The 56,625-nt window shown below is 61.0% G+C and carries 53 protein-coding genes and 1 pseudogene (1 of these 54 only partly in view); 33 read left to right on the top strand and 21 right to left on the bottom strand.

Annotated elements, in window-relative coordinates; translation table 11 throughout:
* The 8 genes from QQK25_RS08310 to QQK25_RS08275 all read right to left on the bottom strand — a co-directional run.
* On the bottom strand, nt 1-1,238 hold the 5' portion of the coding sequence (locus QQK25_RS08310) for an efflux RND transporter periplasmic adaptor subunit (RefSeq protein WP_284187522.1). The gene continues 379 nt to the left of window position 1, outside the view; 1,238 of the gene's 1,617 nt are visible here — the first part of the coding sequence; the start codon lies at nt 1,236-1,238; its stop codon lies off the left edge, out of view.
* Nucleotides 1,235-2,512 (bottom strand): TolC family protein, encoded by a 1,278-nt coding sequence (locus QQK25_RS08305; RefSeq protein ID WP_148581814.1) that lies wholly within the window; start codon nt 2,510-2,512, stop codon nt 1,235-1,237. Before QQK25_RS08305 ends, QQK25_RS08310 begins: the two co-directional genes overlap by 4 nt.
* Nucleotides 2,513-2,571: 59 nt before the next feature.
* Nucleotides 2,572-2,757 carry a hypothetical protein gene (locus QQK25_RS08300; RefSeq protein ID WP_169148689.1) on the bottom strand — a complete coding sequence of 62 codons (186 nt, stop codon included), beginning with the start codon at nt 2,755-2,757 and terminating at the stop codon, nt 2,572-2,574.
* Nucleotides 2,758-2,772: 15 nt separating this feature from the next.
* Nucleotides 2,773-3,111, bottom strand: a complete 339-nt coding sequence (locus tag QQK25_RS08295; RefSeq protein WP_169148690.1) for a copper-binding protein — start codon at nt 3,109-3,111, stop codon at nt 2,773-2,775.
* 30 nt (nt 3,112-3,141) lie between these two features.
* Nucleotides 3,142-3,573: a DUF411 domain-containing protein gene (locus QQK25_RS08290; protein WP_284187521.1), complete on the bottom strand. Its 432-nt coding sequence runs from the start codon at nt 3,571-3,573 to the stop codon at nt 3,142-3,144.
* Nucleotides 3,574-3,680: 107 nt separating this feature from the next.
* Entirely contained in the window at nt 3,681-4,337 is a 657-nt protein-coding gene (locus QQK25_RS08285) for a c-type cytochrome (protein ID WP_148581749.1), read from the bottom strand.
* 37 nt (nt 4,338-4,374) lie between these two features.
* Entirely contained in the window at nt 4,375-5,796 is a 1,422-nt protein-coding gene (locus QQK25_RS08280; RefSeq protein WP_148581748.1) for a multicopper oxidase family protein, read from the bottom strand.
* A gap of 16 nt (nt 5,797-5,812) precedes the next feature.
* Nucleotides 5,813-7,255 (bottom strand): TolC family protein, encoded by a 1,443-nt coding sequence (locus QQK25_RS08275; RefSeq protein ID WP_284187520.1) that lies wholly within the window; start codon nt 7,253-7,255, stop codon nt 5,813-5,815.
* 490 nt (nt 7,256-7,745) lie between these two features.
* Between QQK25_RS08275 and QQK25_RS08270 the strand changes: the two genes are divergently transcribed.
* The 4 genes from QQK25_RS08270 (at nt 7,746) to QQK25_RS08255 (ending at nt 11,052) form a co-directional block, all read left to right on the top strand.
* Nucleotides 7,746-8,429: a heavy metal response regulator transcription factor gene (locus QQK25_RS08270; protein ID WP_148581746.1), complete on the top strand. Its 684-nt coding sequence runs from the start codon at nt 7,746-7,748 to the stop codon at nt 8,427-8,429.
* Entirely contained in the window at nt 8,429-9,862 is a 1,434-nt protein-coding gene (locus QQK25_RS08265) for a heavy metal sensor histidine kinase (RefSeq protein WP_284187519.1), read from the top strand. Before QQK25_RS08270 ends, QQK25_RS08265 begins: the two co-directional genes overlap by 1 nt.
* An 84-nt stretch (nt 9,863-9,946) precedes the next feature.
* A complete protein-coding gene (locus tag QQK25_RS08260) occupies nt 9,947-10,279 on the top strand; it encodes a hemerythrin domain-containing protein (protein ID WP_148581016.1) in 333 nt (110 codons plus the stop codon).
* Nucleotides 10,280-10,575: 296 nt separating this feature from the next.
* The gene (locus tag QQK25_RS08255) at nt 10,576-11,052 is read left to right on the top strand and encodes a GNAT family N-acetyltransferase (RefSeq protein ID WP_284187518.1); all 477 of its coding nucleotides are present in this window, start codon (nt 10,576-10,578) and stop codon (nt 11,050-11,052) included.
* A gap of 113 nt (nt 11,053-11,165) precedes the next feature.
* Here QQK25_RS08255 and cadR read toward each other — a convergent pair whose 3' ends face one another.
* Nucleotides 11,166-11,663: a Cd(II)/Pb(II)-responsive transcriptional regulator gene (gene cadR / locus QQK25_RS08250; RefSeq protein ID WP_284187517.1), complete on the bottom strand. Its 498-nt coding sequence runs from the start codon at nt 11,661-11,663 to the stop codon at nt 11,166-11,168.
* A 113-nt stretch (nt 11,664-11,776) separates the two neighbouring features.
* Between cadR and QQK25_RS08245 the strand changes: the two genes are divergently transcribed.
* From QQK25_RS08245 to QQK25_RS08230, 5 genes are all read left to right on the top strand, one after another.
* Entirely contained in the window at nt 11,777-14,035 is a 2,259-nt protein-coding gene (locus QQK25_RS08245; protein ID WP_284187516.1) for a heavy metal translocating P-type ATPase, read from the top strand.
* 30 nt (nt 14,036-14,065) lie between these two features.
* The gene (locus QQK25_RS23615; RefSeq protein WP_342781974.1) at nt 14,066-14,422 is read left to right on the top strand and encodes a DUF2946 family protein; all 357 of its coding nucleotides are present in this window, start codon (nt 14,066-14,068) and stop codon (nt 14,420-14,422) included.
* Nucleotides 14,423-14,546: 124 nt separating this feature from the next.
* Nucleotides 14,547-15,839: a TolC family protein gene (locus QQK25_RS08240; RefSeq protein ID WP_284187515.1), complete on the top strand. Its 1,293-nt coding sequence runs from the start codon at nt 14,547-14,549 to the stop codon at nt 15,837-15,839.
* 18 nt (nt 15,840-15,857) lie between these two features.
* Complete coding sequence (locus QQK25_RS08235; RefSeq protein WP_284187514.1) at nt 15,858-17,441, top strand: efflux RND transporter periplasmic adaptor subunit; 1,584 nt, start codon at nt 15,858-15,860, stop codon at nt 17,439-17,441.
* Nucleotides 17,442-17,458: 17 nt separating this feature from the next.
* Complete coding sequence (locus tag QQK25_RS08230) at nt 17,459-20,623, top strand: CusA/CzcA family heavy metal efflux RND transporter (RefSeq protein ID WP_284187513.1); 3,165 nt, start codon at nt 17,459-17,461, stop codon at nt 20,621-20,623.
* Between the two features lie 108 nt (nt 20,624-20,731).
* On the opposite strand, the gene QQK25_RS08225 is transcribed toward QQK25_RS08230, so the two are convergent.
* Nucleotides 20,732-21,304 (bottom strand): hypothetical protein, encoded by a 573-nt coding sequence (locus tag QQK25_RS08225; protein WP_284187512.1) that lies wholly within the window; start codon nt 21,302-21,304, stop codon nt 20,732-20,734.
* A 21-nt stretch (nt 21,305-21,325) separates the two neighbouring features.
* Nucleotides 21,326-21,982 (bottom strand): helix-turn-helix domain-containing protein, encoded by a 657-nt coding sequence (locus tag QQK25_RS08220; protein WP_148581009.1) that lies wholly within the window; start codon nt 21,980-21,982, stop codon nt 21,326-21,328.
* A gap of 73 nt (nt 21,983-22,055) precedes the next feature.
* Between QQK25_RS08220 and QQK25_RS08215 the strand changes: the two genes are divergently transcribed.
* The 3 genes from QQK25_RS08215 to istB all read left to right on the top strand — a co-directional run bounded on the left by QQK25_RS08215 (nt 22,056) and on the right by istB (nt 24,878).
* Nucleotides 22,056-22,340 carry a helix-turn-helix domain-containing protein gene (locus QQK25_RS08215; protein ID WP_169148433.1) on the top strand — a complete coding sequence of 95 codons (285 nt, stop codon included), beginning with the start codon at nt 22,056-22,058 and terminating at the stop codon, nt 22,338-22,340.
* Nucleotides 22,341-22,589: 249 nt separating this feature from the next.
* Nucleotides 22,590-24,107 carry an IS21 family transposase gene (gene istA, locus QQK25_RS08210; RefSeq protein WP_148581007.1) on the top strand — a complete coding sequence of 506 codons (1,518 nt, stop codon included), beginning with the start codon at nt 22,590-22,592 and terminating at the stop codon, nt 24,105-24,107.
* Nucleotides 24,108-24,122: 15 nt separating this feature from the next.
* Nucleotides 24,123-24,878 carry an IS21-like element helper ATPase IstB gene (gene istB / locus QQK25_RS08205; RefSeq protein ID WP_148581006.1) on the top strand — a complete coding sequence of 252 codons (756 nt, stop codon included), beginning with the start codon at nt 24,123-24,125 and terminating at the stop codon, nt 24,876-24,878.
* Here istB and QQK25_RS08200 read toward each other — a convergent pair.
* Genes QQK25_RS08200 through QQK25_RS08185 form a run of 4 tightly spaced genes read right to left on the bottom strand, consistent with a single transcriptional unit; the run spans nt 24,795 to nt 27,801 of the window.
* Nucleotides 24,795-25,436, bottom strand: coding sequence for an E2/UBC family protein (locus QQK25_RS08200; RefSeq protein ID WP_284187511.1), 642 nt, complete (start codon nt 25,434-25,436; stop codon nt 24,795-24,797). The two genes, istB and QQK25_RS08200, sit on opposite strands and share 84 nt — an antisense overlap.
* Nucleotides 25,433-26,575 (bottom strand): CBASS cGAMP synthase, encoded by a 1,143-nt coding sequence (locus QQK25_RS08195; protein WP_284187510.1) that lies wholly within the window; start codon nt 26,573-26,575, stop codon nt 25,433-25,435. The genes QQK25_RS08200 and QQK25_RS08195 overlap by 4 nt, the downstream gene beginning before the upstream one ends.
* The gene (locus QQK25_RS08190; protein ID WP_284187509.1) at nt 26,569-27,570 is read right to left on the bottom strand and encodes a CBASS cGAMP-activated phospholipase; all 1,002 of its coding nucleotides are present in this window, start codon (nt 27,568-27,570) and stop codon (nt 26,569-26,571) included. The genes QQK25_RS08195 and QQK25_RS08190 overlap by 7 nt, the downstream gene beginning before the upstream one ends.
* 6 nt (nt 27,571-27,576) lie before the next feature.
* Nucleotides 27,577-27,801 (bottom strand): DUF2188 domain-containing protein, encoded by a 225-nt coding sequence (locus QQK25_RS08185; protein ID WP_284187508.1) that lies wholly within the window; start codon nt 27,799-27,801, stop codon nt 27,577-27,579.
* A 213-nt stretch (nt 27,802-28,014) separates the two neighbouring features.
* On the opposite strand from QQK25_RS08185, the gene QQK25_RS08180 reads away from it, so the two are divergent.
* The 15 genes and pseudogenes from QQK25_RS08180 to QQK25_RS08115 all read left to right on the top strand — a co-directional run bounded on the left by QQK25_RS08180 (nt 28,015) and on the right by QQK25_RS08115 (nt 43,897).
* Nucleotides 28,015-28,476, top strand: a complete 462-nt coding sequence (locus QQK25_RS08180) for a helix-turn-helix domain-containing protein (RefSeq protein WP_284187507.1) — start codon at nt 28,015-28,017, stop codon at nt 28,474-28,476.
* 2 nt (nt 28,477-28,478) lie between these two features.
* Nucleotides 28,479-29,348 carry an ImmA/IrrE family metallo-endopeptidase gene (locus QQK25_RS08175; RefSeq protein WP_284187506.1) on the top strand — a complete coding sequence of 290 codons (870 nt, stop codon included), beginning with the start codon at nt 28,479-28,481 and terminating at the stop codon, nt 29,346-29,348.
* Between the two features lie 424 nt (nt 29,349-29,772).
* Entirely contained in the window at nt 29,773-30,198 is a 426-nt protein-coding gene (locus QQK25_RS08170) for a helix-turn-helix domain-containing protein (protein WP_284187505.1), read from the top strand.
* A gap of 242 nt (nt 30,199-30,440) precedes the next feature.
* Nucleotides 30,441-31,163, top strand: a complete 723-nt coding sequence (locus QQK25_RS08165) for a TnsA endonuclease N-terminal domain-containing protein (RefSeq protein WP_284187504.1) — start codon at nt 30,441-30,443, stop codon at nt 31,161-31,163.
* On the top strand, nt 31,126-33,093 hold the full coding sequence (locus QQK25_RS08160; protein ID WP_284187503.1) for a TnsB C-terminal domain-containing protein: 1,968 nt from the start codon (nt 31,126-31,128) through the stop codon (nt 33,091-33,093). Before QQK25_RS08165 ends, QQK25_RS08160 begins: the two co-directional genes overlap by 38 nt.
* Nucleotides 33,090-34,064 carry a TniB family NTP-binding protein gene (locus QQK25_RS08155; RefSeq protein WP_284187502.1) on the top strand — a complete coding sequence of 325 codons (975 nt, stop codon included), beginning with the start codon at nt 33,090-33,092 and terminating at the stop codon, nt 34,062-34,064. The genes QQK25_RS08160 and QQK25_RS08155 overlap by 4 nt, the downstream gene beginning before the upstream one ends.
* Nucleotides 34,054-35,409, top strand: coding sequence for a TniQ family protein (locus tag QQK25_RS08150; protein ID WP_284187501.1), 1,356 nt, complete (start codon nt 34,054-34,056; stop codon nt 35,407-35,409). Before QQK25_RS08155 ends, QQK25_RS08150 begins: the two co-directional genes overlap by 11 nt.
* Nucleotides 35,396-35,824 (top strand): annotated as a pseudogene (locus tag QQK25_RS23610) (TniQ family protein); the annotation flags it as partial. The gene QQK25_RS08150 and the pseudogene QQK25_RS23610, both read left to right, overlap by 14 nt.
* A gap of 60 nt (nt 35,825-35,884) precedes the next feature.
* On the top strand, nt 35,885-37,312 hold the full coding sequence (locus QQK25_RS08145) for a helix-turn-helix domain-containing protein (protein WP_284187500.1): 1,428 nt from the start codon (nt 35,885-35,887) through the stop codon (nt 37,310-37,312).
* A complete protein-coding gene (locus tag QQK25_RS08140; protein ID WP_284187499.1) occupies nt 37,299-37,730 on the top strand; it encodes a hypothetical protein in 432 nt (143 codons plus the stop codon). Before QQK25_RS08145 ends, QQK25_RS08140 begins: the two co-directional genes overlap by 14 nt.
* Nucleotides 37,731-37,803: 73 nt before the next feature.
* Nucleotides 37,804-38,391, top strand: coding sequence for a hypothetical protein (locus QQK25_RS08135; protein ID WP_284187498.1), 588 nt, complete (start codon nt 37,804-37,806; stop codon nt 38,389-38,391).
* A gap of 151 nt (nt 38,392-38,542) precedes the next feature.
* Complete coding sequence (locus tag QQK25_RS08130; protein ID WP_284187497.1) at nt 38,543-38,836, top strand: hypothetical protein; 294 nt, start codon at nt 38,543-38,545, stop codon at nt 38,834-38,836.
* Nucleotides 38,837-38,899: 63 nt separating this feature from the next.
* Complete coding sequence (locus tag QQK25_RS08125) at nt 38,900-42,007, top strand: N-6 DNA methylase (protein WP_284187496.1); 3,108 nt, start codon at nt 38,900-38,902, stop codon at nt 42,005-42,007.
* Between the two features lie 37 nt (nt 42,008-42,044).
* Nucleotides 42,045-42,626, top strand: a complete 582-nt coding sequence (locus QQK25_RS08120; RefSeq protein ID WP_284187495.1) for a hypothetical protein — start codon at nt 42,045-42,047, stop codon at nt 42,624-42,626.
* 266 nt (nt 42,627-42,892) lie between these two features.
* A complete protein-coding gene (locus tag QQK25_RS08115) occupies nt 42,893-43,897 on the top strand; it encodes a virulence RhuM family protein (protein WP_284187494.1) in 1,005 nt (334 codons plus the stop codon).
* Nucleotides 43,898-44,199: 302 nt separating this feature from the next.
* Here the strand turns inward: QQK25_RS08115 and QQK25_RS08110 are convergent, their stop codons facing one another.
* Nucleotides 44,200-46,224 carry an ATP-binding protein gene (locus tag QQK25_RS08110; protein ID WP_284187493.1) on the bottom strand — a complete coding sequence of 675 codons (2,025 nt, stop codon included), beginning with the start codon at nt 46,222-46,224 and terminating at the stop codon, nt 44,200-44,202.
* Between the two features lie 581 nt (nt 46,225-46,805).
* Here QQK25_RS08110 and QQK25_RS08105 point away from each other — a divergent pair.
* The gene (locus QQK25_RS08105) at nt 46,806-47,282 is read left to right on the top strand and encodes a hypothetical protein (RefSeq protein ID WP_284187492.1); all 477 of its coding nucleotides are present in this window, start codon (nt 46,806-46,808) and stop codon (nt 47,280-47,282) included.
* 366 nt (nt 47,283-47,648) lie between these two features.
* Here QQK25_RS08105 and QQK25_RS08100 read toward each other — a convergent pair whose 3' ends face one another.
* Entirely contained in the window at nt 47,649-48,080 is a 432-nt protein-coding gene (locus tag QQK25_RS08100; protein WP_284187491.1) for a BLUF domain-containing protein, read from the bottom strand.
* Between the two features lie 48 nt (nt 48,081-48,128).
* On the bottom strand, nt 48,129-49,034 hold the full coding sequence (locus QQK25_RS08095; RefSeq protein ID WP_284187490.1) for a LysR family transcriptional regulator: 906 nt from the start codon (nt 49,032-49,034) through the stop codon (nt 48,129-48,131).
* Nucleotides 49,035-49,139: 105 nt separating this feature from the next.
* On the opposite strand from QQK25_RS08095, the gene QQK25_RS08090 reads away from it, so the two are divergent.
* A complete protein-coding gene (locus QQK25_RS08090; protein ID WP_284187489.1) occupies nt 49,140-50,093 on the top strand; it encodes a DMT family transporter in 954 nt (317 codons plus the stop codon).
* Between the two features lie 121 nt (nt 50,094-50,214).
* Entirely contained in the window at nt 50,215-52,251 is a 2,037-nt protein-coding gene (locus tag QQK25_RS08085) for a M13 family metallopeptidase (RefSeq protein WP_284187488.1), read from the top strand.
* 12 nt (nt 52,252-52,263) lie between these two features.
* On the opposite strand, the gene QQK25_RS08080 is transcribed toward QQK25_RS08085, so the two are convergent.
* Complete coding sequence (locus QQK25_RS08080) at nt 52,264-53,178, bottom strand: hypothetical protein (RefSeq protein ID WP_284187487.1); 915 nt, start codon at nt 53,176-53,178, stop codon at nt 52,264-52,266.
* Between the two features lie 315 nt (nt 53,179-53,493).
* Between QQK25_RS08080 and QQK25_RS08075 the strand changes: the two genes are divergently transcribed.
* The 3 genes from QQK25_RS08075 to QQK25_RS08065 all read left to right on the top strand — a co-directional run bounded on the left by QQK25_RS08075 (nt 53,494) and on the right by QQK25_RS08065 (nt 55,382).
* Nucleotides 53,494-54,165, top strand: coding sequence for a thiopurine S-methyltransferase (locus QQK25_RS08075; protein ID WP_284187486.1), 672 nt, complete (start codon nt 53,494-53,496; stop codon nt 54,163-54,165).
* 77 nt (nt 54,166-54,242) lie between these two features.
* Nucleotides 54,243-54,674 (top strand): oxidoreductase, encoded by a 432-nt coding sequence (locus QQK25_RS08070; RefSeq protein WP_284187485.1) that lies wholly within the window; start codon nt 54,243-54,245, stop codon nt 54,672-54,674.
* Nucleotides 54,675-54,746: 72 nt separating this feature from the next.
* Nucleotides 54,747-55,382, top strand: coding sequence for an FMN-binding negative transcriptional regulator (locus QQK25_RS08065; RefSeq protein WP_284187484.1), 636 nt, complete (start codon nt 54,747-54,749; stop codon nt 55,380-55,382).
* Between the two features lie 19 nt (nt 55,383-55,401).
* Here the strand turns inward: QQK25_RS08065 and pdxH are convergent, their stop codons facing one another.
* Both pdxH and QQK25_RS08055 read right to left on the bottom strand, forming a co-directional pair.
* Nucleotides 55,402-56,046, bottom strand: a complete 645-nt coding sequence (pdxH, locus tag QQK25_RS08060) for a pyridoxamine 5'-phosphate oxidase (RefSeq protein ID WP_284187483.1) — start codon at nt 56,044-56,046, stop codon at nt 55,402-55,404.
* Nucleotides 56,047-56,083: 37 nt separating this feature from the next.
* Nucleotides 56,084-56,625, bottom strand: a 542-nt coding sequence (locus tag QQK25_RS08055) for an ATP-binding protein (RefSeq protein WP_368736550.1), incomplete at its 5' end; no start/stop codon positions are given.

Genomic DNA, 56,625 nt, shown 5'->3' with positions numbered 1-56,625 from the left:
TCCGCATCGATGAGGAAGTTCGCCGCGACCACCACCTCTTCGCCAGCCTTCACGCCACTGAGCACTTCCAGATGGGTATCGCTTCGGGCACCCAGCTTGACCTCACGGGGCTCGAAACGTCCTTCGCCTCGGGCAATGAGGACGATCTGACGTGTTCCACTGTCGATCACGGCCGAGGCCGGCACCGTGACCACTTGTCCCTTGCCCCCCACTGGCACCTCAACCTGGGCGAACATCGCGGGCTTCAGGAGCTGGCCCGGATTGGCCAGTTCGACCCGCACCGGCACCGTTCGCGTTTCCGCATTGAGGGTCGGATAGACATAGGTCACGCGGCCCTCGAAGACCTTGTCCGGGTAGGCATTGATGCGCACCTTTGCAACGGCCCCCGTACGCACCTGAGCGATGTCCTGTTCGAACACGTCGGCGACAACCCACACCGACGACAGGTCGGCCACCTGATACAAGGTGTCGCCCGGCATGAAGCGCATGCCTTGCAAAGCCTTCTTCTCGGTGACGACGCCGGAAACCGGGGAGCGGAAGGTCAGCGTGCGCTTGGATGCACCGGATTTCGCCAAGGCACGGATCTGCTCCTCGGAGATGTCCCAGTTCCTGAGGCGTAGCAAGCTCGATTCGGCCAGTTGCTGCATGCCACTCCGGGCTTCGCTGCCGGCATCTTTCAAAGCGTCGACTCCCTGGGCGGCGATGGTGTATTCACGCTGGGCGGAGACCAGTTCCGGGCTGTACACCTCGAAGAGCGGCTGGCCCTTGGCGACCGGCTGGCCGGTGACGTTCACGTGCAGGCGCTCCACGTAGCCTTCGAACTTCGGGGAAATGGCAAAGCTGCGCCGCTCATCGATCTCGATCCGGCCGGCAGCGCGCACCTGCTTGTCGAGGGCGCGCAGTTCCGCTGCCTCGGTACGCACGCCAAGCTTTTGCACTTTCTCGGTACTGATCTTGATCGAGTTGGCTGCCGGGGGCTCGTCCGCCTCCCCTTCGTAGACCGGGACGTAGTCCATCCCCATCGGATCCTTCTTGGGCATCGGCGAGGTGTCCGGCAAGCCCATCGGGTTGCGGTAGTAGAGGAGCTTGCGCTCCTTTTTCATGCCTTCAACAGATGTCGTCGCAACAGCCACAGAGGGCTCCGGGTGGCCGGCCACCGGCCGCTGGCCCAGCCAGTAGCCACCACCGGCAGCCAGGGCGACCGAGAGGCCGATCACAATACCTGCGCCTGTTTTCATAGATCTTCTCCGAGGATTCGTTCGATTTCCGCAAGACGCAGCTGGGCTTCCGCCTGGGCCTTGATGCGGCCCTGCCGGGCCTGGCGAATCTGCCGCTGGGCGTCGAGCAGCGTCGCAAAATCCACCTTGCCGGTTTCGTAACCGGCCAGCGCGGCCTTGAAAGTCAGTTCGGACTGCGGCAACAGGCTGGTTGCGGCAAGGGTTTCGGTTCGCCGCGCAGCATCGAAGCCGGACAGGTTCTCAGCCAGTTCGCCCAAGACCTGATTGGCGGTCGCGTCGCGACGGGCTTGCGCGGCCGACAGCATGGCTTCCGACTCGCGCTCCTGGGCCCGGCGGGAACCCTGCTGCAGGGGCAGGTTCAGTTCGACCATCAGCTCCCATTCCTTCACGGAGCCCTGGTACTGGATCGGCGAGACACCCAGCGTGAAGTCGGGGTAGCGGTTTTTGTAAGTCAGTTCGCGATTCTTCTCGGCCGAGCGGATCCGGGCCTCTTCGGCAAAGAGCTGCGGGTTCTTTGTCCGCACACGCTCCTCAAGAGCCCGCGGGTCGAGCTGGGCCGGGGCTGGCAGCGTTCTCAGCCGCTCTGGCACTGCAAGTGGGGACGCGCTGGGCCTTGCAAGGAGGGCATTCAGCCGCGCCTGCCATTGCCGGCGCTCATTCTCCAGGGCAACCAACTCACTCTTCATGCCGGTCTGCTCCACCTGCGCCCGAATCACGTCCTGCTGGGCGGCCAGCCCTCCGGCGTAGCGCACCTGGGCGATCTTCTCCAGGCGCGTCATCAGGTCGAGGATTTCGCGGGTCAATTGCTCGTTGCGATGGACGTACTGGAGCTGCGAGTAAGCGGTCTTGATGCGGGCGGCGAGCTCCGCCCAAGTGCCGCTGGCGCGTCCGTCGGCGCCACGCGCGTCGAGTTCGGCGATCTCCCGCTTGAGATCCCGCTTGCCGAGCCACGGCACGTCCTGCATCAACAGGTAACGCGTGCTGCCGACCCGGGCCGGCGCCAGGGTGGGGCTCTGGTCACCCATGCGGGTGATGTCACGCAGTTCGGTACGAAACTTCGGGTCCGGCAAGGCGCCGGCCGGCGTGACCCGCTCGGCGGCGGCTTCAGCCTCGTAACGCATCGAGGCGTATTCAGGATTGCGGCTGCGGGCGAAGTCCAGCAGCGACTCGACGTTGGCACCAAGCGGGACGTCCTGGGCATGCGCAACCAGACTGAATGCCCCCAGCAGCACGGCGTACAACCAAATTGCGCGCGGTTTCGTACGCATCTTCATTGATGACTCCCTGAATATTGTCGGACTCTGGCAAGTGAAGCCACTTCACCAGAAAGCCGTCACGTCTTACGTCGCCCCTTGCGCTCACGCGACGGCGCCTTGGCGATTCTCTTCGACTCCGGGTCGGGCCGCTTCCTGAGAAGCCAGAACCACAGCACGCCCAGCAAAAGCCCGGCGGCGCCACTAATCATGAGCAACCCGGTCAGTTGCTCATGATTGAGAATCGATATGTCGACCCGATGCATGGCAACACGAACAACTCAGTTGCGCTCCAGATGCACCACGGTCATCGCACCGTTGATCTGATCAGCCATAAAGCGGACCTTGTCACCGGCCTTCACCTGATCCAGCCAGGCCGCATCCTTGACGCGGAACACCATGGTCATCGCCGGCATGCCGTTGGGCAGCGGGCCATGGGACAGGGTGAGCTTGCCGGCGGACTTGTCCACCTTCTTCACCAGGCCATCGGTCATTTGCGACGAGGCTGCGCCATGCCCGGCATGGGTTTCAGCAGGGCCGGGGTATTCGTTGTCAGCTAACGCCGGCGCGGAGAATGCGGCAACGAAAACTGCAGCAAGGGTGATGAACGAGGCTTTCATGGAAATTTCCTTCAGGAGAGGTATCGGAATTCAGTGACGGGCAAACACGCTGGTCGAACCATCCGCTTTGACGAGCAGCGTTTCGTAGGGCATTGGCTTGGCGCTCTCCATGCCGGGGGAGCCCGGCGGCATGGAGGGAACGGCCAAGCCAACGGCCTTGGGCTTCTCTTTCAGCAGGCGCTGGACATCCGCCGCCGGGACATGCCCCTCGATGAGGTAGTTGCCGACCTTGGCCGTGTGGCACGAGCCGTAAGCGTCCGGCATGCCGAGCTTCTTGCGCTGTCCCGGAACGTCTTCCACCTCATGCGTCTTCACGTCAAAGCCCTGGGCGCGCATGTGTTCCGCCCATTTCCCGCAGCAACCGCAATACGGGCTCTTGTACACATCGACCTGAGCCCCAGCCAGGGCGGTGCCCGCCATCAGGCCCAGAACGGACGACAAGATCAGCGTCTGCAGTTTCATGGCGATTCCTTTGGTGATTGGGATGGCTCATTCTGGCAAATGCACTCCGACGGGAAGCTGTCCTGAAAATTACTTTTCTGTAATCTTCAAGCGGAGGCGCTGAAATCCTAGTGCGTATGCTTGAACCCGGGCGGATGGGTGTGCCCCTTTTTCTCCACGGCTACGGGAGGGACGGGCTCATCCTTTGCAGGGTCGCCATGAGCGTCATGGGCATCAAGCCCACCGTGACTGTGTCCCTCGCTGGATGCCACAAGCGCCGTATAGTCGGTCGCAGTCAGCCCTGGCAGCCTCTGGAGGAAGGCGACCAGATCCCAGATCGCTTCATCCTCCATCCCGCCCTTGGACCAGGCCGGCATGCCGGAGGCCTTGATCCCGTGCTTGATGATCCAGAACTGACGGGCCTGGGCGAATTGGGGGTCGAGCACCGCTTCGGGATTGGCAGTCAGCTTGGGCGGTGTCGGATAGAGTCCCTTGCGGATCTCTGAATCTTCAGCCTCTGGGGACAAGTGGCATCCCACACACATCGCGTCGTAGTTACCCGAGCCCCGGCGAACCCGTTCCGGATTGGCCAGATTGATGGGCGGCTTGATCTCGCTTGCCCGTACGGCAATGGAGCGCTCACGGGCAAATTCGAGCAAACGATAGGTCAGCGGGTGATGGGGCGCGTCGGCGGCGACGTTGATGGCGCCAGCGTAAAGAAGGACGGCCCCTGAAGCCGCACCCACGGCAGCCAGAACCGCCAGGGTGATCAGGGTCTTGTTCATGATGGGGTTCCTCGGTGCTTGTTATCGTGAGTGGCGCTCAGTGACCGGAGTGCGGACCAGGCTTTCGGACCTGCACGTCGGTGGCGGCGGGCTTGCCCTTCGCCGGCATGGATTGCCCCCCCTGGGTTTTTACGCGCGGCGGCTCAGCGGCTGGCCCGGTCCATTCATAGGCACGGGTGCCGGGAGGCTGCTTGTACCAGCCGGGGTCAGCGTAATCACCAGCCTTCTGCTCGGCACGCACCTTCAGTACGGTGAACATGCCCCCCATCTCCACCGCGCCATAGGGGCCTTGGCCTGTCATCATCGGAAGCGTGTTGTCCGGCAGCGGCATCTCCATTTCACCCATGTCGGCCATGCCGCGCTCTCCCATGACCATGTAGTCGGGAATGAGATCGGTGATCTGCTTGGCGGCTTCCCGGTGATCAACCCCGATCATTGTCGGCACGTCATGGCCCATCGCATTCATCGTGTGGTGGCTCTTGTGGCAATGGAAAGCCCAGTCACCCGCTTCGTTGGCGATGAACTCGACTTGGCGCATCTGCCCGACGGCGATGTCGGTCGTCACCTCCGGCCAGCGCGACCCCTTCGGTGTCGGGCCACCGTCGGTGCCGGTGACCGTGAATTCGTGGCCATGCAGGTGAATCGGATGATTCGTCATCGTCAGGTTGCCGACGCGGATACGGACCCGGTCGTTCTGGCGCACATTGAGGGAGTCGATGCCCGGAAAAGCCCGGCTGTTGAAAGTCCACAGGTTGAAATCGAGCATCGTGTTCACCTTCGGTGTATAGCTGCCGGGATCGATGTCATAGGCGTTCAGGAGGAAGCAGAAATCCCGGTCCACCTCGTCGATGAGGGGGTGCCGGTCCTTCGGATGGGTGACCCAGAAGCCCATCATGCCCATCGCCATCTGGGTCATCTCGTCGGCATGGGGGTGATACATGAAGGTGCCTGGCCGGCGTGCCACGAACTCGTAGACAAAGGTCTTGCCCGGTGGAATCTGCGGCTGGGTGAGTCCGCCGACACCATCCATTCCGCTGGGCAGACGTTGCCCGTGCCAATGAATGGTGGTGTGCTCAGGCAGGCGGTTGGTGACGAAGATGCGCACCCGGTCGCCTTCGACCACTTCGATCGTCGGGCCGGGGCTTTGTCCGTTGTAACCCCACAGGTGGGCATTCATGCCGGGAGCGATCTCCCGCACAACCGGCTCGGCCACCAGGTGAAACTCCTTGACGCCCTTGTTCATGCGCCACGGCAGGGTCCAGCCGTTGAGGGTGACCACCGGGTTATAGGGCCGACCGGCGCCGGTGACGCCTCGCGGGAGATGCGGAGGCGCCGTGTTCGGATCCTCCTTCAGGATCAGCTCAGGAAGTGCTGCCATGGCGACGGGACTGACCGAGGCCGCGGCCACGGCACCGCCGGTCAGGCCCAGGCTTTGGATGAATGCACGACGGGATGTCATCGGGTGTCCTTTCGGTTCAGTGATCCGGACGGCCGGTGCTGGCCGGAGCGGTACGTGAGGCGGCGGCCAGGGAGGGCTTGCCGATCAGGGCCATTTGTAGATCACTCTGGGCAATCCAGTAGTCACGCAGGGACTCGATATAGCTGTTCACACTGGTGATCTGGGAGCGGGCGTCGGCAAGCAGCTCGAAGACCCCGATCAGCATGCCGTTGTAGCGCAGCAGGTTCTCTTCGGCGATCCGCTTGTTGAGCGGCACGATTTCGTCCCGGTAGTGCTTTGCAATGTCGAAGCTGTTGCGATACGCCGAGTAGGCTTCGCGGACTTCCGAACGGGCGTTGATGGCGGCTTCGGCCGCACGTTCAACGGCCTGGCCATAGATCGCCTCCGCCTTGGCAACCTTGCTGCCGCCAAAGTCGAAGATCGGAAGCTCGAAACTCACTTCGTAGCCGCGTTTGTAGCCGCTATCCCGCGCGCCCTCCAGGACACGCGCCGGCCCGAACTCCAGCACGTTGATGAAGCGCGTGGCCTGGGTGAGGCCAAGGTTCCTGGCCAGTGCCTCGGTTTCGAGACGGACCGCCTGAAGATCGAGGCGCTGATCCAGTGCCGTTTGCTCGACAGCCGGCAGTTCGTCGGGCAACTTGGGCAGATCGGGCAGGCGCTCGGGGAGTCGAATCGCCTGGGGTGATGGCAAGCCCAGCAGCTTGGTCAGCCGCTCCCGCGCCGCAATGCTGGCTTGCTCGGCCCGAGCCAGATCGAGGGCCGCGGACGCATAGAAACCTTGCTCGCGCGCCTGCTGAAGCCGGTTGAAGTTACCGACTTCCGCCATCTTGCGGGCCAGGCCAGCGCCGGCTTCCGCCGCCTGCTTTACTTTTCGGAGGTAACGGACCGACTCTTCGGCCGCGATGGCACCAAAGTAGGCCTTGCGCGTCTCGGAGGCCAGCCTCGCCACCTCCAGCGCCGTCATGCGCTGGGTCTGGGCGAAGTTGCGTTTCTCGACCTCCACGGCAAGCGGCATGGTGATCAGCGCGAACAGGTTGAAGGTCAGCACCTGTTCAATCTTGAATTCGCGTACCCCATTCTCGGCGCGGCTGGTACGAAGCATCGAAAAATGGGGGTTCGGCAGGCGCCCGGCCTGGACCATCTCGGCTTCGCTGATCCCAAGATCGTAGAATGCGGCGCGGAGTCCCCGGTTATTGTAAATGGCGACCTGAACAGCATCCTCAGCGGCCAGGGGCTTGGCCAGCAGCTCGGTCACACGTGTATCGACCTCCTTGCGGGCCTCGTCGCTCCTGGCCCATTGGGCATCGGCACCGATACGGGCGCGGGTCGTTTCCCGCACGGTGTCGAAGCCTCCGTCCGGGGAGAAACTGGCACAGCCACTCAGGACCAGCGTACCAAGGACCAGGGCGGTCAGGCCCTTGATGGCGCGGGAGTGTCGTGGAGATAGGGTTGAGCGCACGGCGAACTCCTAATGGTGATGATCAGCAGGGGGCCTCGCTGAGGCCGGCGGCGTCGCTCCGCTTTCCTTTTGCAAAGCCCCATCGGTGTTGGCAGGTGCCATATGGCCTGCATGCATGCCGCCTGTACGCTGAACACCATCATTGGCCGCTCGCCATGCGCCAACGGGGGCTTCCGACCAGGCACGATAATCGGACAAGGAAGACGCATGAGGGGAAGTCCTGGAGGCAGGCTCCAAGGTGGGCGGCTCAGCAGCCAGGACGCTTTTCGTCAAGGCCAGTGCCAGCAGTCCGAGCAGGGTTGATCGCATCGGTCGTCTCCATGGGGTCAAAAGGGGGCCTCGGGAATCTGGTGTTCCCATGGCGAGCAGTGTGCGGTGCAAAAACCGACAGGAGACTGACCCGGGAATTACATCTTTGTAATCTTGGGAAGAATGGAGGTGGCTTGCGCCAAACTAATGCTGCCAAATGGAGAATGCTGCGAGGAAGACCATGAAAATACTGATCGTCGAGGATGAACCCAAAACAGGGGACTACCTCAAGCAAGGGCTGGTTGAAGCCGGCTTCAATGTGGACCTGGTCCGGGACGGCATGGACGGACTGCACTTCGGGATGACCGAAGCTTACGACCTCATCGTGCTCGACGTGATGCTGCCGGGGCTCGATGGTTGGCGCGTCCTGCAGGCCCTGCGCAAGGCCGGCAAGGAGATGCCCGTCCTGTTTCTGACCGCCAAAGACAGCGTGGATGACCGAGTCAAGGGGCTGGAGCTAGGGGCCGACGACTATCTGGTCAAACCCTTCGCCTTCTCGGAGTTACTGGCTCGCGTTCGAACCCTCCTGCGCCGGGGGGCCAAGAACAAGGAAGTCGACGCCTTGCATGCGGCAGATCTGGAGCTGGACCTCCTGCGCCGCCGCGTCACGCGGGCGGGCAAGCGGATCGACCTGACCGCCAAGGAGTTTGCACTCCTTGAACTCCTGCTGCGCCGGCGCGGTGAAGTGCTGCCGCGCTCCCTGATCGCCTCCCAGGTGTGGGACATGAATTTCGACAGCGACACCAATGTGATCGAGGTGGCGGTGCGCCGCCTGCGGGCCAAGATCGACGACGGTTTTGAACCCAAGCTGATTCGCACCGTGCGTGGCATGGGCTATGTGCTGGAAGAACAGGAGGACGAATAGTGCGCCCTGTCCGCCGCAAGTCGCTGACCTTCCGCCTGACCGTGCTGTTCGCGGCGGCATCAACCGTGGTGTTGCTGGTACTAGGTTTGATTGTGGCTGAGTCCGTCGAACACCACTTCGAAGAGCAGGACATGGAGGCCCTGACCGGCAAACTCGAATTGATTCGCCATGCCTTGGCCAAGGTTCATTCGTCAAAGGATCTGGCAGCCATTCCGCAGCAGATGGACGACTCCTTGATCGGCCATCATGGCTTGGTCGTGGCAGTAAAGGGGCCGGATGGTCGCACCCTGTTCGCCACCGAGGACGCCCCTTTCCCCCAGCGCTTACTGGATCGGGTCAAAACACCTGAGGCTGAGCGCCCCTACGTGTGGCAAGTCGATGACCAGTTGTCCTTCCGGGGTATCGTGGCCGAAGCACCAACCGGAGTTCAGGCGTGGCCGCCCGCCGTAGTCGCCGTCGCGACGGACATTTCCCATCACCGGAGCTTCATGGACTCATTCATGAAGACCCTCTGGCTCGTGGTCATTGGGGGCACCTTGGCGACCGGACTACTCGGTTGGTTTGCTGCCCGTCGAGGCCTGGCGCCACTTCGCGAGATGAAGCGAAGAGCGACGGAAGTCAGCGCCCAACGTCTTGACCAGCGTTTACCTGTGGATGCCGTACCCGTCGAACTGGCTGAGTTGGCCGAATCCCTCAACGACATGCTGGCCCGGCTGGAGGAGTCGTTCAAGCGACTCTCGGATTTTTCATCAGACCTGGCTCACGAACTCCGGACCCCAGTCAGCAACCTGGTGACGCAAACCCAGGTTGCCCTCTCCAAGACCCGAAGCTCCACCGAGTACCGGGAGGTGCTGGAGTCCAATTGCGAGGAGTTCGAGCGTCTGTCGCGGATGATTTCGGACATGCTATTTTTGGCCAAATCGGAGAACGGCCTGATCGTACCGGGCCAGGAAAGCTTTGATCTGGCGGACGAGGTCACTGCCCTGTTCGATTTCTACGGCGCCCTGGCTGAAGAGAACGGCGTCACGCTACGGCTTGAGGGCTCAGGACTGGTGACCGGAGACAGGCTGATGCTCCGGCGGGCCATCGGCAATCTGCTGTCCAACGCACTTCGCTACACCCCGGTTGGAGGACGCATTGTCGTGACGGTCAGCGTCGTACGAGACAGTGCGGACGCCGATACAATCCACCTCGCTGTCGAGAACACCGGGGAACCCATCCCGCCGGAACATCTGTCGCGTCTCTTCGACCGCTTCTATCGCGTGGATGCATCCCGCCGCCACTCTGGCGATGGCGCCGGGCTGGGCCTTGCCATCACTCGTTCAATCCTGCGATCTCACGGAGGCGACATCGAGGGACGGACGGGGGAAGGAAGCAACATCTTCGAGATGTGGATACCGACATTGATCGTCACGCCCCGCAGCACGGACTGACCCGTTTGCAAGCTCACAGCCATGATCTGCTCAAATGCGCTCACTTCCCCAAATGACTCGTTGCTTCAAGCAACGAGCCGTCGCTTGGAGTATCTCGGCCTTCATACACTCCGGGCGACATCCACTGGCGACACCGAGGCGGTTTCTGCCTTATTTGCCCAGTTCATCAACTGTACGTATCGCAGCTATGCATTGGAGGAGCGCTGGCTCAGCGCCTGGACTCCCCTCGATCGGGAAGCTCATGTCCGGGAACACACGCACCTGATCGAACTGACCACCGAGCTATACATGAACTTCATGGCGGATGACCGGCTTACCTGCGCCTCAATACGTCGTGCGCTTGAGGAGGCTTTCTTGCCGCACATCTTCATCAGGGATCGTGCGCTCTTGCCGTGCCACCACACAGTCTCGCCATGATTGCTGGAATGTACGGATTGCGTATATTCTCTTTTCTGTTCTAGTATCTCAATGCCTTCCCTTCGCATGGAAGGCGTTCCTACGTACAGACCCTATGCCATGAAGCAACCTGCTCGCAGCCTTCTCTTGAAGAAACACGCTTCGTCCCTCAAGGCCAAGAAGCGGCTTGTCGTGTCCGTTGAGTCTGTCCGGCCGACACCAGCGGTTCAGGAGCGCGCGGAGCAGTTGGCCGCTGCCGCTCGGCGTGCCAAGGAAGCACATTTCCTGGACAAGTACCGGGTCGCTTTGCCTGGCTGATGCTGACTGACGAGGGATATGGTTACCTCCCCATCACGAAGGTTGATCCGGCGACTCTCGGTACGTTCTCGTGCGGAAAACCTCGTCTAGACGATTTTCTGACGGCACAGGCACTGACCTTGCACGAAGCCAGACTGGGTTTCACCAATGTGGCTTTTCATCAGCATTTTGAAGGCCCGGTCGGGTATTTCACTCTCGCCAACGACGCGATAAAGCTCAACAACTCCGAGAAGTTCGACTTGGGGGTCTATGAGCACATCGAACTTGCTGCCTTTCCTGCCGTGAAGATTGGGAGACTTGCGGTTCACCAGGACCTGCAGCGTACGGGTGTGGGCGCCGCCTTGATGGCGCTCCTGCTTGGTGACATTCTCAATACGGCAGGCTTGTCCGCCGCACGATTGATCGTTGTCGATGCGGATAACGATGAAGCGGTGCTCGGTTTTTACCGAAAACTCGGCTTTGAAGTCAGCCTGTGAGCAGAAGAAACGGCCAAGAACCACGCCAAGAACGCATTCAGCCAGCCACCATCAAGATGTACCGGGACGTATTCAAAGACCTGTGAGCGAATCAGCTACTCTGGGCAGGTCAGTCAGTCCTCACCGTGTTTTTGCTTTCTTTGGATCACATGCCGCCGGCCGCCGGCATGCGTTGCAGAAAGGTGACTCTCCGATACAGAGGGCCCGGCGACCTCCGTCGCCCCGTGCGACAGCTCGTTCAAGATTCCGCAATCGGCCGCCTGTCGACCGTCCCGGCAACATTCTCGGAGTGTCAGCAGCTGTTTTTCCAACTGCAGCAGCTCGCGTATCCGATCGGCGACGTGATCGATATGGGCATCGAGTAACGTGTTGACGTCCTTGCAACTTTCCAATGGGCGGTCCCTGAAACACAGGAGCATCCGGATTTCGTCCAGTGTCATGTCGAGGGAGCGACACCGCCGAATGAAGGCCAGACGTTCAAGATGAACGGCATCATAGATCCGGTAGTTGCCTTCCGTTCGCGCGGCACGCGGGAGCAGCCCTTCGCGCTCGTAGTAACGAATGGTGTCCACCGGAGTACCTGTCTGCTGGGCGAGCTGACCGATTTTCATTGCAGCCTGAAGCCCCGCATGGGCTCAAAAGTGAATTGACGAAGGCGACCACTTTACCCCCTTGACTCTGGAGTTGCTACAGGGTTTCCAATGGCAACTAATAGGAGATCACCATGAAACCATCGCCCATCAGCCTGCAACCCGAGACTCAGCCCTCATCCTGCGAGTGTAGCGGCACGTGTCACTCCCCCGAGGCGCCCTCCACGAACGTGCCTCTGCAAGCCGACGATACGGAAGGCGGTTTGCTGCTTCGCATTCCGGCAATGGACTGTCCTACGGAGGAGAGTGAGATCCGCCGGGCGGTCGAGCATATCGGCGCGATCGGTGGGCTTCGTTTTGATCTGTCGGCCCGCACCCTGCGCATCGATGCGCCAAATGAAGCGCTGCCAAGCATCATCGACGCCATCCGCAAAGCGGGCTTTGCCGCAGAACTCGTCAAACCGGGTACGCCAGCGGGCACAGATCGCGACGGCATTCCACGTGGTATCGCTATTCTTGCGATGGCGCTCGTCCTGGCGCTGGGCGCAGAAGTCCTAGCTTACCTGATGCCCGAAGTGCTTCTAGCCAAGATTGCCGGGATGGGTTTGGCGGCAACAGCGATCGTGATGGCCGGATTTTCAACCTACAGCAAGGGGCTTGCTGCCCTGTCTCAGGGGCGTCTGAACATCAATGCCCTGATGTCGGTTGCGGTCACAGGTGCCTTCGCCATTGGTCAATGGCCTGAAGCCGCCATGGTGATGGCTTTGTATTCCATTGCAGAGCTGATTGAAGCAAGGTCGGTAGATCGGGCACGGAACGCGATCAAGAGCCTGCTCGCGCTCACGCCGGAAACCGCTGAAGTGAGACAGGCTGATGGCAGTTGGGATGTGCTTGCCTCCCGCGACGTGATGCTTGCTGCAGTCGTCAGGGTCAAGCCTGGCGCACGCATTCCGTTGGATGGCGTCGTGACTGCCGGGAGCAGTGCGGTCAATCAGGCACCGGTGACCGGCGAGAGCCTGCCGGTGGACAAGACCATCGGTGACACGGTCTTTGCCGGGACGATCAACGAATCAGGGCTGTTGGAATTCAGGGTGACGGCTCGATCCACTGAGACCACACTGGCCCGGATCATCCACGCGGTTGAAACCGCTCAAGGCAGCAAGGCGCCTATGCAGCGCTTTGTCGATCGCTTTGCAGCCCTCTACACGCCCGCTGTGTTCGTGATCGCGCTGGCCGTAGCGCTCCTGACCCCGTGGTTGTTGGAGTGGAGCTGGTCTCAAGCGCTTTACAAAGCCTTGGTCCTTCTTGTGATCGCCTGTCCCTGTGCCTTGGTGATTGCAACGCCCGTTACGGTAGTGAGTGGGCTCGCCAGCGCAGCACGTCGGGGGATTTTGATCAAAGGCGGCATCTATCTGGAGGATGCCCGTAAGCTGAAGGTCATTGCTCTCGACAAGACGGGGACGATCACCGAAGGCAAACCGAAGCTGGTCGCAACCGAAATCCTGGATCAGACCGTATCCGAGAAAGTGATTTTGGAGTGGGCCGGCAGCCTGGCAGCCCTCTCCAACCACCCTGTATCAAAAGCCATTTCAACGGCACTGGCGCCGTCCGCCACCGTTGTCGATCACTTCATGGCGCTGCCGGGGCGTGGTGTTCAAGGTCGCATCGGTAACCAAGACCTGATCCTTGGGAATCATCGATTGATCGAGGAACGCAAACTGTGCGGTCCTGCCATCGAAGCTCGCCTCGTCGAACATGAGGCCCAGGGGCGCACGATGACACTCCTGGCCAACGAAAGCGGAGTGCTGGCGATCTTCGCCGTTGCCGACACGATCAAACCTCATGCCCGGGAAGCCATCTCGGCCTTGCATACCCTGGGCGTCAAGGCAGTCATGCTGTCTGGCGACAACCAGGCAACGGCTCAGGCCGTTGCCGCACAGGCTAATGTGGACGATGCACGCGGGAATCTGCTGCCTGACGACAAGCTCAAGGCCATCGAAGCCTTGCAGAAAGAATTTGGCCCCACGGCGATGACCGGTGACGGGATCAACGATGCGCCTGCGTTGGCACGCGCCGATATCGGCATAGCAATGGGGGCTGCGGGGACGGATACCGCCATGGAAGCCGCCGACATCGTGATCATGAACGATGATCTGCGCCGTATTCCTGAAGCCATTCGGCTCTCGCGCACGACGCACAGGGTGCTTTGGCAGAACATCATTCTGGCGCTGGGAATCAAGGCAATCTTCCTGGTTCTGGCTCTGCTAGGCAGTGCCACCATGTGGATGGCCGTGTTTGCTGACATGGGGGCCAGCCTATTGGTGGTCAGCAATGGGCTGCGGCTACTACGCCTTGGTCAACCTGACGATCAACCCACCAAGGTTCACGGCTGAGTTGAAACATCTTCCGGTATACTTTTGAACATGCGTTTTTGGGTTGCCCTCCTTCTGGCTGTATTTATGCCGCTCCAGTTTAGCTGGTCAGCGGTGGGTGCTTATTGCCAGCATGAGACCGGGAAAAATGCCGGCCATTTCGGGCATCACAGTCACGAGCACCAAGCATCGAAAGCGGAAACCTCCAAGCAATCTGATTCCGGTGAAGGTGTCGCCATCGACGGAGACTGTGGGCTGTGCCACTACAGCGCCCTCAAGATTCTCGGTCAGGACACTCGCTGCCTGCCTCGGTGCCCGGTGCCCTCAGCACCGGAATCAACGCCAGCCTTCTTTCGCACCCACATCCCCCCAGGCCCCGAACGGCCAAACTGGTTCGCTGCGCTCTGATTCGGCGCAGCGGCCTGCTTTAGTTTTCACTTAGAGCCCGCCTTCAGGCGGCGCCCGCGCCGGATCTCGTTTGTTTCGTCGTCCTGTCGGTTTCTGCCGACGACTGCACAACAAGGAGATTTCAATGCGCACCCCCGTGCCATTCAGAACCGCATTCCCGCTGCTCGCAGTCCTTTTTGCGACCGCATTCGGTGCTCATGCTCAGGCGCCGACATCACTTTCCACGCAAACCGTTGTACTCAATCAGCTCCCCAGCGAAGCCGCTGGTCCGTTGACGCTTGCCGCCGCGCTCGATCTGGCTCTTCGAGCCAACCCTGACATCACCGTAGCGCTTCGCGAACGCGAGGCCAGTGAAGGTACTGTGATCCAGGGGCGTGCGCGGCCCAATCCGTCCATTGAGTTTCTTGTGGAAGACACCCGCACTACGACGCGCACCACGACCGTACAGATCAACCAGCCCATCGAGCTCGCAGGCAAGCGAAGCGCCCGGATTGCGATCGCCGAGCGTGGCCGAGACATTGCCGACATCGAACTGGCCACTCGCCGTGCTGAGATCCGGGCCGCGCTCGTCAGCGCCTTCTTTGACGTACTTTCGGCGCAAGAGCGGACCCGGCTCGCGAAAGAGACCGTCATCCTTGCTGAGCGGGCCACTGGTGCCGTTTCCAAGCGTGTCATCGCCGGAAAAATCTCTCCCGTCGAGGAGACCAAGGCGCGCGTTGCGGAGGCTGGGGTTCGGGTCGAACTAGCCCAGGCGCAAGGTGAGTTGCGGGTCGCCCGTCAGCGACTGACAGGGCTCTGGGGCAATCCGATTCCACGATTCGAACGTGCAGAGGGAGACGTCGATGCGCTTCCTCCAGTGCCGTCCGTCAACGGTGTCGCGCAGCGGATCGAGGCATCTCCAGTCCTGAGGCGGGCTTCAGTTGAGATCACACGACGCGCTTCGATCACGGCTCTGGAGCGCGCCCGCCGCATTCCTGACCCGACGATCAGTGTAGGGGTGAAACGTGTCGAGGAACTTGGCCGCGACCAACTGCTCGTGGGCGTGTCGATCCCGATTCCCGTCCTCGACAGCAACCGCGGCAACCTCCTCGAAGCCCTCAAGCGGGAAGACAAGGCGCGGGATGAACATACTGCCCTGCGGGTCCGGCTTACTGGTGATGTCCTGCAGGCCCGTGAGCGGCTGAGCAATAGCCGGCTTGAACTCGAATCCCTGCGGCGCGAGGTGCTGCCCGGGGCGCAACTGGCCTACGACAACGCAACCAAGGGCTTTGAGCTGGGCAAATTCAGTTTTCTCGATGTCCTCGATGCCCAGCGGACGCTGTTCCAAGCACGTAACCAATACCTGCGTGCCCTGACCGACAGCCATCGGGCCGCGGCCGAAATCGATCGCCTTCTGGCTGATCGTATCTCTGAATAACGCAAGGAGGATTCCAAGATGAATCTGAAGAACATGACGACCCGGATCAGCCGAAAGCACCTGATCGCCGTAGCCCTCATCATCGCCTTTGGCGGTGTGGCAGGTGGCTTCATTCTGCACGGTGGGCAAGGCGCCTCGGAGAGCGAGAGCCATGCCCACACGGAGGAGCATGGGGATGCAGAGCATCACGGCGCCAAGGCAGACAAAGCACATGCCGAGGATGCCTCGCACGGCGATACCGAGCACCATGCCCAGACAAGCGGCCCGGGAGCGCACGGTGGAACGCTCCTCACAGACGGCACGACCCGTGCCGAGATTCAGCTGGATGAAAGTGCTGGCGAACCTATCATGCGCCTCTGGCTTCTTGACAATGGCAAGCCCGTTGCACCTGGCGCCGTCAAAGCCCACCTCACGCTCACCCGACCGACGGGTGAAGTGGAGCGGATGGAGTTTGTTGTCGACAAGGACAGCCTGAAAACGCGGGGGACGATCGCGGAGCCCCACGTATTCGAGGCCGTTGTCGTCGTCGAGACTGGGTCTCAAACTCGCCGCTTTATGCTCAACCGCGAGGAGGGCAAGGTCGAACTCAGTAACGAGCAGATCAAAGCAGCAGGAGTTGAGATCGATAAAGCCGGCTCAGCCCGGATTCGATCTTCTCTGCAACTTCCCGGTGAGATCCGCTTCAATGAGGATCGTACGGCACACGTCGTTCCCCGGGTCGCCGGGGTGGTTGAGAGTGTGTCTGCCAACCTGGGGCAGATCGTCAAGAAGGGGCAAGTGCTGGCCGTGCTGGCAAGCCCCGCGCTCTCGGAACAACGCAGCGAGTTGATGGCAGCGCAGAAGCGTCTGAGCTTTGCCAGGACGACCTACGAGCGGGAGAGGAAACTGTGGGAGGAGAAGATCTCCGCCGAGCAAGACTACCTGCAGGCGCGACAGGTGCTGCGCGAGGCCGAAATTGCCGTCGCCAACGTTCAGCAGAAGCTCACCGCCATCGGTGCCAGTGTAGATGCCGATGGCGGCCTCAACCGCTATGTGCTGCGTGCCCCCTTCGACGGAATGGTTGTGGAAAAGCACATTGCCTTGGGTGAAGCGGTCAAGGAAGACGGCCAAGTGTTCACGATCTCCGACCTGTCCACCGTGTGGGCGGAAATCAGTGTTCCGGCCAAGGATCTGGCCCGGGTCAGGGTCGGAGAGAAAGTCACTATCAAGGCATCGTCTTTCGACTCTACAGCGACCGGCACTGTGGCCTACGTGGGCGCGCTCATCGGCGAGCAAACCCGCACGGCACGGGCTCGGGTGCTCCTCTCGAACCCTCAGGGAAGCTGGCGTCCTGGCCTCTTCGTCAACGTGGAAGTGATCTCTAGCGAAACCGAAGTGCCGGTCGCCGTGCTTTCTGAGGCCATTCAAAACATGGACGGAAAGAGCGTCGTGTTTGTCCGAGTCGACGGTGGTTTTGTGACGCAGCCCGTTCAGACCGGACGCAGTGATGAAGCGCACACCGAAGTCGTCTCTGGCATCAAGGCGGGTGCGTCCTACGCCGCTGCCGGCAGCTTCGTGCTGAAGGCAGAAATCGGCAAAGGCTCAGCTGAGCACGCGCATTAAGGAAAAGGGGAACGATCATGTTTGAACGCATCATTCGCTTTTCCATCGAGCAGCGCTGGCTCATCCTTCTGGCCGTTTTCGGGATGGCTGCGCTGGGGGTCTTCAGTTACCAGAAGCTTCCCATCGACGCCGTGCCCGACATCACCAATGTCCAGGTCCAGATCAATACCCATGCTCCTGGTTACTCCCCGCTGGAAACCGAGCAGCGGGTGACCTACCCCATCGAAACGGTGATGGCCGGGCTGCCCAACCTGGTCCAGACACGTTCCCTGTCCCGCTACGGTCTGTCTCAGGTAACGGTGATCTTCAAGGATGGGACCGACATCTACTTTGCACGGCAACTGGTGAACGAGCGGATTCAGGACGCCCGGGACAAGCTGCCTGCCGGTATATCTCCGGCCATGGGGCCGATATCGACCGGGCTCGGCGAGATCTACCTGTGGACTGTGGAAGTAAAGGAAGGGGCCAGGAAGCCGGATGGCAGCCCCTACACCCCCATCGACCTGCGGGAGATACAGGACTGGATCATCAAGCCACAACTGCGCAATGTGCCGGGCGTGACGGAAATCAATTCCATTGGCGGCTATGCCAAGGAGTATCAGGTCGCTCCCTTGCCGGAACGTCTGGCGGCCTACGGCATGACACTGCAGGAGATCGTCACGGCGCTGGAGCGCAACAACGGCAACGTCGGGGCCGGCTACATCGAAAAGCGAGGTGAGCAATACCTGGTTCGTGCGCCCGGACAGGTGAAGACCGAAGAGGACATCCGTAACGTCATCGTCGGTACCGCCCAGGGCCAGCCGATCCGCATCCGCGACGTGGCCGAGGTCGGCATTGGCCGTGAGCTGCGCACCGGGGCTGCCACCGACAATGGCCGGGAGGTAGTGCTCGGCACGGTCTTCATGTTGATCGGCCAGAACAGCCGGACGGTCTCCCAGGCCGTGGACAAGAAAATGGAGGAGATCAACCGCAATCTGCCCGCCGGGGTGGAGGCGGTCACCGTCTATGACCGCACCACGCTGGTGGACAAGGCCATTGCCACGGTGAAGAAGAATCTCCTGGAAGGCGCCATTCTCGTCATCGCCATCCTTTTCCTGTTCCTCGGCAACATCCGGGCCGCACTCATCACCGCCTGCATCATCCCGTTGGCGATGCTGTTTACCTTCTCGGGCATGGTAGCCAACAAGGTGAGTGCCAACCTGATGAGTCTCGGTGCGCTCGATTTCGGCATCATCATCGACGGTGCGGTGGTGATCGTCGAGAACTGCGTACGCCGGCTATCCCATGCTCGGGCATCCCTGGGCCGCCCCTTGAACCGGACGGAGCGCTTCCACGAGGTTTTCAAGGCATCCCGTGAGTCGCGTCGAGCGCTGCTTTTCGGGCAACTGATCATCATGGTGGTCTATCTGCCGATCTTTGCCCTGACCGGCGTCGAGGGCAAGATGTTCCATCCGATGGCCTTTACCGTCGTCATCGCGCTCCTGGGCGCGATGATCCTGTCAGTAACCTTCATCCCTGCCGCGGTTGCTCTCTTCATTGGTGACAACGTCTCCGAGAAGGAAAACCGCTTGATGCAGTTGGCCAAGGAAACCTACGCACCCGCGCTCCAGTGGGCCATGAACGCCAAGCCCGTCGTGCTCACGTTTGCCCTCGTGACGGTGATTCTCAGTGGTCTGATCGCTACGCGAATGGGGAGCGAGTTCATTCCGAATCTCAATGAAGGCGATTTCGCCATCCAGGCCCTTCGCATCCCGGGTACCAGCCTGACGCAGTCGGTAGCCATGCAGCGGCAGTTGGAGAGCCGGCTGAAGGAGAAATTCCCGGAGATCAAGCGCGTCTTTGCACGGACGGGTACGGCGGAAATCGCTTCGGACCCGATGCCGCCCAACATCTCGGATGGCTACATCATGCTCAAGCCCGAGAAGGACTGGCCGGAGCCCAGGCGAACCCGCGACGCCCTGCTTGAAGCCATTCAGGCCGAAGTGGCCACCTTGCCTGGCAACAACTATGAGTTCTCCCAGCCCATCCAGCTTCGTTTCAATGAGCTGATCTCCGGGGTCCGTAGCGACGTGGCTATCAAGGTCTTTGGTGACGACATGGACGTTCTGAACGAAACGGCCACGGAGATCGCCGCCATGCTTGAAAAAATCAATGGCGCCTCCGAAGTGAAGGTAGAGCAGACCACCGGCTTGCCGGTACTGACCGTTCAGATCGACCGGGAGAAGAGTTCCCGTTATGGGTTGAATGTCGGGGACGTGCAGGATGCCGTGGCGACGGCGATCGGCGGGCGTGAGGCTGGGACCCTCTTCGAGGGCGATCGTCGTTTCGACATTCAGGTTCGTCTTCCCGACAACCTGAGAAGTGATCTGGAGGCGATCAAGCGACTGCCGATTCCGCTGCCACGTGGTGGGGCTGTTGGAGATACCCGAGCGAACTTCATTCCTTTGGCCGAAATCGCCACCCTGGATCTGGCCCCCGGACCGAATCAGGTCAGCCGGGAAAACGGCAAGCGCCGGATCGTGGTGAGTGCGAATGTACGCGGGCGGGACATTGGCTCGTTCGTCGGGGAGGCCGAACAGGGGCTCGCACGAATCAAGGTAGCCGCAGGATACTGGACAACTTGGGGAGGAACGTTTGAGAACCTGCAGTCAGCCACGGCACGTCTGCAGGTCGTCGTACCCGTCGCTCTGCTCCTTGTCTTTGTGTTGCTCTTTGCCATGTTTGGCAACATCAAGGACGGACTGCTGGTGTTTTCGGGCATCCCGTTCGCCTTGACCGGGGGCATCATCGCCTTGTGGCTGCGTGACATTCCCCTTTCCATTTCGGCAGCAGTGGGCTTCATCGCCCTGTGCGGCGTTGCTGTGCTGAACGGCCTGGTGATGATTGCCTATATCCGCAGTCTGCGCGAGGAAGGCCAGGCGCTCGATCCTGCGATCCACGAAGGAGCCTTGACCCGCTTGCGCCCCGTTCTGATGACGGCATTGGTGGCATCCCTGGGCTTTGTCCCGATGGCGATCGCAACAGGGACAGGCGCGGAGGTACAGCGCCCCCTGGCCACTGTCGTGATCGGTGGCATCCTCTCATCGACCATTCTCACCCTGCTTGTGCTGCCGCTGCTGTATCGCTTGGCACACAGCTCGGATGAGGACATCGGAAGGGATGATTCGCCTGGGGCAAGCTGATATTTTCCTGAGCGCTCATTCGCTCAAGCCTGCCAGCCGTCAGATAAAACAACGGCCTGCAGGCTTGCAGCGAATCAGGTCATTCACCCATAGCTGAATGCCCGCCTGCTAGGAGCGCATCGCGGCTTTGACCACCCCGGCCCGCTTCAACGTTCGCCAAGGCGCCAGCAATAAGCTGTTCAGCATGCAGGCGCCCCCAAACCAGAGCCCGGAGATAATCAACTGTCCCAAGGCCTGCTTCCAGGCCGGCGCATTCGACGCTGCAATCTGCAGCGTCATCGCCAGACAGAAGAAGCTCAAGATAGACACTTGGATCCAGCCTGCCGCCGGCATCAGTCGGCTGGGAATCAGCTTCGCTTCCGTTCGTGTAACTTTCAACTGACCAGACCGATGCAGCCAACGAACCTCCCGGTCGGTCAGATCATGTTTTTTCTGGATTTCCAGCACCTGCTGACGTGCTACTTTGGGCGGTTCAAAACCAAAGCGGTACCGGAAGAAGTTTGAATTATCCAGCGCCATGCTGTTTCGTTTTTCTTGCGTCCATGTAGCCAGCACGAGTTTGATCGAGCCAGGGATGAAATACTCGTTGTAGTCTCGGGTGGCCTTGCGCTGTTCGCCAATGAGGTTGATCTGGATGCTGTCTTGTGGGGCCGACTGCTGCTCTTTCATGGTGACGTTCACTTAGCGTGGTTGGAAACCTTTTCAACCCTCGTAGTAGTCTCGGCCCGCAATGCGCTGCGAAGGGATGACATTAATCTGGATCGTCGGCCCGGCCGAGCGTGCCAAGGCGGCCATTTTGTCGAGGGGTTTGCGTGCCTCGAAGTGGGCTACGGCGGCGGCGAGCAGATTGCGTAGCTGCGCTGACGAATCTTCGGTCCACAGATGGCCGTTGTAGAGTTCGGTTGCAAGATCTGCATCGGGATCGGTTGGCGCGATTCGACTGAGGAAGGCCTGCAGGTCTGGGTCAGCAACCGCCTCGTTCAGACGCCCGTCACGAATCAGCAACAACAGCACCTTGGCGATTGGGTCAGCGTCAATGACCGCCGCGCGGGCAACCGCAATCTGGAGTCGGATCGTCCTGAGCAGATCCAGGTCAATGCCACTGCCGCCGCGCATGGTTCCGTCGCCGGTTAGCAGCCAATCAATCGAAACCCTGAACACCGTTCGGACTGCATGCAGGAACTCCGCACCGGGTTTTTTCAGCCCACGGGCGGCGTCGCTGGTGAAGCCTGCCGAAACACCCAACCTGCGGGCAAATTCAGCTTGGCTCAGGCCCGTGTGCGAAATCACATGGGTCAGCCTCGCTGCAAAGCCTTCCAGGCCAGCGCTTGAGCTGTGGGAAGATGCTTGATCCATCATTCTCTTAAGGCGTATAGTTGTCTCTATAGATAATGCACTGTCTCTCTTAAAGATAGACTACTCTTGAATGCCGATGAAGTCACTCCGCTCGGTCATGGACGCTGTAGAGATCATTTATCGCCTTCGCCGCCTTGGTAAAAGCCAGGCGCAGATTGCTCGCGACTTGGGTGTCACCGGGGGCGTGGTTAATAACGTTATCCACGACCGGATCACCGCATACGAGGTGGCAAGTCATATTGCGGGTTTGTTGACATGCAGGATCGAGGAGCTTTGGCCCGCACGCTATACCTTCAAGCCGCGCGGGCCGTCAGCCCATCGTGGCGTTCAAAAGGAAGGAACGCCATGGCCTGATCAATAATCGAATTGTCAGGCCAGGAAAAGCAAAGCCCCCAGAGCTGACACTCAGGGGGCTTCACAGAACTGCTTGAAGTGGGGACTTCATGGCGGATTCTGCGATTCCCAAGCCCGCCTGTCAAGGCCGGGCGGCCTTAACCATCTCCCAATACATATCGCCGATCACGTTGCGAGAGCAGCGTGCGTCGGCCCGACCTGGAGAAATGGCTGGCTTCTGTCGGCTCGGCCTCCCATGGCAAACCGGAGAATCGCAATGAGAAAAATCCGTCAGGTATTGCGCCTGCATTTTGAAGAGCAACAGAGCCGTAGGTTGATCGCCCGCAGCCTAGGCTTATCCCGCGACGCCGTTTCCGACTACATTACCCGCGCAGCGGCTACCCGTCTGCCGTGGCCATTGCCTGACGACATGGACGATGCGGCATTGGAGCACCGGCTGTTTCCACCGGTGGTAGCACTTGCCCCCGCGCGTAAGCCTGAGCCAGACTGGCCCAAGGTACATCAGGAACTAAAGCGCAAGGGCGCGACCCTTCAGGTCCTGCATGAAGAATATTTGAGTGAATATCCCAACGGTATTGCCTATAGCCTGTTCTGCCTGCGCCACAGGGAGTTCACTCAGACGCTGAAACGCTACATGCGGCAAGTGTATGTGGCCGGAGAGCGCGTCTTTGTTGACTACGCTGGGCCGACGATGACTGTTGTCGATCCCGTGAACCGAACAATGCGGAAGGCGCAAGTCTTTGTCGGTGTTCTGGGGGCATCGAATTATATTTACGCGGAGGCCCACTGGTCGCAAAGTTTGACGGACTGGATTGCCGCCCACTGCAGGATGTTTGAACACCTCGGCGCCGTGCCTGCCGTAATTGTGTGCGACAACCTCAAATCAGCGGTCATCAAGGCCAGCCGCACGGATCCTGTCATCAACGCCACGTATCAGGACATGGCCGATCATTACGGCACACTGATTTTGCCTGCACGCGCTTACAAGCCGAAGGACAAAGCCAAGGCCGAAAACGGCGTCCTGATCGTGGAACGTTGGATCATGTTCCGACTGCGCAAGCGGGCGTTCGGCGGCCTTGCCGAGTTGAACGAGGCAATCCGAGCTCTACTGGTAGAGATCAATGCCCGTCCGTTTCAAAAGCTGCCAGGCTGCCGTCAGAGCAATTTTGAAACTATCGATCGTCCCGCGATGCGGACGTTGCCAGCGACGCCCTATGAATATGCTGAATTCCGCAAGGTTCGCGTCGGACTGGACTATCGCATCGTTGTAGACGAAGTTCCCTACAGCGTCCCGTTCAACCTGGTTCGGCAAGAGGTAGAGCTTCGCCTCACTGCGGCGGTAGTCGAGGTACTTCACCGCGGCAAACGGGTGGCAAGCCACGCACGCAGTAACGGTACCGTGCCAGTCATCGATCCGCAGCACATGGAGGCGGCCCACCGTCATTTCGGCTTGTGGGGAGCAGACCATGCACTGGAATGGGCTGTGCAGACGGGCGCACATGTCCACCGTATCTTGGAAGCGATGCTTGTTGGGATGCGAACCCGCGAACAGGGGTATCGGGCACACAACGGGCTGAAGCGTCTGGCTAAGGATTTCGGTAACGAACGGCTCAACATGGCCTGCCACCGTGCGATAGAGATCGGCGCGCCATCCCTGTCGAGTGTTCGTTCAATTCTACGAAACAATTTGGACCGTCAGCCTGCCGAATCGCAGGATCGTCGGGAAGCCAACTTTGAGCACCCGAATCTCCGGGGCTCGGACTATTACAGTTAAGCGAAGGATTGACGAATGCTGACGAACGACACGATGCGCAAGCTCAACGAACTGAAGCTGTTTGGCATGGCCCGAGGTTTTGATAATCAGCTAAGCAGTGCTGCGGCGGCCCACCTTGCTTTTGAGGAGCGCTTGGGCCTTCTGGTGGACCAGGAGGTTACTTACAGAGAGAACCGGCGCTTGAAGCGTCTGTTGCAGGTGGCTAAGTTGCGAGAGAGTGCCTGCATGGAGGATATCGACTATCGGGCGGGACGCGGACTGGATCGCAGTGAAATGGCCTCGCTGGGTCAGTGCAACTGGGTTCGCCATGGTATCAACATGATCATCACCGGAGCGACGGGCGGGGGCAAGACTTGGCTGGGTTGCGCACTGGGAAATCAGGCATGCCGGCAGGGGCTGACGGTAACGTTCCAGCGGTTGCCCCTGCTTCTTGAAGAACTGGCCATATCTCACGGAGATGGGAGTTTCTGCAAACGCCTGAGTGCATTGGCAAAGGTAGATTTGCTGATCTTGGATGACTTCGGGATTGCAGTGTTGAACGCTGTCGGACGCAATGATTTACTGGAGGTGATTGAGCAGCGTACTGGAAATCGCTCGACGCTGATTACCAGTCAGTTGCCAGTGGATCGGTGGCATGACTACTTGAGCGGGGGGAACCCGACGATGGCGGACGCGATTCTGGATCGATTAGTGAGCGGAGCGCATCGGATGGAACTCAAGGGGGAGTCGATGCGCCGGTTGCGGGGAAGGAGCGCATCGCTCGGCACATGAACGCCTGTTTTTGTAACGGAATTCAGAACCCGCCGACCTGGCGGGTTTTTTTATTGGAATGGGTGGCGGTTTTGCGGGTGGAATGGGTGGCCGGCTTGGTGTCGTTACAGGTGGAGGGTTTCGATCGTTATGTGTGGCTGAGTTGGGGTGGAATACGCACCAATAGGCGAAGAACTCTTCCGCGAGATCTTCGATCATCTCCCCCTTCATGATCTGCCCGAACACGACGGCCGCGCGTTGCAGGCACGCAAGGGACTGCCCGACAGGATCGTAGATGTCCAGAACGACCGTGCCCTTGGCGAGATAGCAAAGTCCGCCATCTGCGCCAAAATGAGGAACTGCTGCGGGCAGCTCATGAGGGATTTCCAGCAGCCGGATGCGAGGCAAGTCGAAGAACGTGGGGTCGAGATGGACTTCGCACGGCCAGCCTTTGTCCGCTTGCGGCGGCATCAACCGCCCATGCAGTCTGAACCAGCCGTCATCCGTCTTACCGACGAACTCGAAGCCTCGCTGCTTGAAGGCCTCGATTACGTCTGCGACCGCTGCGGCGCTGTTCATCCAGCCTTCGTTCGCCCGACAAGCTCGCTCGGACCGGCCGTGGCCGGGGCCGCAGCAATGGTGGCGGCGACGGATACCACCTTGACCCGATCCGGGTCGTTCGGAAAGCGCGGGCCGAACTCGCCCCGCATCCAAATGCAAGCCTGTGAAGGGCTGCCGGCGCCGGTGGCTCCGCGAAGCACCTTTTCAAATTCTTCGAACGCCTTTGCAGCTTCTTCGACCCCCGTTTTGCCGAGCCGCTCCGTGAGCGACTCGGACTCTTGCACGGGGTTGTTCACCCCCGCACGCAACCGGGCCGGCAGCGCCGCGACGACATCCAGCAAGGCTAGGTCGTCGCGCCGATCGCGTTTTTCGAAGAGCGGGGCTGCGGCGGCCATCAACAAGATCGAAGCAGGCCCGCCGCTGGACCACCTCCAATCACGGAACGCCTTCAAGTAGCGAATCACGCGGCGGAACTGCTCCCCCTTGGCCTCCACCTCGCCCAGAAACCACTCTTTCACGGGTCTGGGATCGGAGCGCATCCAGTTGCACTCACGATGGGCCAGGAGCACCTCGTCAGCGGGCAGCGCTGTCCAAGCATCCCGCTCCGCCATGTTCACCGCTTCCGTGAGGGAGTCATAGCCATATCGCTCCATCGAAGCCTTTGCGAGCATGACAAATTCTTCGTCGGGAATGGCGTATAGAGGAATATCAATGTGGGCATAGGCGGCAATAACGATGCGGATGCACGTCGGCTTGTCGGTGACAAGCTTCCACCGCCTTTCCTCGACCAGCGGCTTCAAGGCTTCTTCCGCAGCGGCAAAGAACACCGTCGCCGCAGTGCTGGGACGCTTCGTCTGCGAGACGAAACTCATTGGCAGATAGCAACCGTCATCCACGTCGGCCTGCTGCGGACGTTGCGCCGGCGAGTTCAGCGTTTTGTATGCCCAGGAACCTTGAGTGAAGAACCGTGGCTGCGGCACGTCCTCCGTGTAGCCGCTCGCCCTAAGCACGCGGGGGATGCCCGTGCGCAGGCAGTTTCTTACATCAGTGCGCGCGCTGGCGATCCAGGCGCGTTGGTCAGGCGTCAAATCCAACTCGTCATGCATGCACGATTCGTCATCAGCAGTGGTAAAAAAAAGCGGGCTCAGGTTCAGCATGCGGCCTCCGGAACATTCTTGTTGGGGCCGTGATAGAAGATGGGGGCGCCGGCCTGGTGCGCTCGAAACGGTTGGAAGAGAGGATCGCCGAGCGCACGCTGCGCCGCGTGGTTGCCGCGATCCTTGAGCGTATTCGTGGCGCCAACGGAAACCCGATCTAGCGCCTTCACGTCCTTGCTCTGATCTGGCGTCGCCTTGTCGTCGATCTGGAAGTAGTTGCTCCCTAACGTCTGCCGCAGCATGTAGTCCACGGACGATTCCTGGGCGGAGATCACTAGGTCGAAGAGCCCCCCGCGCCACTTACCGAATCCGCGGTCAAGGCTGGCGCCGCCACGGACGGTTGCACCGATCGTCATCGTGCCGATTGAGAGAACCCGAATCAGCGCATCCTGATTGGGCGCCAGGAACGTCTTGACTTCGTGCAACCCGAACAGGCCGGGGGCGTTGCCTACCAGCCCCCCATCCGCGAAGACTCCGCGGTCGTTGCGCGCCAGAGGAAAGTAGACGGGCGCAGCAGCGGTCGCCAACGCAACATCGACAATCTTCATGCGGTGATCCAACTCAAAGGAAGGATGGTGAGGCGTCTTGAAGAACTGCCCGCGACCCGTCGAGTAGTTGACTGTCGGCACAAGAACACGATGTTTCAGGTTGCCGATCGTGGTGCCTTGGAAGCGCTCGGTCAGCACTTCTCGCAATCCTGCCGAGTCATGCTTTGCGGTCAGCCAGAATCCCAGAAGCCGCCTTGGAAGGCTGCGGCAACCAAAAATGCGGCTGCCCTCGTCTTCAAACAGTGCTTTGAGTTCGTTGGCCGGCATTTCTGCAGCCAGCCCCAAAGCCAGCATCCCTCCTGCCGATGTGCCGCAAATCAGATCGAAGTGCGAAGCGATGGGACGGCCCAGCACGGCTTCGAGTTCGGCGAGAACCGTGGCCGTGTACAGGCCGCGATAACCACCCCCTGACAGGGCGAGCACATGGTAGGTAGGGATGCCCGTCATGGCACTTCAGCCCTTCGGCGGGAAGGAATCGTTGCCGTGGCTGTCCTTGTCACGGATACGGCCATCGGGGCGATGGATGACGAGTTCGGACTGCTGGTTGCGTGCGATACCCCTCGCTGCGTCAATAGCCTGTTGCTGAGTGTCGTGCACAGAGGTCGCCCGCTGGTTGCCCTCCCCCTTGACGGCCCAACCGTCCTGATGAGGAACAACGTGCTGATTCTTGCCTGCCATGATGGATCTCCTACAGTGGAACTATCGAAGTCCCAGCCGCTCGGCTGGGTTGTCAACGGCCGCCCGCTGTAGCACAATTCGTTGCTCACACAGACAACAGGAAGGCCGAGCCAATACAACTTGGAGCAGGCGTAAAGCCTACGTCTGTTGTCTGGCTGGACAACAATGTATCAGAGCGCGTGCGCCAATGCAACTGGCGTGCGGCGCATATGTTTGAACATCAACTCGATGTGGGGGCAACAGAGGGCTTGCCCCTTCTTCCCGCAACCGCAAGGATCAGAACTCATGCCGCAAACAGGCCTAGGCGTCGCCCTCAAGACGCTACGCGAACGCAGAACCCTTTCCCTGCGTGAGATCGGCCAGCTATCGTCAGTTGATCATGCTTATGTCCACCGTCTCGAAACAGGCGAGAAGACAAACCCATCCCAAGACTTGGTTGAAAAGCTGTTGAAGGTTCTCAAGCCGGGAGAAAGAGATGCCGCAATCGTGATGTGGCTGGTTGACCACGCGGACGCTGATCCAAGCCTTGTTGAATTCGTGCTACAAGATCTCTCGATCAGCATCGATGTTTTTTCTGCCGCAGCTGGAGTCAGGCATCGGGGAAATGCAAGGCCTGACCCCGCGACGCTCATCGCCCGAATCAAAAAGGCCTTCGACGACGACGAGGACGACTGAACATGGACGAGGCGGATGTCAGGCAGAGAGCGCGCGCGTTTGTCGCGAGAGTCGATGTTTCGAACATCCGAGAAGACCTGTCCCCGTATGTGACCGCGGCTAACGCCAAGGTCAAGAAGGATGAGCTTGGCGTTGGGGAGTCTGGCTATACCGTTACCAAGCCGAACGGGAAGCACATCATCACTGTGAATTCGCTGGAAACCGAAGAGCGCCAGCGCTTCACTGTCTGCCACGAAATAGCTCATATCGTGCTCGGCTTGGAATCAAGTCACGACGAGGTGCCGTCATGGTCCTATGCAAAGCGACATCCGAACGAGATCGCCTGCGACACGTTTGCCGCTGAACTACTGATGCCCTATCAGCAATGGCTCTACGCTGTTCCCAAGGAAGAGCCCTCCCTGGATCTCATCCAACACATGGCCGACTTGTTCGGCACATCATTCCCTGCAGCGGCGTCAAGGTTTGCCAGTCTTAGCGATATGCCGTGCGCATTTGTCACCATGGAGCGCGGTGCGGTGCGGTATGCCGCACGCTCAACGGCCTTGCGGCAAGCAGGGGCCTGGATACCTCCCAGGTCGGTCATTCCAGCAGGCTCCGTGGCTCACCGAATCCGCTCTTCAGGGAATAGCGCTACTGAGACGGGGGAAGTTTCACAGGACGTCTGGTTCGACAACTGGGGAAAGGGCCTCGACCTCTGGGAACTTTCAAGACATTACCAGCGCACCGATACCACCATCTCCTTGCTATGGTTCGACAGCGACGATTTGCCGGAGGTGGAGGTAAACCGCTTCGGCGCGCGTGTCAAAGACGATGGTGGCTTGGCTGAACTCACGGGAGAGCTGCCATGGCCAGGGCGAAAACTGCGCCGTTAGCAGGCCGATGCAAAACCCAAAGAACCCGCTCCAGCAATGCCCTTCGCCGAGAGTCTCTTGATGGCCGGGTCCGGCTATTGCCTGAAGTGGCAAGCGGCCGTTGATCTACTCGGCGACTGAAGGGCAGTCGTCCGGCACTTTGCCGACAGAGTTTCGCCTCAGGCCCAACGGTAGCATGGGCGAGAAGCGGCCAGCATGCTCGCGGGAGCATTCTGAGGAGTGGGCGACCATTCAACTTTCGCACGCGAAAGTTCGCCAACTCACTCTTTCGCTCTCGGCCCGTCTAAGCCCCTGAAAACCCGCCATCTTCTCAGGAGCATACTATTGACCGTCAATAGTTTCAATAAAATCAACGTGTTATATGTTGACCGATGGATCGTAGAAACGTACCTTATGGGTCATCCCACATACGTTCTCTGGTTCCATGAGCCCCTTCGCTCACCATCTCCACGAGCTGCGGATGCGCCACGGCATCCGACAGAACGAGCTCGCTGAGCTGATCGGGTACGACCAGACCTACATCTCTGCCTTGGAGGTGGGACTCAAGGGGCCGCCGACTCCGGAGTTCGTCGACAAGCTGGTTGAAGGGCTTGCTTTGTCTCGCACCGAAGAGGCTGCCCTGCGCAGCGCCGCCGAGGTCTCTGACCGCAAGCTCGTGCTCGATGCCGACTCCCATCCCGAGATTTACCTGATGCTAGCCGCCCTGAAGCGGCGCCTCCGTGAGCTTCATCCGGCTCAGGCCCGCATGATTCGGGAGCTTGTGGATCTGCCGGATACCGTCCGGCAACAGGAGCACGAGCCTGTGAAGCGCCTGCGGCGGCGTAAGACTGAGGAGGACGCCAGAATGTAAAAACGGGCCAAACCTTTCGGCCTGACCCGCTGTTACCGGGATCTCGCGATCCGCTCTAGACAAGCAAAGTATCGCGATCCGTCCTGGATGCGTCAAGGTCGATTTCATCCCCATCCCCGGTTTTTCAACGGTCATTGACCCTAGAAAGGGGCGTTCTACGCCCAAAACCAGGCATATCGAACCACATCGATGGTGCTGGTACGGGCTCTCACGCCCTCACGCCGGCACCGGAAGGAATCGCGATGACTTCACTTTCATGGAAAGGCACGTGGCACGGCCTCGCGCCTGCTGGCCTGCCCCACCAACGCGCCCGGACCATCCTCCGTCACACCGGCGGCATCGTCCGGGGCAAGTTCCCCAGCCGCAAGACGGGCCGGATGGTCCACCACGAGGGCCTTCTTGAACTGGATGCCATTTATCACTTCGAGACCTCGCCCCTGATCTTGGCCTACACGGAACAGCCCGAAACCATCCAATATCCGGATGGCAATCGCTTGCGCCGCTACACACCGGACTTCAAGCTGGTTTTGGCCGATGGTTCGTCAGTGCTTGTGGAGATCAAGCCTAAAGAGCTAGCTGCCGAGGCTGAGACCAAACACAAGCTCGACCGCATTACCGAACACTTCACCCGCATCGGTCGCATGTTTGTCGTTCTGACCGACCTGCAACTTCGTGTCGAGCCGCGTCTGGGCAACCTGCGCTGGATCTACCACCAGGCCCCGCGTATCCGCCCATCTCTGCTGAAGTGCGACGTCGCCCTGGAGCGGCTGGCAGTGCATTTTCCGGCTTCGATTCGAGCAACCAAGGAGGTGCTCACCCCAGTTGGCCTGGACCCTCTCTCGTTGCTGATGGCCGGGCGACTTACCTGCAATCTTGGCCACCCCGTGGACTTCGACACCCAGCTCCATCTTGCTCAGGAGGGCGACCATGCGTGGTTTCGTCTTTCGGACCGGTTTGGTTTTTGAGTGGGACGGCGCCGCTCACCGGATCGAACGCCTGGGAGCGGGTGATCAGGTTGTGCTGGAGCGTCTGGGCGACGGACAGACCGTGCTGAGTTCCCGGCAGGAGCTCTTGGCTGCCTTCAGTGCAGGGCAGCTATGTATGCCTCCGGGCACTGACACGGTTCCTGTTGCTCAGGTATATCAGCGGCCGCTGGCAGAGCTTCCCAGCCACATTCAGGCAAAAGTGCGCACGCGTATGGCCTATCTGGACACGATTCGGGAGGCTGGACAGATCCCGCTGACGCCGTATCACCTCGTTCCCCTGATTGCCGAGGTCTCAAGACGCATCAACGACCCGCATCCTCCGTCTCCGATGACCCTCTACAGATGGCACCAGGCCTACCGGCGGGCTCAAGATGCGCGCGCCTTGATTCCCCGGTTTGACCGACGAGGTGGCGCAGGAACGCGGCAAGCAGAGCGGATTCGCGAACTTTTCGGGGAGGCTGCCGAGGAGGCTTTCCAGGCAAGTCCATCGGCAACCATCAAGTCGATCTTTACCCGCCTCGAAGGCAAGATCCGCGCCGAGAACGCCAAGCGTCTCCCGACTGACCAGTTCCGCCTCCCCTCCCTGAGAACGGTCTATCGCCTGTTCGGGCGCCTGGAGGCCTATGACCAGACGCGGCTTGCCGAGGGGAAGCACGTTGCGGATCGTCGGTATCGGGTCGCCAAAGCGGGGCCTGTCGTTGACGGCATCCTGATGCGGGTTGAGGTCGATCACACGCCCCTAGACCTCTTCCTGATCGACGAGATCACGGGCCTCCCCCTTGGCCGACCGGTCCTGACCTTGTTCATCGATGTGTATAGCCGCTTCCCAGTCGGCTACTACCTCAGCTTTGGCGGCACCTCCGCCGCCGCTGTTGTCGGTGGTCTACGCCATGCCATCCTGCCCAAGACCCCGGTCAAGGAAGTCATACCCGATTTGCCCGTGGAGCACGCATGGCCTTGCTACGGTCTGATCGCGGTACTGGTTGCTGACAACGGTCTGGAGTTCTATTCCACGGCCTTGGATAGCGTCGCCATGGACCTGGGAATGAGCATCATTTATTGCCCAAAGCGGCAGCCTTGGTTCAAAGGCGCCATCGAGCGCTTCCTGCAGACGTTCAATTTCACCCTGAGCCACCAGCTACCGGGCACCAGTCTCTCCAGACTGGAGGACCGGGGCGACTACGACTCCCAGAAGCACGCCCTCCTGACCCTGGCCGAGTTCAAGCACCTCCTGGAGAAGTGGTTGTTGGATATCTATGCCCAAACCGTCCACCGGGGCATCGGTACGACGCCCTGGGCCAAGTGGCATGAGGGCCTGAAGCGTCACGAGCCGGAACTACCGGGGAGTCTGGACGACTTGCAGCGCAGGATCGGCATGGCCGAGGAGCGCACCCTGCGTCGAGATGGGATCGTCCTGAAAGGGATCCGCTACGCGGGTCCCGATCTCGATCCCATCCTGCGCACCTGGGGGCCGGGGATCAAGCTCCGGCTCGTTTTCGACGCCGAGGATCTGGGCAGTATCCAGGTCTGGGCGCCCGAGCAGCAGGATCCGGTGACGGTTCCGGCCTTGAACCAGGCTTACGCCAAGGGTCTCACACTCCTCCAGCACGAGCTCATCCAGCAGCAGGTCCGAGAAAGCGGTCACTCCGCCGAGAACCCCGACGCCTTGGCTAAAGCCAAGTACGACCTGGCTATCGCGGTGGATGAACTCCTCAAGGGACGCAAACAGCGCGGCCGACGCCGGGCGGCCAACATCCACGGCAAGACCAGCACTCATCCAGAGGCCCGACTCAACCCCGGTACGCCTCCCAAGCCTGTCACTAAACCCATCCCGGCACCGGAGGCGGCCCTCGACGAACCGCCCGCGCCGCTGCCTACCTTTCAGCTTGAGAAGGGGCTGCGCGGATGAACGTCGCGGAATTCGAAGCCCTGCGGGTGTTCACCAGCGAATACTTGCAGTTTCCCCCGTTCGTGGCAGCCTTCAACGAGATTGAGCGGCTCGTTCAACTCTACCGTCAAACCGGTATCGCTCAACATTTGCTGGTAACCGGGGAGTCGGGCAGTGGCAAGACGACGCTTTGCAAGGCAATGGTGGAGCGCTACCCCCATGCATCATTGCCTGAGCGGGACGTGATACCCGTGCTCTTTGTGCCGATGCCATCGACAGCAACCATCGCCAGCGTCGCCGAAGCCATGCTCGCACGCTTGGGTGATCCGGCGCCGACGACGGGAACGACTTCTGCCAAGACTGCACGTGTCGCGCGTCTCGCGCGCGCCTGTGCTGTTGAACTCATCCTCTTCGACGAAGCCAATCACATCCAGGACCGAGGCCAGTTACCTACCCAGTACATGGTCGGCGACTGGCTCAAGAGCCTGATGGACGATGTGCAGGTGCCGACGGTGCTCTTGGGCTTGCCTCGGGTCGAGAACCTTCTAAGGGTTAACGAACAACTACGACGCCGGTTCATGCTCCGTCTCCATCTGGAGTTCGGAAAGGATCCCGACCACACCATCGAAACCCAGTGTCTTCGGCTGTTTACGTCCCTGACACCTTCCTTGCCCGTGCCCTTCAACAAAGGGGGAACGACCTGGAGCGAGCTTGCTTACCGATTGCATGCCGCCACGGATGGGCGGGTTTCCTATGTGAAGAGCCTCCTGATTGGCGCCATTCGACAGGTATTTGAGCAGGACTTGCAGGAGATCACCCTCGCAGTGCTAGAGGCTGCGTTTACCTCCGCGATCTGGCCCCAAGGGGTTGGGGCATTGAATCCCTTCTGTGCGAACTTCGACTTCCGGCGGCTGGACAGGGCTGGCGAACCCTTCCAACCCAGTGACGAGGTAGTTCGGCCTTCCTCAAGGAGGCGTGCTCATGCTGCTTGAACTGGCAGGCTATCCCCTCCGACCTACACGCCAGCCGGGCGAAAGCCTGGCCGGGTTTGTCAGCCGGCACTTTGGTACGAACGGTCACTGGATGCCGGAGGCACTGCACCATGCGATTACGACCCTGTATCGCTCGGAAAGCGCGGTACGCCGGGAGGAGGCTTGGGCGTTGATCCGTCGCCTCACTGGACAGGATTCCACCGAGGATCGCCGCCTGTGGCTCGATCAGCGCTTTTCTCTGCCGGAGGCCGGGCCGAAGCGGAAAGGGCGCTCATGGCAACGCGCCATCTTGTCGCCGATACGGGTCTGTCCACGTTGTTTGGCGGAACAAGGCGTGCATCTCGCGCTCTGGGAGCTGCCGCTGGTCAGTATCTGCCCCCTGCACGATTGCCTGCTTCTCCAGCATTGCCAATGTGGGCGCGGGCTGACATGGCCCAGCATGGGGCCGGACTGGACCTGCCGCTGTGGCCAATCGCTGACTACCCTGGTCAGTCCTCCTGCATCGCCCGCACTTGGGCGCCTCACGCGATTGGTCGCAGAAACCAGTGGGCTCCACACTCCATCATGGGCTCCCGATGTTGAGCGGCGCGTTGCCACCCATCTTCGCCAGACCTATGCACTGGTGTTCTGGTTGCAGGAGCTGCTGCAGTGCATCCATGAAGTGAGCCGAGGCCACGCCACGCATGAGCGTACAACGGATGAACGCCTCGGGCGGTTGCTCAAGGACTGGCCAGACGGACTGGAATGCCGGCTCCTTCGTCTGCTACGTATTCGTCACCATCGCGAGCGTGGGAACGTCTTTTTGTTGCTTGACGACAAGCATCCGACCCGACGGCTGCTCGACTATCTGGCCGATGCCGGAAGCCAGACGGATCTGCCAGCAGGTGCCTACCTGGTGGCTCATCGCGTCCTCGCGCATTTTGCGTCTCCCATCGGCGAGGCACGGGTATTGGTCTTCAATCCTGCGTTGAGTATCGAGGAACGGCAGGCGCGCCTTGGCCTGTTGATGCGCTGGTGGTCCAGTCTGCGCCCATGGATAGAAGTGTCGGACACACTTCCGCAAGTCGCCATTTCCCCGACGCCGTACTTCGAAAGCCTGGATGCCCAGTTCCGCGTGTTGTTGCTGAACGTTCTTGTCGGCGCGGCAACAGCCCAAGTCAGTCCCGAGCACTTTCGACGTTTCGCACAGGCGTGGCCTCCCGGCCGGCCGCTTCCGGCGGATTGTGGTCACGACGTTTTCATACAGGCATTCGATGCGCAGCTGAGGACCGTATCCAGCGCACACCTGCAATACCTCTGCGAGCTCGCGTGTCACGCGGCAGGAGTCACCCGTGCAGCGGTTTGAACCGATCTACCACGCATCTGCTGTCGTGACGACGGGCGGTGGGCGCTGGTGGAGGCGCCACGGTCTTCCAGTGCGTCCGAGGCCTCATCCAGGCGAGTGGGCTTACGGCTATCTGGTACGGGTCGCAGAGGCCAATGGTTATGAATCACCCCGTGCCCTGTGGCGTGGTTTGGGGCCGAGGCGCACGGGATCCAGCTCCTCGGTCAGGTACGCGCTGCGCTTGTCTCCTGCTGAATGGCGTTTCTTGTCCGGACCCTGGCCGCGTTTCTGTCGAGTCGAACAGGTGTTGGCTGAGGGCCTCGCCCCATCCGATTACTGCCATGACCACTTGCGCTGGTGCCCCCATTGCCTTGCCGAGCAGCGGTTTCTGCGAGCCCGGTGGGTGATCAAGCTGTGCGTCGCGTGTCCCGAGCACGGATGCTACCTACGGGACACCTGCGCGGTTTGCCATCAGTATCAGCGGCCAGAACGAACCGTGCTCGACCGCTGCCTGTGCGGCGCTTCGCTGATCGGCATCCCCGCTGAGCGTATCGCCGAGGATGAGCTCCGGCTCCAGCTTGCCTTTCAGGGTGCCTTGGCAGGGCAAGCCCAGGAGGGCGCCCCTTCGTTGAGTGTGGCTGCCTGGATCACGCTCTTTCATCGTGTAGCCGCGCTCTTCGATGTCGAGCGGGAGACTCGCTCCGGGCAGACACCTGGACTCCACCGTCTTGATCGAGCCATCGTGGTGAATCGGCAACTCGCCAGTCTGCTCGCCGCTTGGCCTTCTGGCTTTCATCGCTGCTTGGGCGATCTGCAGCGACGGGCAGAGCCATCGTTCAGCTTGGTTCGAACCTTTGGACGCCTGTACCGATGGCTGTACCGGGATTTCGAGGGGGATGAGTTCGCCTTTCTGCGCGAGGCCTTCGAGGACTACCTGCGAGAACACTGGTGGGGGCTGTTGTGTCGTCGTAACCGCCGCCTTGGCACCCGAACCACCGGCAGTCGGAAGACAGCCCAGGCTATCGCCGCAGCGGCAGGCACAACGCCGGCTCGTGTCCGGCAGTTGCACTTGGCTGGCTGGGTCGAGGCCGACATCGCGGCCCAGCCCAGCGGCCGTCGCGTGTGGTCTTTTCCGGCTTCGCAGGTCGAACCTCTTGCCACCTTGATATCTGATGGCCTCACCTTGCAGGACGCGGCCGCCTATCTGCGCCTTTCTAAGCACCGCGTTCGCGAGCTGATCGCGACAGGCATGATCAAACCGCTTTTGTCGACCGAAGGACATGGCGCGGCAACGTGGCTGATTTCCAGGCACCAGCTAGATGACTTGGGCCGCGCATACTCAGCGCGCCAAGCGCTGGTGACCAAGGAAGAACCCCCTGATTGCGTTCCCCTCGTCCAGATTCTCAAGGCTTGGCGCCTGGAGGCCGGGGCATTCGCCGCACTGCTTCACGCGCTTCAATCAGGCGTGCTGACTCCAATTGCCACCCGCGACGTGGAAAACAATGTCCTGGGAGGTCTGTTGCTTCCTCGCAGGGAAGTACAGGCCTGGCTTGCACACTGGCGTGAGTCCAACGGCAGGGGCTACTCGATCACCGACGCGGCCGGAATTCTGGGGATCAAGGCTCAAGTGGCCTATCACCTGGTTCGATGCGGTTTCCTGGAGTGCACGTCGTCCCCGCTGACGCAGGTGCGTCGAGTTTCTCGCGACGGGATCGCGAAGTTCGAGGCGCGTTACATCTCCTTGGTGGAGATCGCCAAGCGCTCGGGCACTTCGCCCAAACAAGCCCTTCTCCGCCTGCAAATTCACCCTGCGGCAGGCCCTGCTATCGATGGATGCCGACAGTATTTCTACCTGCGCAGCGACGTGGAGCACCTTCTTGACCAACCTCTCCAGACCCAGGAGTCGGGCAATGCTGAACCGTGAAGACTTACCAGACACGGACCTGAACCGTTTGCAGGCCGAGATCCTCAGCGGCCCATTTGAAGCCGCACTCCCCGTCAACATGACCGACGAGTGGTTGAACCTGATCGCGCGGGATATCTACGAAGCCCTGAGTGACGACGAACTCACATGGGGGAGTCCGGGCGTACAACGCGCTGAAGCCCCTTTACGGCTGATCTATCGCCTACTGGTCGAGAGGAAGGGCAAAACGTTGCACATCGACGATTGGGACTCCCTGCGAGGCCACTACATGAACTATCTCGCTGAAGTCGCCCTGGAACTGGTCAGGCGCCAGAAGGGGCAGTGGATACCACCCGCGACGGTGGACACGATCCTGACGCGGACGGATCTGACGTTGGAGCAGGCCCTCTACGGTGTCGCCAATGTGCGCTGTGAGTGAGGACGAAGCTGAATCGGGAAGTGCGGTCTTCCCCCTCCTGCCACTCGAACACCCTCGCCAAGCCGGAGTGATCATGAAAAATCCTCGATACGAACGTCTCCGTGTCCTGATGCGCCAGTTTCACCGCAACCACCCCTGGCGTCTGACCAACGGCTTGTTCATCCCACATACCTATCCAGAGCCCGACAAAGTGAACCTGTGGGATGACGTCGGTTTCATTCTCAATGGACGCCGGGTAATGGTGTGGTGGATTCACCCCAAAGCCAGGTACGAAGACGAGATCGCCCGACGAGCCTACGAGGAGGCCGGGCTGATGCCCGAAGATTCTGCTCCGTGGAGCGAAGAGAAGCGCTGGAAGCGCGTCGGCCGTTCAAGGAAAAGGGTGGTCACGTACCGTACCCAGGGCTGGTCGGACCAGATGAAGGCCTATTTTGAGCGGGTTGATGCTATCGAAGAGCGACTGCGTCAGGAGGGAATCGACTACGAAGCCCGCCCAAGTCTGGTTGTGCGGTGGTATCGATGGGGGATCGGGATGGAGCTCTGTGCGCCGCTGGAGGTGAGTGGGATCGAGGGCGTCCGGGCCTTGGCGGAGGTGGCTGGCCGGCTGATTCGGGGACAGACGACGTTGGAAGCGGTATTTCCAGCCACCTTGTTACGGTGATGGAAAAGCCAGATGCAAAATCGGTGTAACGGTCCGCTCAACAACGCTCTGGGGCACGTGGCGTCTACTTGTGCAAACCTGGCCCATTTTTTGGGTTGAGCCTCATTTTTCTATGTGTTTTAATCTCATTAAATTATGATCCAGCCTTGCCGTGACCTACGACGATTTTCTTGGTGAGCTGAACAGGGCGGGCCTTAGTGTCAAACGCTTTGCTGATCTCATTGGCATGCAGCCCACCTCAGTTTCCAACAATAAAAAACGGGGCGAAGTCCCCATTCACCTTGCATTGATCGCCAGTCTTCTCGCTGAAATGTCCGTCCGCCACATCGACTACAAACCTGTCATAGCACGGGTAAAGCCCGTTAAGAAGCGGCCGCGTGGAGCCGCAATCGGCGGACGGTTCGCTGGCGACAAGCAGACCACGTTGGGCCTCTCCAATGACTGAGCTCTTGGGCGCTCGCATGTCGGTTAGCGTCACGGCCCCGACACAACCACTGCACTTCCACTCATGAGCGCGGTCATCGATTCCCGCTGGTCGAAAGCGCTGGCGCTCGACCGACGCCAGGCTCCCGAGTTCTATGCGGTCGGCAGCGAGGTCTCTGCAGGTGCACATGCCGAGGCGATCCGTTTTGCACTCGGTGAGTTGGGCCTATCAGCTGTCAGCTGCATCAACGGCGTTCCCACAATTGGCTTTCTGAGCGATCCTCTTGCCTCCATAGAACGCATCGACGAACTCCATCGGATTCTGTGGAACCAGGGTTTGATGAGCATGCTGCTCGTCATTCGTGGCGATGAATTGACTGCGTACTCGCTGGTGCAACGACCGTTGTACCGTGAGGAGAACCGGGGCAAAGACGCGCGCTTGGTAAAGACGCTCTCCCTTCTCGACGACGCATTGACGCTCCGCGAATTGCTGGACGCGACGGAATCAGGTCGATTTTGGTACGAGAACGATGGCTATTTCAATCCCGACAACCGGGTTGACAGCGTTCTTCTGGCCAACCTGTTGATGGCGTTTCGCAGCCTCAAAGACGAATTGGGCACAGACGCCGCACAAGCGCTGCTGATGCAGACCATGTTCGTGGCCTATCTGGAGGATCGTCAGATCATCGGCGAAGCGGTATTTCGTGCCGCGTCGCAGGGACGCTTTGCCACCCTAGTGGAGTTGCTCGGGGCCGGAAATACCGAGCCATTTGAAGCGCTGTTCGCATGGCTGCACCGCGCTTTCAACGGCAACCTCTTCAAGGCCCCTTGCGCATTTGAGACGGAAGAAGATCGTCCAGCCAAGCTCAAGGCTGAACATCTTACTGTGCTAGCGCGGTTTCGCCATGGTCACGAGAACATGGCCACTCACCAGATTCGGTTCTGGGGCTACGACTTCCGGTACATGTCGATCGGACTCATCAGTGCGGTGTACGACCGATTCCTGAAGGAAGAGGCGGAAAAGAAGAGTGCTGACGGGGCGTTCTACACTCCGATGTTCTTGGCCGATATCGTCGTCAATCAACTGTGGGACGAGTTAACCGACGAACAAAAGGAGCATGGCGTCTACTGCGATCCAGCCTGCGGATCTGGCATCTTCTTGGTACGCCTGTTTCAGCGTCTGGTTGCACATCATTGCCAAACCAAGAACAAGCGGCATGCGGCTTGGATCGACTTGAAGGCCATTGCAAATCGTCTTCATGGGGGAGACATCAATGCGTCCGCAGTGCGTGTTGCGGCGTTTTCGCTGTACATCGCACTCTTAGAACAATCGAGCCCTTCAGACTTGCCCAAACTCATCGAGGCCGGCAAGTTGTTGCCGCCTCTGTATGGGAAGACGCTGCTTCCCGGAGCGGATTTTTTTGCCGTCGAGGATGCACGCTCGTTTGACGTGATCATCGGTAATCCGCCATGGAATGGCCGTACCGGACAACTGACGACGGCGCAAAACTGGACCACTTTCAAGGGCTATCTAATGCCCGCCAAAGACATCGCGTGGGGATTCGTGTGGAAGGCCCTGGAAGGGATCAAACCAACCGGCTTAGTGGCGTTTCTGTTGCCTGCTATGGGGATCTTACACAACACCGAGAGCCGAGCAGCGCGCCAGATGTTGCTGCAGCGGTCCAGGGTCCGCCGAATCATCAACATGTCGGATCTGTGCTTCCAGCTCTTCGATGGAGCGCAGCGACCAACAGCCTTCGTGCTGTATGGCGGTAAGAAGCAGGAACAGGAGCAAGCGCCCTATCGCTTTGAGTATTGGGTCCCTAAAGCTGACCTGAACCTGCGACTCAAACGGCTAGTAACGCTGTCGCGAGCCGACCGTTTGTCGCTCCGATCTGACCTAGCCGCAGAAGATTCAACCCTGTTCAAGCGGCGCCTGTGGGCGCGAGCGCCTGAGGAGCGTTTATTGCAGTATCTGCGAACGATACCCACCTTGGGTTCGTTCATACAGGAGTTCAAGGCATTCAAGAGGTCTAAAGTTGAGTTCAACCGAGACGAGCACTGGGTGATCGGGCAGGGCTTCCAGCCAGCGCAGGAGAGCCGCCTGAACGATCCTGAGTACCCAACCACCATCGCCGAAATCGTGACACGGCTACCCTACCTGGACGCCAATAAATTCGAAGAAGTCGTGATACCACGTGTAAAGGCTAATCCCTGGCCTACCTCCGTCGTGCGCCGGGCTGGATTCGATGCAGGATTCATTGGACCTCACATCTTGATTTCACAAGGGGTGAAGCGGGCTGTTGGCCGAGTGCGGGCCGCGTTCAGCGAACAGGACGTAGTGTTTGAGCATTCGCTTCAGGCGATCACTGTGCCACCAAGGCAGCAACGCAAAGCGAAGGTGCTAACGGCCGTGCTGAACAGCAGTCTGGCGGCTTGGTTCTATTTCCACGACACCGCGAATCTCGGAACCGATAGAGCCAAGGTCCACCAAGGGGAACTGCTGAAACTGCCATTCGACGATCCTGAGAACATGCCAGATCCGGCGAGGGCGCTGAAGGCAGAAAAAGGGTTGGTGGCCCTCATCGACGGGCAGCTGGCGAAGGTGAAGGAATTGCTGACTTCACAAGATGATGTGCTGGACGCCATTGACCATCTAGTGTTTGAGTATTACGGATTCGACGATAGTGACGTGGCTATCGTCGAAGACACAGTGCACTCCATCATTCCAGCCATGCAGCCTAGACGTAATGCGGGTCTGCAGTCCATTTGGGCACCGGCCAGCTCGCGTCAACGGTCGGACTACGCCGCCATGCTGTGCAGTGCGCTCTCTCCGCACTTTCGCGTGCCCGTCTCAGCCTCCCTGACAGCGCACTCTACGGATGTGGCGGTGTTGAAGTTGACGATCGGCGATGAGTTTACGCCGTACACCGAGGATTTGCCCGGCGAGTTCAACGATTTCCTCGGGTCGATCACTGTAAAGCTTCCCATCGATTTGCCTGGCAACGTGCAATTGATACCTGATCTGCGTCTCGTCATTGATCGTGACATGTACCTTGTGAAGCCCACGGCGCTACGCCACTGGCTTCGATCCACAGCATTGGCTGACGCAGAGCAGATCGCCGCGGAGTTCGTAGCGGCCGCCACTCGCAAGGAGCAGAAGGGGGCAGTCCGTGCTGGCAGGCAGTCCTGATACTTGGCTCGCTCAATTTCGAGACCTTGGTGAGCAAATGTCCGAAGCGATTGAAGCTGCATGGCCGATTTGCATTAGGCCTTTGCAGACCAAGAAGGACGCGATGACGCATGAAGACCACATCACCGAACATCTCGTACAAGCTCTGAGGCGAACAAAGAAGGTACCCGGGCGGATCGAGTACCAGCAAGTACTTCTAATCGACGATGCCGATGGCAATGTGTCTCTGTCGAGCAGCATCGATTTCGTGCTGACCGTGGGGGATGATGAAGAGGTCTACTTGGCTTATGAGTGCAAGCGGCTGAATGTACCGTATGCAGCCCGAGTGCGAAGTCTCTGTGTCCCGTATGTCAAAGAGGGCCTCATGCGCTTCGTTACTGGCCAGTATTCCAACGGTCTTCCGATGGCGACGATGATCGGGTATGTCATGAACGGGGACAACGACAGGGCCCGTCGGGGTCTGCGCAAAGTCATGAAGGCACGCACAGCCACTCTTGGACTCACCTCCGAGCAGGACCACCCATCAGTACCGGGTGGGGCCACTCGGTTTAGTTCCACGCACACATGCAGACCCGGCCATAGCATGAGAGTGGAACACTATCTATTGCCTTGGCCATGACAGGCACCGGAAAATATCACTATCTTTGGCACAAGCTGGATGTTTTTTCATGAACTCTGGCAGTGGCCACCACCTTAGTGCCAAAGTTAGTGACAATCTGATTTATAATCAGTGGCTTGCTTTTCGTTAACTGTGGCATCCGACAGACGTTCCTGCGTTGAACATCCCCTACTGATCGAAGCAATCCCAGAAAGAGGCCCCCCGGCCTCTTTCTGCTTTTTGGAGGCGGCAATCTCTAGCTCCGCCCGCCCCAGGGAGAAAACTCAATGAGCGAACTGATCCTCTACCAGACCGACGACGGCAAGGCCCAGCTAAAGCTGCGGGCGGAAGACGGCAGCGTCTGGCTCAGTCAGGCCGAAATTGCGGAGCTGTTTGCCACTACGATTCCCAACGCCAACATCCACATCCGCAACATCCTGAAGGAAGGTGAGTTGAGCGCGGATTCAGTTATTAAGGAATCCTTAATAACTGCCGCCGATGGCAAGCGCTACCGCACCAAGCTCTACCGCCTCGAAATGATCCTGGCCGTCGGCTATCGCGTAAAAGGCGTACGCGGCACCCAGTTCCGCCAGTGGGCCACCACCTACCTCGCCGAATATCTGGTCAAGGGTTTCGTCATGGACGACGAACGCCTCAAGAACCCCGGCGGGTGGGATTATTTCGACGAACTGCTGGCCCGCATCCGGGAAATCCGGGCGTCCGAAAAGCGCTTTTACCAGAAGGTGCGCGACCTCTTCAGCCTGAGCGCCGACTACCGGAGCACCGACGCGACCGCCCAGCTCTTCTTTGCCGAAGTGCAGAACAAGCTGCTCTACGCCGTCACCCAAAAGACCGCCGCCGAGATCATCATCGACCGCGCCAGCGCCGATGCCCCCAACATGGGCCTCACCACCTGGAGTGGCAACCGCGTCCGCAAGCAGGATGTGATCGTCGCCAAGAACTACCTCACCGCCGACGAAGTGGACACCCTCAACCGCCTCGTCGTGATCTTCCTAGAACAGGCCGAACTGCGCGTCAGGCAGAAGCAGCAACTCACCCTCGACTACTGGCGGAACAACGTGGACCGGCTGCTTGAGTTCAACGACTACCCCATTCTTCAAGGCGCCGGCACGCGCTCGGCCGACCAGGCCAGCGCCGCTGCCCACGAGCGCTACGACGTTTTCGACACTCAGCGCCGCCATGCCGACGCACTGGCCGCCGATGCCGAAGACCTGCGGATGCTGGAAGGGCTGGAAAAGACGATGAAGGGGCGTTCAGGTAGGTCGGGTTAGCGCAGCGTAACCCGACAAGCAGCGCCGGCGTCTTGTCATGATCCAACGCCGCCCACCCCCGCCGATGTCCGCGCAGCGAAATCCAGATTGAGGTGGTCATTCGGCAAGGGGCATCGCCGTGCGCCATTTGGTTGGATGGACGGATAAGACTATCTCGGGCAACGACGGCATTCGACCCGAAGCGGCCGTTCGATCATCGTCTGTCTATGTTTGCTGTGCAGCAGCGGTTGCTGTCAGTGGCAGCCGTCTAGCATTCGCAACAAAGCAGCCTTTGGGCTCGGCGACAGCCACGCCCTTGCTTACTAAATCCCAAGCTTGTGGAAGAAGATTTTATTTCTCAGGATTGCATCGTTTAATACCTTGTCCCAGCTCAAAACTTCGATGTATATCTTGGGGCCAACTTGGTAAGAAAACCATCCCTTTCGGTCAGGCATCGGTGTGAAGCTCTTTTCTCTTTCAAGCCACTCTTCTACCTTCGGTGTAAAGTCGCAAACCACGTATCCATAAAATGGTGTATTTTCACTTACCTCCATTGGGCGCCCCGGAGGAGTTTTAAAACGTTTGTCCCTCAGTCTGTTTGCGTATCTAACGATTTGGGCAATTGGATCTTCGGTGGAAGAAGGATCGGCAAAATCGTCTCTGCCAGGGCGTTTGAACTCAAAAATTGTAATCGGATTCGTGGCGGTGTTGTCCCCGCGCATGGCGATTCGATGGCCGTAAACGATTACATCTCCCCTGTCTGTATTGCCGCCATCGAACGGAATGTCAGAGGAAACGTAGTTGGTAAAGCTAAGTCGCTCGTCCAAGATCCAGAGGTTATGTCCTTCGTAGGGAATACGGTCAGTATCCTTCTTTCTTGGAAAAATGATGTCATGGACCGCACCTTCCGTGTGGTATTTCCCATCGTCACGATAGTCAAGCTTTCTTGCGAGCAAATCTAGCAAGTATTTCCGTAGCGCAACATAGTGAATAAGTTCGCTTTTGCTCTTTTCGCTAATGTTTATTGCTACCGCTCTGGCGGCCTCGTCGCCTTGATCTGACGGCTCTTCCTTGTCCAATATGTTTCTTACTTGGACTCTAAGTTTTGTCTCAGTCTTGAATTGCTCTCGGTGAAGAATTTCTTCCATTTCTTCAGGCTTGGGGTGCATTGAGAATTCATTGAGATCAACATTCTTGAGCGTCTCCCTGTGCCAAGGTGCTTGCTGCTCAACGTATTCTTGAATGATGGCCTTCTTTCGTTCCAGTCGAGAAGCCACCTCTCCTGAAAATGCAGTATTCGCTAGCTTTGCAGCTTCTCTTTCGATCTCTGTTTGGCAGATATCTGCGTAGAGTTCGTTGTTTTCCTCGCGATCTCTGCGGAAATTGAATCCACCTCGTTCAATTGAGACATTGTCGTCAAGGTATTTTCCGAATACATATACCTTGATGATGTAATTTCTGCCTGGCGATTCAGGATTGCTGGACGGCTCGAAAAATTCGTCCTCGAACTCGGGAATGTATCGGTGAAGAAACGCGGTTTCAACCTCTCTTTTGTCAGCCACCAAGCTGATTTTGCTAACTTTTGATCCTGGTGAGAATATTTTGAATAAGCGGACCTTGAATTCCTGAGGACGCTCACTGCCTTGCAATGAGAATTCCGATTCGAGCAGGGGAAGCTCTTTGATAACAGCTTCTTTGCTTGAGAGGTACTCGTTAAGCGTTATTCTTTCGGATTCATCCTCTTCCATTAAAATAATGGTAGGGCAGCTATATTCTTCTGTAATAAAATATGGTAGCAATAGCTCAACGAGATTGCGGGCAATAGTCTTGGCGGATTGGTTAATGGCGGACTTTTTTTTCAGACCACCAAGTCTAGTTACTGACCCTGTCTGGCCTGTTTTTGCAGGTAGGCTAGCTTCGTTTGTAATGAAGTGCTTTTCATCACCCATCTTAAAGTCGAATGTCCAGTAGGTGCCATCCTTCTTTTGGAAGACGGAATTAATCCAAACGTGATCGAAGTATTTTAAATATGTGAGGCGCCCAAAACCTTTTCCGCCCTCGTTTATTTTTAGGTCGCTATATAGGGTGTCGAATGACTCTCGGTTTACCTCGTTGAAGCCGATTCCATTGTCTCTGACCTGGATCTCTTCAATTCTTCGATCTCCACTTTGGGTGCCATCTAATTCTAGCTGACCATTTCGCTTGAGTGTGACCGTTACTAGGCCGTTTGCTTCCTCTTTGGACTTAATGGCCTGAATCGAGTTAACAATTGCTTCAACGATTGGGGTGTAGATCGACGTCTTCTCTCTTATGTTGCTAACGGCTCTCTTGATGTGAATGTTGCTCATTCTTGCTCCCCTATTCATTAGATAGCTTGCCAACCTGCGTGATGATCCGTTAAAGCTGGTTGAGTTGACAAGGATGACCAGTCGAAATAGTGACGCCAATGTGATTCTATTTTTTTAACGATCTTACGCCCGCTCAACCCTGGCCTTGAGTGGGGGGAGATTGCGGCCTGATGCTCGATTACCTAATTTTGGCTTTCGCTGAGCGCCATGTGACCCCACGCCATATCGTCAATGGGCAGGTGCACAAATCAGAGGCCACTAGCCGGGGGGGCCGCACGCGGCTCCCGCGACCGTCAGCCGATTCCCCCCATTCTAGCGCACCAGCATGGCCGCCATCGCGATCCATACGTCCTGATCCAGCTCTCCAGCATCTCCCGGATCTCCGCACTTTCCCCGGCCGTCATCACGCAGCAACGGCCTTCCACGGTTACCCCGAACCCCGCGCTCCAGGGCAGCTTCCCAGGCCCTGGTCATCCTCCTCAATCACCAACCATTTGACATTGTCCGTCCTGGCATCCAAACTGCGCCCCGCACAAATTGTGCAAAAGACATACACACATAACATCATTGAGGAGCGGGAAATGACTCAGAACGTGGTTTCGCTGGTTTTGTCGGCCGAGCAGCTGGATCAGGCGCGCAAGGCCTTGGGGATGTTGGAGCAGAGTCTGGTGGATCTGATTTCCCTGTCTGTCGAGCAGCGTCAGGAGCTGCGCAAGATGGGGCCGAAATCCGAGATGTTTGCGCGCAAGGCGCATGAGGTGGTGCTGCAGAACCCGGACAGCATGCCCCGCTCCTTCGACATCGAAGCGTTTACCGAGGACATGCTGGCGCTGGATCAATTGCGGCCCTTGTTCCTGCGGATCACTGCGCTGGCGCGGCGGGCGGAGGATACGGAGATGGCGCTGGGGAGCGACATCTACAAGGCGACGCTGGATGCTTACCGGTTTGCCAAGGCGGCGGGCAAGGGGGCTGCGCTGGATGAGCTTTCAGAGCAGGCGGCGGTGCGTTTTGCCGGCCAGGGCAAGCGCAAAGGGGGGAGCGGCGGCACCCAGTCGTAATGAATGGCGGGTGGATGGGGGCGGTCCCGGTGGGGACATTGACTGGTTCAGGTGGAACTTGATGTAGTTCAGCTTCCACCTGATGTTTTTCAGGTTTTATTTGAACGGGTTCAGGTTTGAGTTGAACGGGTTCAAGTCCGGGTTGAACAAGTTCAAGTCTGACTTGAACTTGTTCAAGGTTTACTTGAAGTGGTTTAACCCGAAGGTGAATTGCCTTAACCCGGAGTTGAACCGGTTCAAGTCGGGCTTGACCGGATTCAAGCTGGAGATGAACCGGTTCAAGTAAAACTTGATCTGCCGGAGCCCGCAGCGGGCTTGTCGCCGCTCGAACTGAGCTCGCGCAGCCAGAAAGGGCGAGTCCTTCTGCTATTCCCCGTTCTTGTCCCCGAAGGTCCTTAGCATTTCCGCCGCCAGCCCCGGGTGGTGGATCAGGGTGGTCGCATCAAAGCCAAACTGGAAGAAGGGGGCGTAACCGGGCCAGGTGGCGGCGTCGGCGGGGGTGAGGGCACGGAAGCCCATGCTCCAGCTGCCGAACTCGCGGGTGGTGATGGGGGTGCGGCTCAGTTCAAAGATGTTCTGGTGGCGTGTGTCGGCGTGGATGCGCGCCATGGTTTCGGCCACCGCGCTTTCCTCGCCTTCCAGCACCTGCATGAAGGAGCCGCGGGCGTAGAGCAGCATGCCGGTGATGCCCCTTGGCGGGTTGTTGCGGATGGAAGCGTCGAGGATGCTCAGCAGATCGGACTGCTGGAGGACGTAGGCTTCGCTGCTCACGTAGATGACCTGAACAAGCTGGCTCATGGTGTCTCTCGCAAGGGGGGATTTGCCGCAGGATACACGAGCCTTGTTTCAGGGCGGGGGCTCATCCTGCACGCTGCCGGTGAGGCTCTCCACCAGTGCCGCGGCAAAGCCGGAGAGCTGCTCGCGCTTCTTCACGCATACCTTCAGATCCCGCTGGGCCCAAGGCTCCTGCAGCTCGAGGATGGCCAGCGCGGCGCGGGCCGGGCCGTCGGGGATGGCGCTCCTGGGCACCATGCCGAGGCCGACGCCGGCGCCCACCATCCGGCACACGGCCTCGAAGCTCCTTACCTGGATGCGCACTTCCAGATGCCTGCCCAGCGCGGCGGCGGCGTTCATGGTGAAGGTGTGGATGGCCGAGCCGGCGTGGAGCATCACGAAGGGCTGGTCCAGTACATCCACAAAGGCGGTGCTGGGCTGGGCGGCGAGGGGGTGATCCACCGGGGCGATCAGCACCAGCCGGTCGGCCCGATAGGGGATGAAGACCACCTCGGCGCCCTCGACCGATTCGGCCACCACGCCCACCTCCACCTCGCCCCGGGCCACGGCCATCACGATCTCGGGGCTGGTGTGCTCCTCCAGGGTGATGCTCACCTGCGGGTGGCTGCGCAAAAAAGCCGACAGGCTCTCGGGCAGGAAGGTGTGGGTGGCGTGGGTGTTGGCCCACAGATTGACGTGGCCCTTCACGCCCTTGGCGAAGGGCGAGAGGTCGGCGTGCATCTGCTCCAACTGGGCAAACACCTGGCGGGCGTGGCGCAGCAGGGCTTCGCCGGCGCGGGTGAGCTTGACCCCGCGGGCCTCGCGGATCAGCAGCGGGGTGCCGATGGATTCTTCCAGCAGACGGATGCGATGGCTGGCCGAAGACGGCGCCAGATGCACCCGCTCGGCCCCGCGGGTGAGGTTGCGGAGTTCGGCAATGGCCACGAAGAGGCGCAGGTCGGTGAGGTCGTAGTGCATCAGTGTTGGTGATGGACGAAGGCTGGCTTGGGGAAAAGCCAATTTTAAGGGGTTGATCGGCCGGTCATCATTCGTTTTATCACAACACTGGCAGGAGCGCCCCAAATGCCCTGGAAACATTGGTCCACCGAGCGGATGGGCGTTGCCCTGGCGGTGCTGGCGGCCTTCGGCTTCTCGTTCAAGGCGATCTTCGTCAAGCTGGCCTACGCCGCCGCGCCGGTGGAGGCGATCACCCTGCTCACCCTGCGGATGAGCTTCTCGCTGCCCATCGTGCTGGGCGTGGGGCTGTGGATCGGGCGCGATGCGCCGCCGCTGGCCCGGCGCGACTGGGGCATGCTGGTGGCGCTGGGGCTGCTGGGCTACTACGGCAGCAGCATCCTGGATTTCGTCGGGCTGCAGTACATCTCGGCGGCGTTGGAGCGGCTGATCCTGTTCGTCTATCCCACCCTCACCGTGCTGATCGGCGTGCTCTTCATGGGCAAGCGGCTGGAGCGGCGGCAGGTGGCGGCGCTGGTGCTGTCGTACGCTGGCATCGGGCTGGCCTTCGCCCATGATCTGAAGATCGCCGGCGACACCCACGCGGTGTGGCTGGGCGCGGCCTTCGTGTTCGGCTCGGCCCTCACCTACGCGCTGTACAGCGCCGGCACCGAGCTTGCGGTGCGCCGGCTCGGGGCGATCCGCTTCGCGGCGCTGGCGATCATCGTGTCCACGGTAGCCACCCAGCTCCACTTTGTGGTCAGCCAGCCCCTGTCGGCGCTGGCGCAGCCGCTGCCGGTGTATCTGTACGGCGCGGGGATGGCGATCTTCTCGACGGTGCTGCCGGTGTTCTGGCAGTCGGTGGCGATCCGCCGGATCGGTGCGGCGCGGGCGGTGTTGATCGGTACCCTCGGGCCGGTGCTCACCATCGTCTTCGGCTGGGTGCTGCTGGATGAAGCCATCTCCCTGCAGCAGATGGCGGGGGCCGCGCTGGTGCTGGGCGGCGTGCTGATGGTGACGCGTCGCAGCGCGGCGGTCCGGCTCCCGGGGGCGGCTGGCGTCGGTCGTCCATCCACGGGCTGATCCGGCGCGGCGATTGCGTGCGTCTGTCATGGCCGGACGCCCTAGAATGGCGAGGCTCACAACCGTAACCAGGGAGTCCGCCATGGGTGATGTCGCAACAGGTCGTATTTCATTCGGATGCATGCTGCTGGCCGTGCCGGCGCTGATGCTGGCGGGGGCCGCAGCCCACGCCGACAGCGCCGCCAGGGGGCCGGCTTTCGGGCAGTGGGGCGTCGAGACCCGCTACATCGCGCCCGAGATCACGCCGGGCGACGACTTCTACCGCCACGTGAATAAAGGCTGGCTCGATACCGCCACGATCCCCCCGGGCCTGCCCATGAACGGCGCCTTCGTGGGGCTGGCGCTGAGTACCGAGCGGCAGATGCAGGCCATCGTCGATGACGTCCTCGGACAGCAGGCGCCCGTGGGCACGCCGGTACAGCAGATCGCCGATCTGCACGCCAGCTATACCGACATGGCGCGGCGCAACGCGCTCGGCAGCCGCCCGCTGCAGGCCGGGCTGGATGCAATCCTCACGCTCACCGACCGGCGCGACTTTGCCCGCCGGATGGGCGAGCCCGGCTATGGCTCGGTGGTCGGGATGGGCGTCGACCAGGACCCGGGCAACCCCCGGCGCTACGTGCTGTCGCTTTCCCAGAGCGGTATCGGGCTGCCGGGGCGGGATTACTACCTGAAGGACGAGGAGCCCTACATCGGCTTTCGCAGCGCCTACCGCGACTACATCGAGGGCGTGTTCCAGCGCGCCGGGGTGGGCGATGGCAAGGCCCGGGCCGAGGCGATCGTCGCCTTCGAGACGGCGCTGGCGGCCACCCACTGGACGCCGGAAGCCCAGCGCGACGCGGTGAAGACCTACCACCCCATGTCGGTGAAAGCCCTCGCCCGCTATGCCCCGGGCTTCGACTGGGCGGCCTTTCTGGGGGCCGGCGGCTTCGACGGGGTGACGCGCGTCAATCTGAGCACCGACACCGCGGTGAAGGCCGCCGCTGCGCTCTTCGGCAAGACGCCCGTCGATACCCTGCGGGCCTACACCGCCTTCCACTACCTTGATCGGCGCGCGCCGCTGCTCTCGCAGCCGTGGGTCGATGCCCATTTCGATTTCTACGCCCGGCGCCTCGGCGGCATCGCGGTGCAGCGGCCCCTCGACAAGCAGGCGCTGGAATTCCTGGCCCGGCCGCCGGTGGCCGAGCAGATGGGCAGACTCTACGCCGAGCGGTATTTCCCGTCCGATTCCAAGGCGGCGGCGGACAAGCTGGTGCGCTTCCTGCGGGCGGCCTTCCGCGAACGTCTCGCCCGCTCCGAGTGGATGGACGCCCCGACCCGCAAAGCGGCCATCGCCAAGCTCGACGCGGTGACCGTGAAGATCGGCTACCCCGACAAGTGGCACGATTTCAGCGCCGTTCGCGTGGCCCGGGACGACCTCCTCGGCAACGTGATGCGCTATGAGGCGTGGGCCCAGCGGGATGCGCGGGCCATGCTCGACGGGCCGGTGCGCAAGTGGGAATGGAGCGCCCTCACCATGCCCCAGGTGATCAACGCCTATTACAGCTCGGCCGGCAACGAGATCGTCTTTCCGGCGGCGATCCTGCAGCCGCCCTTCTTCGATCCGAAGGCCGACCCGGCGGTCAATTACGGCGCCATCGGCATGGTGATCGGCCACGAGCTCGGCCACGGTTTCGACGACCAGGGCAACCGCTTCGACGGCCGCGGCGCGCTGCGCAACTGGTGGACCGAGCCGGCCCGCGCCGCCTTCGAGCTGCGGGCGAAGCAGCTGGTGGCCCAGTACGACGCCTACTCGCCGCTGCCCGGCCTCAATCTGAGCGGCCAGCTCACCCTCGGCGAGAACATCGGCGACCTGGGCGGCATCGCCATCGCCTGGAGCGCCTACCGGAAGCTGGTGGCCACCGATTACGCCGGTCAGGCGCCGGTGATCGACGGCTACACCGGCGACCAGCGCTTCTTCCTGGGCTACGCCCAGCTGTGGCGCTCGCAGTACAACGAGGGCTTCCTGCGGCGCATCACCCTCACCGATCCCCACAGCCCGGGCGAGTTCCGGGTCAATGGCGTGCTGCGCAACTTCGGGCCGTGGTACGAGGCCTTCGATGTGAAGCCCGGCAACGCGCTGTACCTGCCGCCCGAGGCGCGGGTGAGCATCTGGTGATCGGGGCGCCCCTTACCGGGCGAGCAGCGTGAGCGTGCGCGCCCGGTAGTCCCACACCGTCACGTACTGGCGGAGAAACGCATGGCCCAGCCCCACGCGGTCGTGGGGCGCGGTGCTGAAGCTGAGCCCACGCACGTCGTGGAGCGCCTGCCCGGCGTGGCTGAGCCCGTTCAGGCTGGCCACCCGGCGGGCCGCGTAGGCGCCGTAGGTGTAGGGGCTGGCGCTGATCTGCAGCCGGCCCCGGCGCTCCAGCCGGGCCTGGGTGGCCGTGGTGAGCTCCAGGGTGCCGAGGTTGCCGGTGTCGAAGAACGCGGTGAGCGTCTCGTCCCCGATCCGGATGGCTACCTCGGGCATCTTTCCATCCACCCCGGTGGGGGTGAAGGGCAGGGTGGCGACCACCCGCGCCGGGTCGATCACCCGGGGGAGGGCCGCGGCATCCTGGCCGTAGGGGTGGAAGGCGATGGTCTGGGCGTCGTAGTCGATCACGAACACGTAATCACGGTTGAAGCCGTGGCCGATGCTGCCCAGGAAGGCCGGGGTGTAGGCGGCCTCGAGAAACTGCCAGTCGGTGTGGATGAGGCCGGGCACCGCGTCGAGGCGCACGTCCCGGCCGATCTCGATGGCGACGGGGGCGCGCTGCCGGTACAGCACCATCGGCTGCCCGGAGGCCGCGTGGCCCTCGCCGATGCGGCTGTCCTTCGCCAGCGGTAGGTAGTGGTTGTTCAGGAAGAACGGGAACTCGGTGCCCGTATCGAACATGAACTTGCCCCGCCGGCCATCCACCGCTCCGTCGATCAGGATGTGGCCGTTGAAGGTGTAGAAGGGCAGCGTGAAGCCGGCGTCGGCGGCGGACGCCAGGCCGGGCGCGAGGAGGCTCATCCCCGCCAGCATCCACAGGGCGAGCAGGGTGTGGAGTTTTCGGGTCATGGGCGGGGCTTTCCTGGCGGGGGCGAGGGCGCATTAGAGCACCGGGTCATGACGGCGGCAATCGGCGGCGGCGGTGCCCTGCCCGGCGGGAGAATTCCGTTTCCCTTTTGCCCGGGTCGCGCCATACTGCGTTGACGATGCAGTGCACCAAATGGTGCGCCGGCATCCGTTCAAGCCAACTCGACCACCGATCGACGCCTGCCAGCCGGGCGCCGGTGCCTGGCATCGCTCCGCCGGTATGGCAGCGGGGAAACCCGTGGGGGCGGCCGCGCGCCGTGCCGTCCCTTCAATCCTCCCCGAAAGGACGGACGCGTCATGCCCAACCGCGACAACGAGCGCTGGCAGCAGTGCTGGCGGGATCGTGAGATCGGCTTCCATCAGGCGGCGGTCAATCCGCTGCTGATCCGCTACTGGCCGGCGCTCGGGCTGGCGGCGTCGGACAAGGTCTTCGTGCCCCTGTGCGGCAAGAGCCGCGATCTGCTGTGGCTGCACCAGCAGGGCCACGAGGTGATCGGGGTGGAGCTGAGCCCCATCGCCGCCCGCGACTTCTTCAAGGAGAGCCGCCTGCAGCCGGTGCGCCACAAGCTGGGCGCCTTCACCCGCTGGAGCAACGGCCGGCTGGCGATCCACTGCGGCGACTTCTTCGCGCTCACTGCCGCCGATCTGGGCGACGTGAAGGCCATCTACGACCGCGCCTCGCTTACCGCGCTGCCCGAGGAACTGCGGGCCGCCTATCTCGCCCACCTGCGCGCCATCGTGCCCGCCGACTGCCGGATCCTGCTGCTCACCACCGAAGACGCCGAGGGCCACGAGACCGACGAGGAGCTTCTCGCCATCTCGGCCGAGATCGCCGGGCTGTACGGGCGGCTCTTCAATGTGGAGCTGAAGAGCGCCCAGTGTTTTCTCGAGGCCCTGCCCGACGGGGCCCCGGGCGAACGGGGCCGGGTGGTGCAGAAGGCGTACTTCCTCACGCCGAGGCCGGTGTAGCCGGCGCCGGCGGGCCATCCGGCTTCAATCCGCGGCCTGCGCTGCCGTTAAACCTGACTTTGGTCAGGGGATTGAGCATGAGCCTGCGTTATTCCCACGAAGAACTGTTCCGCAGCTTGCAGGCGCTCGAAGAGGCCACGTTTCCGAAGGTGTGCCGCAACTGTGGTCAGGCCTACGCCGATGCGGAGGAATTTCTGGCCGCCACGCGGCAGGTCCGGGCCGATCATTCGGGCCTCAAGGCGAGCATCGACGACGACGGCAGCGCCATCGTCGAGGTGTTCCGCAACTGCGTGTGCGGCTCGACCCTGCTCGAAGTCTTCTACGACCGCCGCGACCAGACCGCCAACGGGCTCAAGCGGCGCCAGCGCTTTGGCGAACTCCTCGACAAGCTGATCGCCGACGGAGTCGATCAGCAGGTGGCGCGCACCGAGCTGCTGAAGGTCGTCCGCGGCCAGCCCCACAACCTGATCGGCCTGATCCGCGCCACCAAGGACGGCGCCGGCGACTGACGCGCGGCCGGGGTTTCCGGCCCGGCGCCGCTGTGGGACGATCGGGCTTCACCGACCCGCCGCCTGCCCGCCATGTACATCCCGCCCGCCTTCCGCGAAGCCACCCCCGACACCCTGCACGCGCTGATGCGCGCCCATCCGCTGGCGCTGCTCGTCACCCACGGGCCCGGCGGGCTGATGGCCTCGCCGGTGCCGTTCCTGATCTACCCGGATGAAGGCGGGCACGGCGTGCTGCGCGCCCACGTGGCCCGGGCCAATCCCCACTGGCGCGAGCTGGCCGGGCTGGACGAATGCCTGGTGGTGTTCCAGGGCGAGGAGGGCTACGTGACGCCCTCGTGGTACGCCACCAAGGCGGCCACCGGCAAGGTGGTGCCCACCTGGAACTACGCCACCGTGCATGCCTGGGGCCGCCCGACGGTGGTGGAGGACGCGGGCTGGCTGCGCCGCCAGATCGACGACCTCACCCGGCTGCAGGAAGATCGCCGCCCCGAACCGTGGGCGGTGGATGACGCCCCGGCGGATTTCATCGCCGCCCAGATGAAGGCCATCGTCGGCATCGAGATCCCCATCGCCCGGATCGAGGGCAAGTGGAAGATGAGCCAGAACCGCGCCGCCGAAGACCGGGCCGGCGTGGCGGCGGGCCTGGCGGACGTCGCCGACCCCCACCACGACGCGGCGCTGGCCGACGCGGTGAAGCGCCGGCTGTAAGCCCGCCGGGCTCAGGCCCTCAGGGCGCCAGCCGGGCCTTGTGCCACGCGCCGTCCTGCAGCCGGTAGGCGATGCGGTCGTGCAGGCGCGAGGCGCGGCCCTGCCAGAACTCCCAGTAATCCGGCACCAGCCGGTAGCCGCCCCAGTGGGGCGGGCGGGGCGGGTTGAGGCCGAACTTGAGCCCGTACTCCGCCGCCCGGGCGAAGATGGTGCCGCGCCCGGGGATGGTCTCGCTCTGGGGCGAGGCCCAGGCGCCGATGCGGTGGGTCAGCGGCCGGCTGGCGAAGTAGGCGTCGGATTCCTCGGCCGACACCTTCTCGACGCGCCCCTCGATGCGCACCACGCGCTCCAGCTCGACCCAGTGAAACTGCAGCGCCGCGAAGGGCTGGTGTTCCAGCTCGCGGCCCTTGCGGCTGGCGTAGTTGGAAAACCACACGATGCCCCGGGCGTCGCAGCCCTTGATGAGCACCACGCGGGTGGACGGCCGGCCGTCGGGGCCGACGGTGGCGAGGGTCATCGCGTTGGGTTCGGGCAGGCCGCGGGCAAGGGCTTCGTCCAGCCAGGCGGTGAACTGGGCGGTGGGTTCGGTGGCCACCTGGTCTTCGTCCAGGCTGCCGTGCTCGTAGCTCTTGCGCAGGTCGGCGAGGTTGGGCTTGTCGGTCATCGGGGGCTCCGGGTTCGGTGCGGGGTTGGACGCTGGCCTAGCTGCGCAGGTTCGCGATGGCCCGCGGCGCCACGCCCAGATCGCGCCAGTCTTCCGGGTGGCAGCTGAACAGCAGGATCTGGTGGCGGGTGGCGGCGTCGAAGAGGACGCGCTTCATCTGGGCGAGGCGTTCGGCGTCGCTGTGGACCAGCGCGTCGTCGAGGATGATGAGGGTCGGCCGGCCGGCTTCCTTCAGCAGGTCGGCGTAGGCGAGGCGGCTGATGACGCCCATCTGCTCCCGGGCGCCGAAGCTGAGGGCGTCGAAGGGGCCGGTCTCGGTTCTGGCGCTGCCGTTGGGCCCACGGCGGGTGAGGGCGCCGGGCTGCAGGCGCTCGTCGATCTCCAGGCTGGCGTCGGGGAACAGCAGGTGCAGGTAGTGATCGAGATGGCGCTTGAGGGGCGCCTGCAGGCGCCGGGTGAGGGCCTTGCGGCGGGCCTGCAGCAGCCCCAGCAGGTGATCGAGCGCGGTGGCCCGGCGGGCGAGCTCGGCCCTGCGGCGCTGGGCCTGGGCGAGGTCGCGGGCGACTTCGGCGCGCTGTT

It is taken from the genome of Zoogloea oryzae (genome assembly GCF_030161255.1).
Classification (GTDB): domain Bacteria; phylum Pseudomonadota; class Gammaproteobacteria; order Burkholderiales; family Rhodocyclaceae; genus Zoogloea; species Zoogloea oryzae.
The sequence above is the reverse complement of the archived record's forward strand: the minus strand, read 5'-3'. Positions and strand labels throughout refer to the sequence as shown.

What these genes read in the sequence shown, in the direction of transcription:
- QQK25_RS08305 (WP_148581814.1), bottom strand. Translation starts at nt 2,512, where the DNA reads ATGAAGATGCGTACGAAACCGCGCGCAATTTGGTTGTACGCCGTGCTG.
- QQK25_RS08300 (WP_169148689.1), bottom strand. Translation starts at nt 2,757, where the DNA reads ATGCATCGGGTCGACATATCGATTCTCAATCATGAGCAACTGACCGGG.
- QQK25_RS08295 (WP_169148690.1), bottom strand. Translation starts at nt 3,111, where the DNA reads ATGAAAGCCTCGTTCATCACCCTTGCTGCAGTTTTCGTTGCCGCATTC.
- QQK25_RS08290 (WP_284187521.1), bottom strand. Translation starts at nt 3,573, where the DNA reads ATGAAACTGCAGACGCTGATCTTGTCGTCCGTTCTGGGCCTGATGGCG.
- QQK25_RS08285 (WP_148581749.1), bottom strand. Translation starts at nt 4,337, where the DNA reads ATGAACAAGACCCTGATCACCCTGGCGGTTCTGGCTGCCGTGGGTGCG.
- QQK25_RS08280 (WP_148581748.1), bottom strand. Translation starts at nt 5,796, where the DNA reads ATGACATCCCGTCGTGCATTCATCCAAAGCCTGGGCCTGACCGGCGGT.
- QQK25_RS08270 (WP_148581746.1), top strand. Translation starts at nt 7,746, where the DNA reads ATGAAAATACTGATCGTCGAGGATGAACCCAAAACAGGGGACTACCTC.
- QQK25_RS08255 (WP_284187518.1), top strand. Translation starts at nt 10,576, where the DNA reads ATGCTGACTGACGAGGGATATGGTTACCTCCCCATCACGAAGGTTGAT.
- cadR (WP_284187517.1), bottom strand. Translation starts at nt 11,663, where the DNA reads ATGAAAATCGGTCAGCTCGCCCAGCAGACAGGTACTCCGGTGGACACC.
- QQK25_RS08245 (WP_284187516.1), top strand. Translation starts at nt 11,777, where the DNA reads ATGAAACCATCGCCCATCAGCCTGCAACCCGAGACTCAGCCCTCATCC.
- QQK25_RS23615 (WP_342781974.1), top strand. Translation starts at nt 14,066, where the DNA reads ATGCGTTTTTGGGTTGCCCTCCTTCTGGCTGTATTTATGCCGCTCCAG.
- QQK25_RS08240 (WP_284187515.1), top strand. Translation starts at nt 14,547, where the DNA reads ATGCGCACCCCCGTGCCATTCAGAACCGCATTCCCGCTGCTCGCAGTC.
- QQK25_RS08235 (WP_284187514.1), top strand. Translation starts at nt 15,858, where the DNA reads ATGAATCTGAAGAACATGACGACCCGGATCAGCCGAAAGCACCTGATC.
- QQK25_RS08230 (WP_284187513.1), top strand. Translation starts at nt 17,459, where the DNA reads ATGTTTGAACGCATCATTCGCTTTTCCATCGAGCAGCGCTGGCTCATC.
- QQK25_RS08220 (WP_148581009.1), bottom strand. Translation starts at nt 21,982, where the DNA reads ATGATGGATCAAGCATCTTCCCACAGCTCAAGCGCTGGCCTGGAAGGC.
- QQK25_RS08215 (WP_169148433.1), top strand. Translation starts at nt 22,056, where the DNA reads ATGAAGTCACTCCGCTCGGTCATGGACGCTGTAGAGATCATTTATCGC.
- istA (WP_148581007.1), top strand. Translation starts at nt 22,590, where the DNA reads ATGAGAAAAATCCGTCAGGTATTGCGCCTGCATTTTGAAGAGCAACAG.
- istB (WP_148581006.1), top strand. Translation starts at nt 24,123, where the DNA reads ATGCTGACGAACGACACGATGCGCAAGCTCAACGAACTGAAGCTGTTT.
- QQK25_RS08200 (WP_284187511.1), bottom strand. Translation starts at nt 25,436, where the DNA reads ATGAACAGCGCCGCAGCGGTCGCAGACGTAATCGAGGCCTTCAAGCAG.
- QQK25_RS08195 (WP_284187510.1), bottom strand. Translation starts at nt 26,575, where the DNA reads ATGCTGAACCTGAGCCCGCTTTTTTTTACCACTGCTGATGACGAATCG.
- QQK25_RS08190 (WP_284187509.1), bottom strand. Translation starts at nt 27,570, where the DNA reads ATGACGGGCATCCCTACCTACCATGTGCTCGCCCTGTCAGGGGGTGGT.
- QQK25_RS08185 (WP_284187508.1), bottom strand. Translation starts at nt 27,801, where the DNA reads ATGGCAGGCAAGAATCAGCACGTTGTTCCTCATCAGGACGGTTGGGCC.
- QQK25_RS08175 (WP_284187506.1), top strand. Translation starts at nt 28,479, where the DNA reads ATGGACGAGGCGGATGTCAGGCAGAGAGCGCGCGCGTTTGTCGCGAGA.
- QQK25_RS08170 (WP_284187505.1), top strand. Translation starts at nt 29,773, where the DNA reads ATGAGCCCCTTCGCTCACCATCTCCACGAGCTGCGGATGCGCCACGGC.
- QQK25_RS08165 (WP_284187504.1), top strand. Translation starts at nt 30,441, where the DNA reads ATGACTTCACTTTCATGGAAAGGCACGTGGCACGGCCTCGCGCCTGCT.
- QQK25_RS08160 (WP_284187503.1), top strand. Translation starts at nt 31,126, where the DNA reads ATGCGTGGTTTCGTCTTTCGGACCGGTTTGGTTTTTGAGTGGGACGGC.
- QQK25_RS08155 (WP_284187502.1), top strand. Translation starts at nt 33,090, where the DNA reads ATGAACGTCGCGGAATTCGAAGCCCTGCGGGTGTTCACCAGCGAATAC.
- QQK25_RS08150 (WP_284187501.1), top strand. Translation starts at nt 34,054, where the DNA reads ATGCTGCTTGAACTGGCAGGCTATCCCCTCCGACCTACACGCCAGCCG.
- QQK25_RS08140 (WP_284187499.1), top strand. Translation starts at nt 37,299, where the DNA reads ATGCTGAACCGTGAAGACTTACCAGACACGGACCTGAACCGTTTGCAG.
- QQK25_RS08135 (WP_284187498.1), top strand. Translation starts at nt 37,804, where the DNA reads ATGAAAAATCCTCGATACGAACGTCTCCGTGTCCTGATGCGCCAGTTT.
- QQK25_RS08125 (WP_284187496.1), top strand. Translation starts at nt 38,900, where the DNA reads ATGAGCGCGGTCATCGATTCCCGCTGGTCGAAAGCGCTGGCGCTCGAC.
- QQK25_RS08120 (WP_284187495.1), top strand. Translation starts at nt 42,045, where the DNA reads ATGTCCGAAGCGATTGAAGCTGCATGGCCGATTTGCATTAGGCCTTTG.
- QQK25_RS08115 (WP_284187494.1), top strand. Translation starts at nt 42,893, where the DNA reads ATGAGCGAACTGATCCTCTACCAGACCGACGACGGCAAGGCCCAGCTA.
- QQK25_RS08110 (WP_284187493.1), bottom strand. Translation starts at nt 46,224, where the DNA reads ATGAGCAACATTCACATCAAGAGAGCCGTTAGCAACATAAGAGAGAAG.
- QQK25_RS08105 (WP_284187492.1), top strand. Translation starts at nt 46,806, where the DNA reads ATGACTCAGAACGTGGTTTCGCTGGTTTTGTCGGCCGAGCAGCTGGAT.
- QQK25_RS08100 (WP_284187491.1), bottom strand. Translation starts at nt 48,080, where the DNA reads ATGAGCCAGCTTGTTCAGGTCATCTACGTGAGCAGCGAAGCCTACGTC.
- QQK25_RS08095 (WP_284187490.1), bottom strand. Translation starts at nt 49,034, where the DNA reads ATGCACTACGACCTCACCGACCTGCGCCTCTTCGTGGCCATTGCCGAA.
- QQK25_RS08090 (WP_284187489.1), top strand. Translation starts at nt 49,140, where the DNA reads ATGCCCTGGAAACATTGGTCCACCGAGCGGATGGGCGTTGCCCTGGCG.
- QQK25_RS08085 (WP_284187488.1), top strand. Translation starts at nt 50,215, where the DNA reads ATGCTGCTGGCCGTGCCGGCGCTGATGCTGGCGGGGGCCGCAGCCCAC.
- QQK25_RS08080 (WP_284187487.1), bottom strand. Translation starts at nt 53,178, where the DNA reads ATGACCCGAAAACTCCACACCCTGCTCGCCCTGTGGATGCTGGCGGGG.
- QQK25_RS08075 (WP_284187486.1), top strand. Translation starts at nt 53,494, where the DNA reads ATGCCCAACCGCGACAACGAGCGCTGGCAGCAGTGCTGGCGGGATCGT.
- QQK25_RS08070 (WP_284187485.1), top strand. Translation starts at nt 54,243, where the DNA reads ATGAGCCTGCGTTATTCCCACGAAGAACTGTTCCGCAGCTTGCAGGCG.
- QQK25_RS08065 (WP_284187484.1), top strand. Translation starts at nt 54,747, where the DNA reads ATGTACATCCCGCCCGCCTTCCGCGAAGCCACCCCCGACACCCTGCAC.
- pdxH (WP_284187483.1), bottom strand. Translation starts at nt 56,046, where the DNA reads ATGACCGACAAGCCCAACCTCGCCGACCTGCGCAAGAGCTACGAGCAC.